The organism is Clostridium sp. CTA-6 (assembly GCF_054768115.1).
Map to the genome: position 1 here is coordinate 57,672 of NZ_BAAAAU010000005.1, position 57,671 is coordinate 115,342.

A 57,671-nucleotide genomic window follows, 5' to 3' on the forward strand; every position below is an offset into this window, starting at 1 on the left:
CACCTCTTGCGATACCACGGCTAATACTTTGTGCAATAACAGAACCACCAAAACCACCGGCGGCTGCCATAGGAGTAAAGGCTCCTTTAAATATTAATGCAAAAGCATATGGTAATTGTTTTATATTAATAAATACTATTGCAAGAGAGCAGCATATAAATGCTAAAGCCATTAAAGGAACTAATTTTTCAGTAACTTGTCCTATTCTTTGAATACCACCATATACAACTAGAGCTACAAGAATTGTAACTATAATACCAGTTGCTAATTTTGGTATTCCTATAGTTTCGGCAGATTCACATAGAGAAAGGGATTGTGTTGCAATTGAAGGAATAATTTCTAACATAAATGCGAAGGAGCACATAGTAGCTAGAAAAGGAGATTTTAAACCTTTTTTTAAGTAATAAACAGGTCCTCCAACGAATTCTCCATTTTCATTTTTTTCTCTATACTTTATTCCTAACACTATTTCAGAGAATTTAGTAGCTTGTCCTATAATTGCTGTTACCCACATCCAGAATATAGCGCCTGGGCCACCAAAGGCAATAGCAACAGGAACACCTATGATGTTAGCAGCACCAACTGATGAAGCTAGAGCGGAGCTAACAGCTTGGAAAGGTGTTATTGTACCTTCACCTTCAGGTTTATCAAATATTCTACCAAAGGTCTGTTTTAATATGAAAGGTAAGTATCTAAATTGAACAAAACCTAATGTTAAAGTTAGTATGATTCCGCCACCTACAAGTAAAATCATCATAGGCGGGCCCCAGATCCAACCAGAGATCTTTGAGATAATGTCTAAAAACGTTTGCATGATTAACCTCCTTAAAATATAAGTAGTTAGTTTTATGTTATAATTATGAATTTTATGTATATTTAAACGATAACATAAAAAAAAATGTTTTTCAATAGAAGATGGTTAATTTATTATTTAAAATGATATTAAAAACAGCATTAAAAAATTAAAAATATTGTTTTTTGTATAGAAAAAAATACATAAAAAGATATGATAAATTATATATAGGAATAAACATTATCTTTTATTATCTTAATAATTTAATGTTTTACTCCTTTTTAAGGATATGTGTAATTTAATGTAATATTATGTATAAAATTTAATAAAAACCACATTAAAACAAAGATATCAGCATAAAATTTAATAAATCTTTGTTAAATAATAAATATTTATAGTTTTTATACATTAATTAATATAAATATATATGTTTATTTGTTTATTAATAAGGAATATATATATTATTATTAATGAATTGCAAAAAAACATAAAAAATTCTCTTTAGAGAATTTTTTATGTTTAGATTTAAGAAACCCCTATGCAGATACATAGGGGTTATATTATTAAGAATCAGATTTTGAAGTTTTTGCTCCTGGGTAATATTTTGGGTCTGAGAAAAATTCTTCTTTCAATTCTTTTATTTCATTTCTCATAGCTATTAAACCAATCATGTTTGGTATAACAACTAGAGCTAAAAGAATATCAAGTAATGCGAATAAGAATTCTAATTTACCAACGGCGCCGTATATTATAGCCGCTAGACAAACAACTCTTATAATTTTTGAGAATGCGAGTCCAAATAAAGCTTCGGCTTGTTTTTCGCAGTAGTAAACTATAACTATAATAGTTGATAGAACAAATAATAATAAGCTGATTGATACTATAGCACCACCAAAAGCTTTACCAAATACATTTTGGAAAGCCATTGAAGGCATAGAAGCTGCTTGAGAACCTGGAACAGTATTCCACATTCCTGTAGTTATAACAACAAGAGCTGTTAAAGTACAAATTATTATTGTATCTACCATTATTTCAAATATACCCCAGAAAGCTTGGCGAACAGGGTGATCTGTAACTGCAGCAGAGTGAGCTATAGGAGCACTTCCCATACCTGCTTCATTTGAGTAAGTACCTCTAGCAGTACCCCATCTTAATGCTTGAGCAAGTGTAGCTCCACCAAATCCACCCACAGCAGCTTGAGGTGTAAAAGCACCTTTAAATATCAATGCAAAAGCATTTGGTAATTTTGTAATATTAAATAATAATATTATTATTGAGCAAATAATGAATATTAAAGCCATTATAGGAACCATTTTTTCAGTAACTTGTCCTATCCTTTGAATACCGCCATAAACAACTAGAGCAACTAAAACGGTTACAATTATAGCAGTAACTATTTTAGGTAATCCTATGGTTTCCGCAGTTTGGCAGACTGATAATGATTGAGTAGAAATAGATGGTATGATTTCAATCATAAAGCAGAAAGAACACATTGTAGCAAGGAAAGGTGATTTTAAACCTTTTTTTAAGTAGTAAACAGGTCCTCCTACATAGTTTCCCTCTTCGTTCTTTTCTCTGTACTTTATACCAAGAATTATTTCGGAAAATTTAGTAGCTTGTCCTAAAATTGCAACTATCCACATCCAGAAAACAGCACCAGGACCTCCAAAAGCTATTGCAACAGGAACTCCTATAATGTTTGCAGCTCCTACAGTGGATGCTAATGCTGAACAAGCAGCTTGAAAGGGTGTAATTGTACCTTCCCCTTCAGCAGGTTTGCTGAACATTTTACCAAAAGTTTCTTTCATTATATAAGGAAAATATTTAATTTGAAAAAATTTTAATGTAAAAGTTAAAATAATTCCTCCACCAACTAATAATATTAACATAGGTGGACCCCATATCCAGTTGGAGATTTTACTAATAAAACTCATAAATGTTTCCATTATACCCCTCCTAATATATTAATAAAAACAAGATTTATGTTAAAATTATATCATTTATTGTCAAAACTTTCAACCTATAAAAATAAATATATAATATTATTAAAATAACAATAAATATATAGTGAAAAGCTTGAAAAATAAAGGCTTTTCTTAAGAAAAAGATAGCGAGGGTATATGTATATTTTATCAAATAATTTGCATAAATAATGATATATTATTTTTAAAAAAGGTATTACCAACTATTTTAAAAGTTAATATATAACTTTTATCGTTATATATTTAACAATGTTTTATGATATAAAAATATAAATTTAAGGTTATTTGTTAATTTTAAAAGAGATAAAGGAAAATATTTGAACAATAGTTGCAAATACAACTAATTTGTGATATATTAAGTTGTATTTGCAACTATTATAAATTTAATGGAGGAGTATAAAATTGGGTAAAAACACGCAGTGCGTAGGTAGGCATATATCTATGCTATATAGAGCAGGCAATTGTTATATAAATAAGGAGCTTTGTAAATATGGGATAGGTAGTGGACAATATATTTTTTTATTATATCTATCTAATAATGATGGATGTAATCAAGAAGAAATAAGTAGTGCTTTAAATATAGACAAAGGGACTACAGCTAGAGCATTACAAAAATTGGAGAAAGAAGGCTATATAAATAAAGAAATTGATAAAAATGATAGAAGAATTAATCATATAATAGTTACTAAAAAGGGTTTTGAAATAAAACATATTATAATAAAAATTTTAAATGCTTGGGATAAAATGTTGTATTCAGATTTTACGGAAAAAGAAAAAAAGGAACTTTTGAAATTATTGGAAAAAGCTTCTTTAAATTGTCACAATCATAAAGTTAAATAATAGATTGGAGGAATAAAATGGATAGACAAAAACAATTAGGAGAAGAAAGTGTAAAAAAATTATTGTTAAAATTTTCTGCGCCAGCCATTATGGGAATGATAGTTAATGCTTTATATAATATTATAGATAGAATGTATATAGGACATATAAAGGATGTAGGATCCTTAGCAATTACAGGAGTAGGCTTAACATTACCTATAATGACTGTGTTAATGGCCTTTAGTATGTTAATAGGTATAGGTTCAGCCTCTATTATATCTATAAGATTAGGACAGCAAAGAAAAGATGATGCAGAAAAAATATTAGGAAATGCTTTTACTTTACTCTGTATTATTATGATTTCTATAACTATAATAGGACTAATATTTATAGATCCTCTTTTAAATATATTTGGAGCTAGCACTAAGACATTTTATTATGCCAAAGAATATGTGGTTATTATTTTAATAGGTTCTATAACCAATGCTTTGGGATTCGGTTTAAATAATTCAATTAGAGCCGAAGGAAATCCTAAAATGGCGATGGTAACTATGCTTTTAGGAGCTGTATTAAACTTAATTTTAGATCCTATATTTATATTTGGATTTAATATGGGGATAAAGGGAGCAGCTATAGCTACCGTTATATCACAGACGGCTAATACTATATGGGTACTTAGATATTTTACTGGTAAAAAAAGTACTTTAAAGCTCAAAAAAGAAAATTTTAAAGTTGAAAAAACTATATTTTTAGAAATAATATCTATAGGTATGGCTCCTTTCGCATTACAATTGGCAGCTAGTATAATAACAGTTATTTCAAATAATGCATTAAAAAATACAGGGGGAGATTTAGCAATAGGGGCAATGACTGTTGTAAATAGTGTATCTTTAATGGTTTTAATGCCTATATTCGGTATAAACCAAGGTGCTCAACCTATAATAGGTTATAATTATGGAGCAGAGCAATATAAAAGAGTTAAAGACACTTTAAAAATAGCAATATTTTCTGCAACTATAGTGGTTACAGTAGGGTTTTTACTTGTACAGATATTCCCACAATATATTATAAAAATATTTAATAATGATGCTAAACTTATGGAAATAGGAATTAGTGGTTTAAGGATAGTTTTATGTATGTTACCTGTAATTGGATTTCAAATTGTTAGTTCAAATTACTTCCAAGCTATAGGAAAAGCTAAAATATCTGTATTTTTAAGTTTATTAAGACAAGTAATAATTTTAATACCATTACTTTTAATACTGCCAAAGCATTTTGGACTTACAGGAGTTTGGATGTGTGCACCTATATCAGATGGAATTTCTTCTGTAGTTACAGCTATATTTATTTACAGGGAAATGAGTAATTTAGGTAGAGAAAAATCTTATAAGATTAAGTGTTCTTATAAATAAAGTTAAATTTAATTAACAATTGCTTCATATTAAGGTTATATATTTTTATAACTTATAATTAAAGCTTAGAAATAATTTTATTTAGTTATTTCTAAGCTTTTTATAAATTTAAAGGGAATATATACTAAGAAGAATTTTAGATAGCATCAACAAATTTATTTAGAACTGTAGTATAATTAAAATGTGTATATTTTGTAAATATATTTTGACCATATATATGGAGGTAAATAATGAATTTTAATAAGAAAAAATATTTTGTAATATTTTTTATTTTAGGATTAGTTTTGATGACTGTATCATTCATTAGTTATAATTATGGTAAAAATGTTGTAATAAACAATCTTATTAAATCAGGACATGTATATATAAATAAGAAAGAATATACTAAAGCTATAGCAATATATGAGGAAGTAGTAAAATATGATAAAAATGATACTAATAAAAACATGTTAAAACTAGCAATGTCTATGCAGAATTCTAGAAAATCCTATCGTGATGGAATGATATACTATAATAGAAAGCAATACTTAAAGGCTTTAAAATGTTTTAGACAAGTTATGGAAAATGATACTATAACCTTTAATAAAGCACAGGAAAAAATTAAAGAATGTACAGAAAAATATATAGAAGACAATTTAAAAAATGCAGAAAATTCTATACATAATTCAAAATATAAGGAGGCTAACGAATATTTAAATAATATTTTTAAATTAGATAAAGATAATGAAGAAGGCAAAAAATTAAAAAGCATATTAAATAAAAAATATTTTAATTAAAGTAAATAAAATATTTTCTAAAGGATAAGAATAATAAGTAAAAGCTATGGTAGAAATCATAGCTTTTACAAATTTACATTAAATGAGGTATTGATATTATGAGCAAACCTATTATAGATACATATATAAATAGATTCGAAAATAAAGAAAAAATATTTAGATATAATTTGGATTTGTATCAATGTAAAAGTATAAATAAGCTATATTATTATACTAGTATAAGTACTTTAGAAAATATAATAAGTAAGGAAAATATTTGGCTATCTAATAGTAAGTATCTTAATGATAGTACAGAAATAAATTACACTAACAATTTGATTTATGATATATGTGAAAAATATCTAAATGAGAATGAAGAATTTGATGAATTTTTCAAAGAAAATATAGAAATTTTGTTGCATACCATAGATATGGAATTAGGGGATACTTACATATTGTCTCTTACAGAAAATAAAGATTCTTTAGCTCTTTGGTCTAATTATTCTAATTATGATGGATATAATTTAGCATTTAATTGTGATTATTTTCAAAATATATTTACAGGAAAAAATTACAGGTTTATAGATAAAAATAAAAATTCTATCTTTTTAAATGAGGGAGAAGATTTTGTATGGTATTTTGGAGAGGTTATATATAATAAGAAACATCAGCAAAATATAATAAAGGAAAGAGTAGAATTTTTATATAATTTATATAAAAATTTTTATGAATTTAAAGAAGACGATGATTTTAAATCTTTAATAGTATATGTGCTTTATAATATAGCTTATATAGCTACCTTTTTTAAAGATGAGAGTTTTAAAGAGGAACAGGAGCATAGGTTAGTGTTTAGAGTTATTAATAAAAATATAAAAAAGAAAATAGTAAAACATAGAATTTCAAATAGAGTTTTTATTCCTTATATAGAATTAGGTCTTAATCCAAATACAAAAGAAGGAAATTTACCTATAGAAAAAATAACTATAGGTCCTAAAAACAATTTAGATATTGCAGAAATGGGATTGAGGTCTTTTTTAGAAAGTGAAGGATATTACAAAATAATTATAAAGAAATCTAAGATACCTTTAAGATATTAAAATATATAAAAAAGTGTGGGATAAGATCTAGGTAAATATAAGCTAGAAATGGAAATATAATAAGTGTAGTATTATAAGCTTGAAGTTATAAATGGTAGTCTGTAATGGATAAGTAAACTCATAAAAAATAAATAGATTAAAAGTAAATAGCTGATTTAAATTATAATAATTTAAATCAGCTATTTAAGTAGATTTTAAAAGAAATGAATTTTCATCTAATTGAATTATTTGAATTTTTTCATCCTCCTTTCATTTATAATTAAGAATTAATTTTAGTAAAGAATATTCTGTAACCAAATTTAAATAATTTTGATTCAGAATCTATCCTTACTAAAAAAATAGCATATAATAGATTTTTACTAAAGTCCCAATAACAAAGTTAGTTATTAAGGTACCTTGTATAGAGGGGAGTAAATTCACCATTAAGCTATAATATCTAATTTAGAGATATTATAGCTGCTCATTAATTATATGGTGTTTATACCTCTCTTTATATGATCTATTATGATTAAATTATACAATATTCAGATAATTTTGTCAAATGTAATTTTTAGAATATTATATATTTCATTAGTATGTTAAATATCGTTAAAGTTAGATTGCTATAAGTAGCCTTATATATAATTTATAGAATATTGTATATATTATCTTCAATATTAGGTGGTTTGTTATAAATCATAATATGCAAGAAGCTAAAAATATAATATGAAATATTAAAGAAGAGCAGTAGGGGTTTATAAACTTTGAATAGGTAAATTTATGGGAGAATAAGGGTAAATATGCTATAATGTGTATTGGTATATATAGTTATTTTTAAAAGGAGGATAAAAATGAAAAAATTTATAAGTATTATAATTACTTTTACAATGGTTTTTTCTTTAGTAGCTTGTGGTAATAAAAAAGAAAGTAAAAATGAAGCAGATTTAAAGAATAAAGATTGGAATTCTATAGTTGAAAAAAGTAAAGGAACTACTGTAACATTTTACGGATGGGGTGGTAGTGAACTTACAAACAAATGGATAGATGACCATCTAGCAAAGAAATTAAAAGAAAAATATAATATAACATTAAAAAGAGTACCAATGGATATTGACGATATATTAAATAAAATGCTTGGTGAAAAGCAAGCAGGAAATGATAAAGGAACAATAGATGTAGTTTGGATAAATGGAGAAAATTTTTATACAGCAAAGAAAAATAATCTTCTTTATGGACCGTTTTCAGAGAACCTTCCTAATTATAAAAAATACATAGATAAGGATTCAAATGACGTAAAATACGATTTTGGAAAGTCAGTAGAGGCTTTTGAAGCTCCTTATGGAAAAGCACAATTTGTTATGGTATATGATGAAGAAAAGGTAACAAAAGTGCCAAAAGATCATAAAGAACTATTAGAATTTGTAAAAGCTAATCCAGGGAAATTTACATATGCTGCACCACCAGATTTTACTGGAAGTGCTTTTGTAAGAAATATAATATACGATATAGTAGGCTTTGAAAAACTTATAAAAATAAAACCAGAAAAAGAATTAGTAGAAAAAGAAATAAAACCAGCTATAGATTACTTAAAAGAAATAAAACCTTATCTTTGGAATAAGGGTAAAACTTATCCTGCTAATATAGCTATGCTAGATAACATGTATGCGGATAAACAAGTTATAAATACTATGAGCTATAATCCAAACTCAGTAACAGAGAAAATAGATAATGGGACATTTCCTAAAAAAACACAAGTGTCATTATTTAAAAATGGAACTATAGGAAACACACATTTTGTAGCAATACCATTTAACTCACCTAATAAAGAGGGTGCTATGGTTACTATTAATAGCATATTAAGTTTTGAAATGCAAAAATCTAAATATGATCCTAAAGTATGGGGAGATTTACCTGTATTTGATAATAAAAAATTAAGTGAAGAGGAAAAGAAAGAAATAGAAAAAATCAAAGTAGGTTCTGGTTCCCTTCCACAAAGTGAATTATTACCACATAGGCTACCAGAGCTGCCAGCAGAATTAGTACCAATTATAGAAAAAATATGGCAAGAAAATATACCAGGAGATAAATAAAGTGAAAGAAAAAATGAAACCTTATATATTATTATTGCCAGTTATAATAATAATAGTTTCTATATTAGGAGTAGGAATAATAAATAGCCTAAGTCAAAGCTTAGGCTATTTTCCTACAGTGGGCTTAAATGAAATTACACTTAAATACTATAAAGAAGTATTAATTTCTAAGGAATTTATAGAATCTTTAAAATTTAGTTTGTTTACTTGTACTATATCTTCTTTAATAGCTGAATTTATTGGGGTTAGTTTAGCTTATATTATATTTATGCATAAGAAGAGGAGTAAAATTTTAGATGTTATATATAAGATGCCTATAATAATACCTCATACTGTTGCAGTTTTACTTATCATCAATATGTTATCCCAAAATGGAATATTGGCTAGAATATTATACAATTTAGGGCTAATAAGTTCTAGAAATGTTTTTCCTGCGCTTATAATGGATAGATTAGGTATAGGTATAATCATAACTTATGTATGGAAGGAGATACCTTTTATTATACTGGTTATCTATGCTGTGTTAACTAATATAGATGAAAAAATGTGGCATCTTTCAAGAACACTGGGGGCTAGCAAAACGCAAACTTTTTTTTATGTCATATTTCCTATGCTTGTGCCCTCTATTTTATCTTCTTTTATAATAATTTTTGCTTTTTCTTTTGGAGCTTTTGAGGTGCCTTATTTGTTAGGACCAACTACTCCAAAATCACTTTCAGTTAAGGCATATATAGAATATTCTAATCCAGATTTAACCAATAGGCCTTATGCTATGGTAATAAATACTATACTTATAGTTATATCAACCTTCTTAATAATTTTGTATAGAAAATCTTTGGATATTTTAAAAAAAAGAAATCTAAATAATAAATAGGAAAGGAAAATATTATAGATGAAAAATAAAAAAATAATTTCTAATATAATAATATATAGCTTCGCATTTTTCTTCCTATTTCCTATAATAATATTATGTCTATGGAGTTTTGCAAAAAATTGGAGTTGGCCACTAGTTATACCAAAGGAATTTGGATTAAGAGGATTAAAATATGCATTAGATCCTAAATCTCAAAATTTAAGTATTTTATTTAAAAGTATAGGAATATCAACAATAGTAACTTTTGTAACTATAATTATAAGTATTCCAGCAGCTAAGGCTTTAGGAATATATAATTTTAAAGGTAAGAATTTTATAAAGATATTAATATTCTCCCCTATAATAGTACCTGGTGTTTCTGTGGCATTAGGAATTCATGTATCCTTTTTAAAATTAGGTCTAGGTAACACTATATTAGGGGTAATAATAATACATTTGATGCCTTGTATCCCCTATTCAGTGTTTATGCTTACAGATATTTTTGAAATAATTGGAGATAAAATGGAGAAGCAAGCTAAGGTTTTAGGAGCCAATAGATATCAATGCTTTTTTTATGTAACATTACCATTGATTTCTTCAGGGATAATGTCCACTGTATTTATGACTTTTATAATATCCTTTAGTCAATATTTTTTAACTTTTTTGATAGGGGGAGGACAGGTCATTACATATCCTATAGTAATGTTTCCCTTTATAAAAAGTGGGGATAGAACTATAGCTTCTAGTTTTAGTCTTATTTTTATTATTACATCTTTAATTTATTTATTAATTATAAATAAATGTATTAAGTCTTATTACAAAATAGATAAATTTTTAAATGTATAGAGGTATATATAATGAAGGAAATAGAAGTAAAAGGAATAAAGAAAATATTTAATAATAAAAATGTATTGGATAGTATAAGTTTTTCAGTGGAAAAGGGAGAATTAATGTGTCTTTTAGGACCTTCTGGTTGTGGTAAAAGCACTACATTAAATATAATAGCAGGATTGTTGCAAGAAGATGGAGGAGAAATCTTAATAAGTGGTAAAAATATAAAAAATACACCTGTAGAAAAAAGAGAAATAGTAATAGTTTTTCAAGAATATATGTTATTTCCACATCTAAATGTATATAATAATATAGCCTTTGGACTTAATATGAGGAAAGAAAATAAAAACAGAATAAAAGAAAAAGTAAATAAGATATTAGAAATGCTAAGTTTACAAGGATTGGAACATAAATATCCAAAGGAGCTTTCAGGGGGGCAAAAGCAAAGAGTAGCTATAGGAAGAGCACTAGCAATAGAGCCCAAAGTTTTGCTTTTAGATGAACCCTTTACCAGTTTGGATATTAATATTAGAAATTCAATAAGGGAATTAGTTTTAAAAATACAAAAAAAATTAGGAATAACTACCATATTAGTTACTCATGATAAGGAAGAAGCTTTAATGATGTCGGATCATATATCTTTAATGATTGATGGTAAAATAATGCAACAGGGAACTCCAAAGGAAATATATGAAACCCCCAATTCTAAAGAAGTGGCTAATTTTTTTGGAGAAAGAAACTATTTCAAAGGAAAAATTATTGAAAATAAGTTTTATTGTGATTTTGGAGAATTTGAAGTAAAGGATAAAAAACAAGGTGATTCAGAAATAATGATAAACCCAGAAAATATAAAAATATATAAGGATTTAGAGAATAAAAATTGTATAGGAGAAGTAGTGTCCTCTAAGTACGCTGGAGATAGAATTTATTATGTTGTAAAATATAATGATAAAGATATAAAAATAATAGATTATAGTAATAATTTATTACAAATGGGAGAAAAGGTATCCTTTAGTATTGATTTTTCGAAAGGGGTATTAATTTAGTTGTTATATTAACATTATTTGATTTTAAGCATAAAATTTATTATAATTAAAAAATATTATTTATCCTATGACTACCATCCGTAATACTATTATCATTTTTAGGTGGAAGATGACGGTTGATATGCCCCTGGATAAGTTTTTCTAAGACTTAGATGGAAAGGGGTATTTCTCACAAGCAAACTCCATTTGAGCACAAGAATCACTTGATTCTACAATTTATAACTTAGTTAAAAGTAAAGATTTCATCTGAATTGAGTTTTACTTTGGATTACCTAATCTTTAAAAGAATATAAATTCATATAGATAAGGTTGCAAAAAATTAGTAATGAAAGTATAATATAAATAGATAACCCTTCTTATTCAATAATAAATATTCGAAGGGTTATTTTTTTAATATTAAAGTAGAGTAAGTTACTAGGAAATAAATATATTATTAAAAGAGGGGATAGTGTGTTAAATTTTAAAAGATTAACTATTAATGATAAAAAATTATTTGAAAGCTATATAAAACCATATGATTTTTTAAATTGCGAGTATTCTTTTACAACTTTATATATTTGGAGAAAGGCTTTAGATATAAAGTATGCTATATATAAAGAAACTCTTATTATTAAAAAGAAGGATTTTAATGATGAATATCATTTTATGCAACCTTTAGGATATAAAAAAGAAAATCTAAAGGATATAATAGAAACTTTAATGAATTATAAAAAAGAAAAATGCATTAAATATCTCTTTAAAGATTTAAGATATGATTTTGTTAAAGAATTAAAAAATCTATACAAAGATGAAGAAATTTATAGTAATATAATGGTAGAAGAGGATAGAGATAACTTTGATTATTTATATGAGAATAAAAAACTTATAACTTTATCAGGTAAAAAGCTTCATGGCAAGAAGAATCACTATAACTATTTTATAAAAAATTATAACTATGATATAAAGGATTTTACAGAAGAAGGAGTTATAGAAGATAGTTTAAGAATTGCTGAGTTATGGTATGAAAAAAATGATACAAAGGATAAACATTTACTTTATGAGCTTCAAAGCATAAGAGATATGTGCTGTAACATGGATGTTTTAGGATTAGAAGGCATGGCTTTATATATAGACGAAGAAATTGCAGGGTTTAGTATAGGAGAAAAATTTAGTGATAATATGGCTATTATACACATAGAAAAAGCTAATAAGGATCTTAGAGGGGCTTATACCTTTGTAAATAAAGCTTTCGTTGAAAATTATTTTAGTGATATACCTATAATAAATAGGGAACAAGATTTAGGAATAGAAGGACTAAGAAAAGCTAAATTGTCCTATTCACCCCTAGATTTTGAAAAAAAATATATGGTGGATATATGCTGTAACTGTGGATGTAGTGGTAGGGAAGAAAGAGAAAGACAGATTATATAAAGGTAGATACTACATTTTATTTGTAGGTAGTGTATTTATAAAATATTTAAAAGAAAACTGTGCATAATGTAATATACAAAATATTAAGGAAAGGAATGAGATTTATGTCTATAGATTCTCTTTTAGTAGGAAAAAATTTAAAGCTTACGGCTGTTGAAAAAGACGATATAGAAACTATAGCTTCCTGGTATAGAGATGTAAATTTTTTAAGACATTACGATATAATATCAGCATTCCCTAAAAATAAAGAGCAAGTAGAGGAAATTATAAATAGTTCCTATAAATCACAGTATGGTTATGTATTTGCTATAAGAAATATAAAAGATAACAAGATTATAGGTCTAACAGGTCTTGAAGATATAGTATGGAATAATGGAACAGCTATCTTTTATATAGGTTTTGGAGAGGAAGAAGCTAGAGGAAAAGGTTATGGAACCCAGGTTACAGAATTAGTTTTAAACTTTGCATTTAAAGAGCTAAATCTTCACAGAATTCATTTAACAGTGTTAGAATATAATCATAGAGCTATAAAACTTTATGAAAAAGTAGGGTTTAAAAAGGAAGGAACCTATAGAGAATTTATTCATAGAGATGGAAAAAGATATGATCTTTATATGTATGGCATTTTAAGAAGAGAATGGGAAAGCTTGAGGTAGCAGATTATTATGGAGGAAATAAAGAATATAGATTATGTAGAAAATATAATAAAACACAATTCTATGGTGTTAATATATTTTTCATCAAATGAAAAATGTAATGTCTGTACTATCCTTAAAGATAAAATAAATGTTATTGGAGAAAAATATAATATAAAAGTTTTCAATGTAAATATAGATAATTTTAAGGAGACATCCGGAAGATATAATATATTTACGGTTCCAACTACCTTATTTTATATAGAGGGGAAAGAAATATTAAGAGAAGGTAGATATATAAGTCTTATAGAATTTGAAGAAAAAATAAAAAGATATTGTGATTTATATGGGGATGTTTCAAAATAAAATATATTTTGAGATATTCCCTTATAGGGGGTATTTTATGTGGGCTATATTATTGTTTTTATTTTTAGGAATGTTAATAGGATACTTTAAAGAGTTTTCTAAAAAGGGTAAAAAGATAAATGGAATTTTACAGCAAATAGGGGTATTTGCGTTATTATTTTTTATGGGAGCCTCCATAGGAGCTAATAAATCTGTAGTAAAAGATATAAAAAATATAGGACAGGTTTCTATAGTATTTGCAATAACTACAACTATATTTAGTATAATAATACTTTATATAGTTTCTAAGAGATTTTTGCAAAAGGGGGAGGAATAATTGACTTTATTTATGTTTTTATCTGTATTGCTAGGTGCTTTATGCGGATATTTTTTTATTCCAGAAACCCTTATTCCTAATATAGAATTTATAAGCACTATAGCTTTAAACTTACTTATTCTGTTTGTAGGTATCGATGTGGGAAGTAACAAAAATCTAATAAAGGACTTAAAAAGGAATGGATTAAAAGTACTTTTAATACCACTATCAATAATAATAGGCAGTCTTACTGGGGGAATAATAACTGCAATGTTTTTTAAATTATCTATAAAATCAGCTTTGTCTATAGCTGCTGGTTTTGGATGGTATAGTTTATCTGCAGTTATGCTTACTAGTCTTGAAAGTGCCCAAATAGGTACCATAGCATTTTTAACAAATGTATTTAGAGAAATAATAGCAGTAATTACAATACCATTTCTAGCAAAAAAATTAAATCATTTTACAGCCATAGCTCCAGCAGGAGCCACATCTATGGACACCACATTACCTATAATATCAAAAAACACATCCCCAGAGGTAGCTATAGCATCCTTTATAAATGGGGTAATACTAAGTTCCTTAGTACCAATACTGATATCCTTCATATACACAATATAAGGAAATTGCTACCTAACAACCTTTAAAGAGTGAGAATTAAAACAAGAAATACTTTTAGTCAATAGATAGCTATAAAAATAAAGAATACTAATATTTGTGCCCTAATATTTAAGCTAACGCTCTAATGCCACGTCCTGTTTACTTCACGCTTAAATATTAGTTCACAAATAAAGCATTCTAATTATTTTTTTAGATATCTATTTTCTTTAAAAGTATTTCTTGTTTTAATACCTTTAAAAGTTGTTATAATAATTTCCTGCTGAAATAAAAACCTACAAAAGGATGATTTTGTTTCGCTCCTTTACACAAAATTTTTAATTATAATTATTCCACTAAGTTAATCATTAATTTAAAGACTGTAAGATTAAATTTGTTTGCTACCGTAAATGGTTTAAATTGTAAGTTCATGCATTATAAATCTTATGAAAAATATAGTCTCTTGACATGCTACCGCATTAATTTTCTATCGAAAATTTTTTTGAAGCCTTTACTGAAAAGAATATAAATAATTAAAAATTTTTTATGTGCGTACAATGATATAAATATCTTCAAAAAGTTATTCTAACTTCCCTTGGTTTAAAAAGATAGGGATATGTGGTGTAAAAGGTATTTGAACAAGATTAGAATCTCTTATTGAAGTGAGTTGCCCTTGTAACCACATATCCCTTTTTTAAACCAAGGGTAGCATTACCCTTATATGTATCCATTCATTCCTCTTACAGATATTTCTCCAGAGATTAGTGGTTTTATTTCTTCATTTTCAAATTGAACTAAAAGTTCACCATTAGAATTTAAACCCACAGCTTTTCCCAAACGTTCTTTATTTCTGTTTATTATTCTAACTTCTTTGCCAATTAGTATAGAATTTTTTTTGCATATTTCTATAGAAGTATCTATATTGTTATATTCTATAAGTTCTGTATATAGTTTTTCAAAATTATTTAATATGTCTGCAACTAAAATATTTCTTTTAAATTCTTTATTATCTTCTATTTTTAAAGATGTTGCCTTTGAAATTAAATCCTTTGGTATATCTTCTTCTTCACAATTTACATTTATGCCCATACCCACTACTACATAATTTACTTTGTTTATCTCTCCGCTCATTTCCGTTAGAATACCACATACCTTTTTATTGTTTACTATAATATCATTAGGCCATTTTATATAAGCTTTAATATTATTATTAAGTAAAGTTGTTATTACAGCAGCAGCGGCTACTTGAGTTATTTTAGGTACATCCATAGTGTTTATATCAGGTTTTAGTATGATGGACATATAGACACCTTTAAATTTAGAGGAGGACCAAGTTCTACCTAATCGACCCTTTCCTAGAGTTTGTTCCTCAGATATTATTACTGTACCGTCATTTTCAGAAGAGGCTATTTTTTTCGCTTTGTCATTAGTAGAATTAATAGAATCAAAATGAATAATATTTTGACCCAAAAATTTAGTTTTTAATAAACTTACAATTTCTTCAAAGGTTAAAATATCAGGACAAGAAATCAATCTATATCCTTTTTTGGATGCAGATTCGATATTATAACCTTCTTTTTTTAGCCCATTTATATATTTCCAAATGGCTGTTCTTGAAACACCTAATTTATCACTAATATATTGTCCAGATATAAATGTATGAGAACTATTTTTTAATATATTTATTATGGCTTCTTTCAAACTATTTGCCTCCTTAGTTTATAGCTAAAAGTTTCTTTACTATATTATACTACATAAAAATATTTATAATATAATATTTTAAACTTAAATTGTTTTATTATAAATATTTTCAATGATAAAGAAAATAATAAACATATAGAATCAAAAAGAAAGGGGAATTTTTATGAATAATTTACATTTAAATGTATCAGGAATGGCAAATAATGAAAGTAAAACTAGATTATTAAATGCTTTAGACAGGGTTAAGGGTGTTCAAGAAGTTGCTATAGATTTAGCTAGAGGTACTGTGGAGGTAGGCTATAATAAGCCTACAAATGAAATGGATATAAAAAATTGTATAGAACATACTGGATATAAAATAATATAGAGGAGATTGTCCTAAAATTAAATATATTTTAAGATATAGATACTCAAAATTATATGTTATATAATAAAGGTAAAATATTAAGTTACTATAATTTAGCACGAAGTATATAAATGTAAATGATAAATATATATTTATTAAATTTTAATGAATATAATATTATCATATAGGATTTTTTTATTTTATATAGAAATATATATAATGGTTTTATTTTTACAAGTTTAAAGGGGGGAATATATTTCTTATATAAAACTAAATTATAGGAAGGAATATATATGAATATAGCGTTTTTTCTTACACCTAAGTTAGAAGTGATTTATGAAAATGAAAATAGTACAATGAGGCAGGCACTAGAGAGAATGGAATATCATAGGTATACAGCTATTCCACTTATAGATGATAATGGTAAATATGTAGGCACTTTAACTGAAGGAGATATGTTATGGAAAATTAAAAATACTCCATATATAAGTTTTAATGACACAAATAAAATAAGTTTAAAGGATGTTCCAAGGCATACATATAATAAGCCTGTTCATATTAATGCTGAAATAGAGGATTTAATATCTTTATCAATAAATCAAAATTTTGTTCCTGTGGTAGATGATAATCATATATTCATAGGAATAATAAAAAGAAGTCAAATTATAAATTATTGCTATGATTGCATTAAAGAAAAAAAGGATATTATAATAAAAGAAGGCAAGAGCTAAAGTGCTCTTGCCTTTCTTTTTTTAGATAATAAATAAATTAGAAACAAAATGTTAATTTATTTTAAATTTTAAAACCAATAAAAGGAAAATAATAGAAATAGTTGAATTATTTATATATAATGTAAAAATATGCATATATTAAAAGGGGAGTGGGGAAATGGAAAATATAAGTACTGTAATTATTAAAGAACAACAGGAAGTTATAAAGAAATTTTTACCCATAAGATTTATATTAATTAACGTGGTAATTGTTTTTATTTATGTAAGTCATGTTAAATCAGATTTAGAATCTTTTTGTATTTTTAATATTGCAATGGTAGAGGGAATAATAGCTAATAATATATTGTATGGATTTTCTAATAGAGATATGAAAAATTTTAAAAATAAATTTAACAGTAAGTATAATAATAAAACAAAAATATATAAAAATTTTATTAATAATATTATTTCGCCTATAATAATATTAAAAGATGAAAAAATTTATTTTATGAATGATGAAGCTAAAAAATTTATAAAAATTAAAAAGAACATAAATTTTAATAATATAAATATATATGATTATTTAGAAGAGAAATTTTATAAAGAAGGATTATTAAAGATAAATAATATAAAAAATTCTACAGGTGTTACTTATTTAAATGAAAAAATTATTTTAAAAGATGGAGAAATATTGAAGGTAGATTTAAGATGCTTTGTTTTAAACTTAAATGACGAAGAATTTGTAAGTATATCTATTAAGAATAATATCTTATTACAAGAAAATAAAAAATTATATGAAGAGTTAGAAAAAAACAAAGTAGAACATAGACAAAGAGCTGAATTTTATGCTAATATATCCCATGATTTAAAGACACCTATAAATATTATATATTCTGCTATTCAGGTTATGAATATGGCTTTAGACAATAAAAAAATAGATACTATTGAAAAATATATTGGAGTAATAAAACAAAATTGTTACAGACTTTTAAGACTTGTAAATAATATAGTTAATACCAATAAAATCGAATCTGGATGTTGCAAAATTAAATTAAATAATAATAATATAGTTAGTTTAGTTGAAGATATAGTTACATCTGTTTCTACATATGTTGAGAATAATGATATGGATATAATATTTGATACAGATACAGAAGAAAAAATTATAGCTTGTGATAAGGATATGATAGAAAGAGTTGTATTAAATCTTATATCAAACTCTGTTAAATATAAACAAAGTGGAAGAGGCTGTATACAAGTCACTGTACAAGATAAAGAAGATAGAGTTATTATTTCTGTTAAAGATAATGGTATAGGCATAGCTAAAAATATGCAAAAGAATGTGTTTAATAGATTTGTACAATCTAATAGAAAAGAATATGATTTAACAACTTGTAGTAGTGGTATAGGTCTTGCTTTAGTTAAATCTATAATTGATATGCATGAAGGAAATATTCATATAAATAGTAAAGAAAATAAAGGTACAGAAATAATATTTGATCTTCCTTCTAGAAGAGTTAAAGAAGCTGATAAATGTAAGGAAATATATACTAAAAATATAGGTCAGAATGTAAAAATTGAATTCCCAGAAATATATGATAGCGCTATTTGAATAAAAACCTTTATATTTGTCTTTAGTAATAAAGAGGGCGTTTCAAAATTAAATATATTTTGAAACACCTCCCTTTTATTATTTTATTAGGCAAATTGATTTTAAAAATTTATTTGTTTTTATTCTTATTTTTATTAGTTATTTTATTTTTTCCTTCTTCTGAAATTATAGGGGTCTGATAATTACACTTTTCCATTCTAGCTTTTTTATTATCAGGTTGACTATCTTTAGGCATGAAACATCTCTCCTTATTGTAAATTATTAAGTTCTTTTAGAATCAGAGTTATTTTATTAAAAAGTATTTTTAGCTTTTTTAATATTGAAAGAACTTATATATGTGATAAACTTATTTTTTACATAAAGACTGTTTTATATTACTTAAAATATTAAAATTTTGTACGAAAAAGTATATGAACGAATATAATATATCTTTAGAGTGTAATAATAAAAATTAATTTATCTATTGATTTTTATAGGAGGATAAAAATGGTGAAAAAGAATAATAGATTTAATGTTATATTTTTAATTATGAGCTTAATTATAGTGTTTTTTACTATGTTAAAAGTACATATAAATATAAAATAAAACTATACAATTGAAACAAGGTCTGTCTCTAAAAAAGTTTAAATCTATTTTATTTACAGATAGACCTTGTTAATGTTAAAAGATAAACATAAAATAATAAAAATTTATTAATATTTAAATGAATATTAAGATAAATAAGATATAATTAAGCTAAATGATGTTATTTTTATAACAATTTTTGTTTTTATATTTTAAAATTTGTGGTAATATATATTTATGGATTATTTATCTAAAGGTTTACAATGAAGGATAGTATAAATTTAGAGGTGGATTATATGGAAAAAGATTTTGCAATAGCTTTTATAGGAAATAATATTTTTTATCATTTAGGTGTAGTTAAAGCTATAGAAGAATATAATATGTATAATAAATTTAAGGCAGTATCAGGAAATGGGTTAGGATCATTAAGTGCTATAATGTTTGGGAAAAAAGATTGTAATTCATTTAAATATATATGTACTTTAATGAATAATATAAAAAGAATACATATTAAAGAAGATGAAATTTATCAAATTTTGAATATGCATACTATAAATAAGAGTTTAAATGAAAAAATACATATATGGAGTAGAAAGATTTCTGAGGAAGGCATGATAAGTTGGAGCGATATGCTAAAAATTATAAATAATAAATATACAAATGTAGGAAAGAATGATTTTAACATGGATTGTTATTTAGGGTGCTATGAGTTGCCTTTTATGAGAAAATCAGTATTTAAATTAAACAATTATGATAGTAATTATATGGAGAAAGTTATATTAAATTCAGTGGCAGAACCTAGTATATTTAATAATAGAGTTAAGAGTAAATCTTTTATTACAGGAGATATAAATTGTGAATTGCCTATAGAAATATTAAAAGATAATAATTATAAAAATATACTAATAGTTGATTCAAATAATATGAAAATAAAATATAAATATAAAGGGTTAGAAAAATTTAATGGAAAAGATTTAGAGAATAAGATTAAATATGATGAACCAGAAAAATACATAGAAAAAGCATATGAGGACACAATAAATATTATAAAAAACAGTTTAAAAAATATAGCTTAAATAAAAATTTTATTAGGTTTAAGAAAAGTTGCTGATGATTATTAAAGTATCTTTAGCAACTTTTTTATTTATAGATACTGTTAACCAAAATATAAATGTAGCATAAGAATAAATTAAGGGAGTTTTATTATATTTAAAATAAAAATATTCTTAAATTATAGAATATAAGATTTTTTGTGTTATAATGTATGAGTTAAAGAAATAAGTGTTAGGCGAATAATATTTTGATAAGAAAGGTTGGTGGTAGTTGTGGAATCTGGACCTTATGAACCCAAATCGGAACTTAATACAATAAATAGCAAGTACCACAGTTACAAAGCCTTTCTATTTAGTTTAGGCCTAAATTTCATAAGTAAACTATAAATTCATGTATAAATATTATATTTATATTTGAAAAGTTGATTTAGTTATATAATGCTTATTAATGAAGACTGTACTCTAGAAACTAAAATTAATTTAATATAAAAGGTTTTGTTTGTGGTGCCTAAAGGAGGAACCACAATGGAAAAAATACTAGAACTTATAAACGGGAAAAAATATTCAGAAGCTAGAGAAGAACTTTTGAAACTAAATAGTGTAGATATAGCTACTTTATTAGAAGAAGTAGATAATAAAAAAAATATGCTAGTTTTGTTTAGATTATTACCTAAAGATATAGAAATAGATGTATTTTCCTATATGTCCAATGATATGCAACAATATATAATACAATCTATAACCCATGAGGAAATGACTACTATAATAGATCAATTATATTTTGATGATGTTATTGATTTATTAGAAGAAATGCCTGCTAATATAGTTAAAAAGATCTTACTAAATACAGATGATAAAAAAAGAAAGCTTATAAACCAGTTCTTAAAATATGAAGAAGATTCAGCTGGAAGCATAATGACTATAGAGTTTGTAGACTTGAAAAAAGAAATGACTGTAGAACAGGCTATAGAACGTATAAGAAAAACTGGTGTGGATAAGCAAACTATAAATACTTGTTATGTTATTGATAAAAACAGAAAATTAGAGGGGATTACTTCTATAAGAAGACTTATATTAAGCAATAAAGACGTATTAATAAAAGATATTATGAAAGAAAATTATGTTTCTATAAATACCTTTGATGATCAGGAATATGTTGCTAATCAATTTAAAAAATATGATTTAGTTTCTATGCCAGTAGTTGATAAAGAACATAGATTAGTTGGTATCATAACTATAGATGATATAGTTGATATAATAGATCAAGAAAACACAGAGGATTTTCATAAGATGGCAGCTATGGAGCCTTCAGAAGAGGAGTATTTAAAAACAGGAGTTTTTGAATTAGCAAAACATAGGATAATTTGGCTTTTAGTACTTATGATATCAGCCACATTTACAGGAAATATTATTAGAAAATCTGAAGATGTACTTCAATCTGTAGTTATACTTGCATCCTTCATACCAATGTTAATGGATACCGGTGGAAACTCAGGTTCACAATCTTCAACTTTAGTTATAAGAGGTTTAGCATTAGGAGAAATAAAGCTTAAAGATATATTTAAAGTTATGTGGAAAGAGTTTAGGGTGAGTGTAGTTGTAGGTATAGCTTTATCAGTAGTTAATTTTTTAAGAGTATACTTTATAGAAAAGGTAAGTTTTATGGTATCTATGACAGTTTGCATAAGTTTATTTTTCACAGTAGTATTGGCAAAAGTTGTAGGTGGAATATTACCTATAGTTGCTAAGAAATTAAAGTTAGATCCAGCTATAATGGCTAGCCCATTAATTACAACTATAGTAGATGCAGTAGCACTTTTAATTTACTTTGGTATAGCTAAAATATTACTTGGAATATAATAAAAGAAATTAATAATAATTTTACTAAAAAGTAATTATATAATAAATATTAGAAGAAGTGAGCATAGGTATATTTAAGGCACTTAAACATACCTATGCTTATTTAAATATATTTTTAATAATAATTTATAATTTATGTAGAAGTTTTATAAAATTTTTTCTGTAAAGGCATATAATATTTTAAAATTCAGTAATAAAGATGTTACTTAAAGGTAATAAGGGCTTAGGTAAGTGAATTGGTATTTGTAGCAGGATATGATTTTGTTATTTAAGAATAATTTTATATAGTATACTATATAAAATTATAATATATTATGGATTTATAAAATTTTATAAAAAATTATAAAATCTTATCGTTGACAGTTCATAAAATAAAATTTATAATAGAGAAAAATGAAGGTTTAACACATTTAAAAATTCATATTAGCCCATGATGAGAATAGTAGCTTAAATATAGGTTAAAGAGAGTCAGTGGTTGGTGAAAACTGATACTGTTATTTTAGTGAATCCACCTCGGAGGTAATTGCGATGAGCAATACGGTTAAAACCGTTATATTTTTGAGAGAATCATATAATCTTTTATATGATTAATAAGGGTGGCAACGCGAGTCAATCGTCCCTACCAAGGGACGGTAGACTCTTTTTGTATTCTCAAAAAAGATTTCTATATATTTTTCTTAGGATTTCACTTTAATAATGCATAACTTTAAAATAAAATATAAAAAACAAATTAAGTAGTATGAAGTATATTATTGAATAAGTACTTTAATAGTAAAAGAAAAATATACTATAAATTCATAGTTCAGAATATTGAAAAAACATTCAAAAATATAGTTCAAATTAAGAGGAGGATATTTATTATGCATAAAAGATTATTTATTCCAGGACCGGTAGAAGTAGAAAGAGATGTATTAGAAAAAATGAGTATGGCTATGATAGGTCATAGAACAAAGGAAGCTTCAGTTCTTCAGAAAGACATTAGTGATAAATTAAGAAAAGTTTTTAATACAAAAGAGGAGATTTTACTATCTACATCTTCTGGTAGTGGACTTATGGAAGGTGCTATAAGATGTACTACAGTTAAAAGGGCAGCGGTATTTGCTATAGGTGCCTTTGGTAAGAGATGGTATGAAATGGCTGTAGCAAATAATGTACCAGCAGATTTATATGAAGTGCCATGGGGAGAAGCTGTAAAACCAGAATTAGTAGATGAGGTGTTAGCTACAGGAAAATATGATTCTATTTTTATAACTCATAATGAAACCTCTACAGGCATTATGAATCCAGTAGAAGAAATAAGCAAAGTAATAAAAAAATATCCAGAAGTAATATGGTCATTAGATTGTGTTAGCTCTATGGCAGGAACAAAAATAGAAGTAGATAAGCTAGGGGTAGATGTATGTATAACCTCTACTCAAAAGGCATTAGCATTACCACCAGGAATGGCTATCTGCTCATTCTCTCAAAGGGCTGTAGAAAGAGCAGAAAAAGTTACTAACAGAGGATATTATTTAGATTTACTTTCTCTTTATAAATATATACAAAAGAAAAACTATCAATATCCATCTACACCTTCTTTATCTCATATGTTTGCTATGGATTATAGACTAGATAAAATATTGGAAGAAGGCCTTGAAAATAGATACGAAAGACATATAGAAATGGCAGAGTATGTAAGAGCTTGGGCTAGAAAATACTTTAAAATCTATGGAGATGAAAAATATTTATCAAATACCCTAACTAATATAGAAAATACAAGAAATATAGATATTAAAAAATTAAATGAAGAATTAGGGAAAAGAAGTTTTCAAATATCTAATGGTTATGGAAAATTAAAAGATAAAGGATTTAGAATAGCTCACATGGGACAATGTACACTAAAAGATATAAAAGAATTATTAGAAAATATAAATGATATCTTAGGATTAGAATAGAGTTATAATTTCTAATTTAAAAAATAATAAAATTATAATTATATATATAAGGAATTAAAATAAGTTATTGATTTATAAGTTAAATAATAATGAAGTTATACTTCAAAATATGAAGAATTATAAAATGAATTAATTATATTTATAAAATAAGAAAAATAAAAAGATTAATGGGATTACCCATATATATTTGAGAGGATGAAATTTATGATAAAAATATTAGTTTCTGATGGAATGGAGCAGAATGCTTTAAATAAATTAAATGAGCAAGGATTTGTAGTATTAGATAAACATTTTGAAAAAGAGGAGCTTAAAGATAAAATAAAAGATTTTGATGCTATTATAATAAGATCAGCTACTAAAGTAGACAAGGAAATAATAGATGCAGGAATAAAACGAAATCTAAAATTGGTCGTAAGAGCAGGTGTTGGACTTGATAATGTAGATTTAGAATATGCTAAAGAAAAAGGGGTTATTGTTTTTAATACACCTAAAGCTAGTAGTGTATCTGTAGCAGAATTAACTATAGGACACATGCTTTGCATAAGCAGATTTATAAATACAGCAAATGTTACTATGCTTGAAGGGAAATGGGAAAAGAAAAAGTATAAAGGAACAGAAATATATGGAAAAACCTTAGGCTTAATAGGATTTGGAAGAATAGCTAGAGAAGTTGCTAAAAGAGCTAATGCTTTAGGGATGAATGTAATTTATTATGATATAGCAGGCAAGTGTGAAGAATATGAAGAATTTAAATGCTGTACTTTAGAGTATTTATTAAAGAATTCAGATTTTATATCTGTTCATATACCTTTCAATAAAGATAGAGGAGCTTTATTAAAGGAAGAAGAATTTAATATAATGAAAGATGGAGTTTATATAATAAATTGTGCTAGAGGTGGAGTAATAGAAGAAGAAGCTCTTTTAAAAGCTCTTAATAACGGAAAAGTAACAGCAGCAGCTTTAGATGTATTTGAAAATGAGCCAAAACCAAAAAAAGAACTTATAAATCATGAAAGAGTAAGTGTAACACCTCATATAGGAGCATCTACTAAAGAAGCTCAGATGAGAATAGGAGAAGAAATAGTAGATATATTAGATAATTTTTTTAATATAGGAGGAGAAGGATATGACCATATTAAAGTCATTTAGAGCAATAAGACCGAATAAAGGATTTGAATATAAAATAGCAGCATTACCTTATGATGTAGTAAATACTGAGGAAGCTAAGGAAATAGGGGACAAAAACCCCTATTCTTTCCTACATATAGATAGAGCAGAAATAGATCTAAATAAAGATATTAATCCTTATGACCAAAAAGTTTATGATAAGGCAAGAGAAAATTTAAATAACATGATAAATAAAGAACTATTTATAAAAGAAGAAAAACCAATGTTATATATTTATAGCCTTAATATGAATGGAAATGTGCAAACAGGTATAGTAGGTTGTTTATCTATTAATGATTATATGAATAATGTAATAAAAAAACATGAGCACACTAGAGAAGAAAAAGAGCTAGATAGGATAAAACATGTAGATACGTGCAGTGCTCATACAGGACCTATATTTTTAACTTATAAATATGAAGAAAAATTGAATACTATAATAGAAAACTGTACTAAAAATAAGGCTTTATATGATTTTGTAGCAGAGGATGGGGTTAGACATACAGTATGGCAAATAGATGATGAAAATACTACAAAAGAAATATGCCATATATTTAAAACTATCCCTTCAGTCTATATAGCAGATGGCCATCATAGAGCAGCTTCAGCAGTAAAAGTAGGGTTAAAAAGAAGGGAAGAAAATAAAAACTACACAGGAGAAGAAGAATTCAATTATTTTTTAGGTGTACTTTTCCCACATAAGGAATTAAAAATAATGGATTATAATAGAGTGGTAAAGGATACATTATACTATACAGAGGAAGAATTTATAAATAAAATAGAAGAAAAATTTATAGTAAGAGAGTACAACCCTAAATTAGAAAATAAAAAAACTATAAAAAATTGTGAAGTAGAGCATGAGTTGCAAAGTGAACAACTAGAAAAAATATCTTCAGAAGATTTACAATATAGACCTAAAGAAAAATATAATTTTGGTATGTATTATAAAAATAAATGGTATGTGTTAGCCGCAAAACCAAATACATTTAATGCTCAGGATGAAGTAGAATCACTAGATGCTGCTATATTACAAAATAATTTATTAGAACCAATACTTAAAATAAAAGATCCAAGAAAGGACAATAGAATAGCTTTTGTAGGTGGTATAAGAGGATTAAAAATATTAGAAGAATTAGTGGATAAAACAGAAAATGGGGTAGCCTTTTCCATGTATCCTACAGCCATAGAAGAAATAATAAAAATAGCAGACAATAATAAAGTTATGCCACCAAAATCCACCTGGTTTGAACCAAAATTAAGAAGCGGATTATTTATACATGAAATATAATGAAGTGATAAAGGTAAAGTAATAGGATGTTGAAAATATAAATATCAGGGGTAGTTTATTATCAAACATCAAATTTTTAAATAAGAATAAAAAGCATTGAAGAAGTTAGAGAAGAAGTAGTAGAAAAGGTAAGGTAAAATTAAAGTGAAACAATAAAAAAGTGAGCATTAAATATAGAAAAAATAGGGTAGAAGGAATAAGGTGAAGTATTAATTTTCAAAGCTTGAAAAAGTATTGAAGAAAAATATTGAAAAACCTTATTCTTTTTTAATTTCCTCATTTATATGATTTTATTCTTATATCCATCTAGTGTATTTATTCTGATTTTTTTATCCAATATTTTTATACTTGTTCAAGTAATAATTCTAAATACTCTTGGTATTTTCATATTTCCCATGATGTATGTTTAGATGAAGCTTAATAATTTTAATAAATAAGTCTAATACAAAAATTAATTTTTAAATGATATAAATAGTTTTTTTAGACGCAATAAGGATATACTAACTATATTGTTCTATATAGTTTCTAAGGATGTTTGTAAAAAAATTGAGGTAACATATAAAAAATTAGTAGAGTTAGAACAAGATATATTTAAATATATAAACCTTAAAAATAATATATTATTTAAAAATATACAATCAGGGAGGACAATGATTATGGCATTTAAAATCAATGATATGGTTACTTGGGTTGGAAAAATAGATTGGGAATTAAGAAGTTTCCATGGTGAAGAATATTCTACATATAAAGGATCATCTTATAATTCATATTTAATAAAAGATGAAAAAAATGTACTTATAGATACTGTTTGGCAACCATTTGCAAAGGAATTTGTTTCTAACTTAAAAAAGGAAATAGATTTGGATAAAATTGATTATATTATTGTAAATCATTCAGAAATTGATCATAGTGGAGCATTACCTGAACTCATGAAAGAAATTCCAAAGACTCCTATATATTGTACTAAAAATGGAGCAAAGTTATTGAAAGCTCATTATCATGAAGATTGGAATTTTGTTGAGGTTAAAACAGGGGATACTTTAGAAATAGGAAAAAATAAGTTGACATTTATTGAAGCAAGAATGCTTCATTGGCCAGATAGTATGTTTACTTATTTAAGCGGTAAAAACATGTTGTTTAGTAATGATGCTTTCGGACAGCATTATGCATCAGAACTTATGTACAATGATAAAGTTGATAGTTCAGAATTATTACAAGAGGCAATAAAATATTATGCAAATATTTTAACACCTTTTAGTCCATTAGTAATAAAGAAAATAGAGGAAATATTAAGTTTTAATCTACCAGTTGATATGATTTGCCCTAGTCATGGTGTCATTTGGAGAGAAAAGCCTCTTCAAATTGTAGATAAATATATAAAATGGGCTAAAAATTATAGAGAAAATCAAGTTACTATAATTTATGATACCATGTGGAATAGTACAAGAAGAATGGCAGAGACTATAGCAGAAGGCATAAAGAAAATAAATAAAGATGTTGCAATAAAAATTTTTAATTCCTCAAAAAATGATAAAAATGATATTATAACAGAAGTATTTAAATCAAAAGTAACCCTTGTTGGATCTTCAACAATAAACAGGGGTATGTTATCATCCACAGCATCAATATTAGAAATGATAAAAGGACTTGGATTTAAAGAAAAAAAAGCTGCAGCATTTGGAAGCTATGGATGGGGTGGAGAATCTGTTAAACTCATTACAGAAGAATTAAATAAAGCAGGATTTGAAATAATAAATGATGGAATAAGAGAAATGTGGAATCCTGATGACGAGGCATTAGATAGATGTAGAAGTTTTGGAGAGAACATAGGAAAAGTATTAAATAATATATAAGTATCTATAAAAAGGAGTAGGTTAGGATTAAATATTTATGACCTCTCTTTTTTATGCTTTAAAATAAGTATATTATGCCTTAAAAAGGGAAGAATTACAAAATAGTGTTTACATATTAATTATGATAATAATAATTGGTATCGAGGTGAAAAGTTTATGAAAGAAATATTACATTTAGGAATTGATATAGGGTCGACCACTATTAAGCTTGTATTATTAGATATGAAAAACAACATTATTTATAGTAAATATGAAAGACATTACTCTAATATAAAGGAAGCTGTAGTTGTCTTTATAAAAGAAGTTTTTAAGAAATATAAAGATTATAATATTACAGTAATGATAACAGGATCTAGTGGATTATCATTGTCAAAGCTTTTAGGAGTATCTTTTATTCAAGAAGTTATTGCTTGTACAGAAGCGGTTGAAACCTTTATGAATAATACGGATGTAGCAATAGAATTAGGTGGAGAGGATGCAAAAATAACATATTTTGAAGATAGTTTAGAGCAACGTATGAATGGAGTATGTGCTGGTGGCACAGGGGCTTTTATAGATCAAATGGCTACATTACTTGAAACAGATGCTAAAGGATTAAATGAATTAGCCCAAAATTATAAAATAATCTATCCAATTGCTGCAAGGTGTGGAGTTTTTGCAAAAACTGATATACAATCTCTTATAAATGAAGGAGCTGCCAAGGAAGATATAGCTGCATCTATATTTCAGGCTGTTGTAAACCAGACTATAAGTGGGCTTGCTTGTGGAAAGCCAATAAAAGGAAAGGTCGCATTTTTAGGAGGGCCTTTATACTTTTTATCAGAGCTTAGGGAAAGGTTTATTGATACTTTGAAATTAAAGGAGGAAGAAATATTATTTCCACAAAATCCTCAACTATTTGTAGCTATTGGCGCAGCTATTGAATCTAAAAAAGAGAAAGTTATAACATTTGAAGGATTGTTAAAAGCTATTGATAGCTTAGATAACAGTGATAATATAGCTACTTCATATACATTAGAACCATTATTTGAAAATGAGAAGGAATTACACAATTTTAGACAAAGGCATTATGGCTGCAAAGCCAAGAAGAGAGATATAACTACATATGAAGGAGAAGCTTTTTTAGGTATAGATGCTGGTTCTACAACTACTAAAGCTATACTAATAGATAATGAAGGGGCTATTTTGTATTCTTTTTATGGTAGTAATAAAGGTAATCCTATGGAAATTACTATAAACATATTAAAGGATATATATAGTAAAATCAATGAAAAAATAAAAATTGCTAAAGTCACTGTTACTGGATATGGGGAAGCACTTATAAAGTCAGCTTTAAATATTGATATTGGAGAAGTTGAAACTGTTGCACACTATAGAGCAGCAAAGCATTTTTTAAAAGATGTAGACTTTATTCTTGATATAGGAGGTCAAGATATGAAGTGCATCAAGATAAAAGATGGAGCAATAAACTCTATTCAATTAAATGAGGCATGTTCATCAGGTTGTGGTTCTTTTCTCGATATGTTTGCACAATTTCTAAATATGAACATTGAAGATTTTTCAAAAAAGGGTTTGTTATCAAAAAATCCAGTGGATTTAGGATCAAGATGTACTGTGTTTATGAATTCTAAAGTTAAGCAAGTCCAAAAGGAAGGCGCTGATATTGGAGCTATATCTTCTGGATTATCCTACTCTGTTATAAAAAATGCCCTTTACAAAGTTATAAAAATAAAAAGACCAGAGGATCTTGGAGAAAAAATTATAGTTCAAGGAGGAACTTTTTATAATGAATCTGTTTTAAGAGCCTTTGAAAAAATTACTGGTAAAGAAGTTATAAGACCTGATATTGCGGGTCTCATGGGAGCCTTTGGAGCTGCTCTTATTGCAAAAGATAAATACAATGAAAATGAGATTTCTAATGTTTTAGGAGAATCTGAGCTTAAGAATTTTAAAATGTCAAATGAATTTAGACATTGTGGATTATGTAGTAATAATTGTTTACTTACTGTAAGCAAATTTTCTGATGGCAGAAAGTTTATTTCTGGCAATAGATGTGAAAGATGTACAGGATCTAATAAGAATGGGAAAAAAGCACCAAATTTATTTGATTACAAATATAAAAGAATTTTTGGATACCAACCTCTTTCAATAGAAAAAGCAACAAGAGGGGAAGTAGGTATACCAAGAGTTTTAAATATGTATGAAAATTATCCTTTTTGGTATACTTTTTTTACAGAACTAGGCTTTAGGGTAGTATTATCTCCTAATTCTACAAAGAAAATTTATAATGAGGGTATTGATACTATACCATCAGAATCTATTTGTTATCCTGCCAAAATTGCTCATGGGCATATAGCAAGTCTTATAAAAAAAGGCTTGAAATTTATATTTTATCCATGTATTTCTTATGAGAGATTAGAGGATAAGAGGGCAGATAATCATTATAATTGTGCTATAGTAATTTCTTATCCAGAGGTTGTTAAAAATAATATTATATCTTTGAGAAGTAAAGATATAATATATAAAAACCCATTCTTAAATTTTAATGATATAAAATCAATGAAGAAAAACTTATATGAGGAGCTAAAAGTATTTGATATAAGTCAAAAGGAAATAAGTTTTGCAATTGATAAAGCCTATGAAGAAATTGATAAGGTTAAAGAGGATATAAAAAATAAAGCATTAGAAATATTAGAGGATTTAGATAAAAATAATGGAAAAGGTATTGTACTAAGTGGCAGACCCTATCACTTAGATTTAGAAATAAATCATGGGATAGCAAATATGATATCAGAAGAAGGATTGGCAGTCTTTACAGAGGATTCTGTAGCGGATTTAGTTGAAATTCCAAGACCATTAAGAGTATTAGATCAATGGACCTATCATTCAAGAGCATATAGAGCAGCGCAGTTTGTAGGTACTAGAAAAAACTTAGAGTTAATTCAATTAAATTCTTTTGGATGTGGACTAGATGCCATTGCTACAGATCAAGTACAAGAAATATTGGAGACCTTTGGTAAAATATATACACTTTTAAAAATAGATGAGGTTAATAATTTAGGCGCAGCTAGAATTAGAATTCGTTCTCTTAAAGCTGCCATGGATAATATAAATAAATCCCTAATTTCCAATTCAAAAAATATTAAATCAATTAAACCCTATGATAAAACTATATTTACAAAAGAAATGAAAGAAAAACATACAATACTTTGTCCTCAATTTTCACCAATACATTTTGAACTGTTGGAAGTTGCTTTTAAAAGCTCCGGATATAATTTGAAAGTATTACCTACAGTTAATCCACATATTATAGAAGAAGGATTAAAATATGTAAACAATGATACGTGCTATCCTGGAATTGTAGTAGTAGGTCAAATTATAAGTGCACTTAAGTCCGGGAAGTATGATTTAAATAATAGTTCTGTAGTGATTTCTCAAACAGGAGGTACTTGTAGAGCATCTAACTATATTGCTCTTATAAGAAAAGCATTAAAAGATGCGGGATATGAAAAAATACCAGTTATATCCATAAGTGCTCAAGGAATAGAAAATAATCCGGGATTCAAAATAACATTACCAATGATTAATAGAGCATTAATGGCATTATGTTATGGAGATATGCTTTTAAAAATGACAAATAGAGTAAGACCCTATGAAAAAATAAAAAATTCAACAAAATTACTTTATTTGAAGTGGTTATATAGATGTAAAAATAATGTATGTAATGGAAGTTTTAAGGAGTTCAAAAATATTACAAAAGAAATGATAAATGATTTTGATAGTTTGGAAATTAAAAATGTAATTAAGCCAAAGGTAGCAGTAGTTGGAGAAATCTTCTTGAAGTATAATAGTTTAGCAAATAACAATATTATAGGAATATTAGAAAAAGAGGGAGCAGAAGTAATAATACCAGATTTAATGTATTTTCTATTATATTGCTCCTATAATCAGAAATTTAAATATGAGAAGCTAGGCGGAAACTTAAAAGATTTCTTAGGGGGCAGATTGGCTATCAAATATATAAAACTTTATTCAATAGAAATGAAGAGAGCACTAAGGAATAGTAAAAGATTTATGGCACCACAAGGAATTGAAAAATTAGCTAAAGGAACGGATGATATTTTATCTCTTGGGAATCAGGCTGGAGAAGGATGGTTATTAACAGCAGAGATTGTTAAATTATTAGAATCTGGAGTTAATAATATGATTTGCATACAACCTTTTGCATGTTTACCAAACCATGTAATAGGCAAAGGCATGATTAGGGAAATTAAAAGAAGATATTCTTATCTAAATATTACCCCAATAGATTATGATCCTGGGGCTAGTGAAGTAAATCAATTAAATAGGATAAAACTTATGCTTTCCACTGCGATTAAAAATCTAGAAAAATTAGAAAAGAACAAAAAAGATAAAGTGGAAATAAAAAATAAGAGATTTAGCTAATAAAATTTTAAATAAGGAAATTAAATAGTAAGGAAGGACATTAACATAAAAGAAACCTCCCTTACTATTATTAATTATATTACCTTTTCAATTTTTTTATTATTGGAAAGAGAAGGTGCTTTTATAAATTCAGTTTTTAAACTTTTCCTTAGAGATATCATTGCAATTATCATTATAAAAGCAAAGGGAAAGGCTGCTATTACAGAAACTGTTTGAATCATGTCTAACCCTCCAGCTATTAGAAAAACAACAGTTAAAGAAGCCTGAAGTATTCCCCAAATGAACTTTTTAGAGGTTTTAGGATTTAAGTCTCCATTAGAGGAAAGCATACCTAATACAAAAGTTGCAGAGTCCGCTGAAGTTACAAAGAAAGTTCCTAAAAGCATTATAGCTATTAAGGAAATGATATATCCAAAATGATATTCATTCATAACAACAAAAAAAGCTGTTTCGGCTCTTTTAATTGCAGTAAGTGCAACAGCGTGACTTACATTAAAGCCCATAGTTCCAAATACGGCAAACCATATAAAGCATATTATTGATGGAACAAATAATACTCCTAGTAAAAACTCTTTTATAGTCCTTCCTTTAGAAATTCTAGCTATAAATATTCCTACAGGAGGAGCCCAAGCTATCCACCAGCCCCAATAGAATATAGTCCATTTTTTATACCAATCACCAGTAACAAATATATTATTATTATCTATTAGTAGTTCTTTTGCATAAACTCCTAAGCCTTTAAATAAATTTTTATTTATATCTAAAGTAGGACCTATTAGTATTACGGATATTAATAAAATTGCTGCTAATAACATATTTAAGTTAGATAAGGCTTGAATCCCTTTATTAAGACCTGAAGATGCAGAAGCTATAAAGCATATAGTAACTAAAATTATTATGATAAGTTGAACCATAATGTTTTCAGGAATATTAAATAAATAGTTTAAACCTGCATTAATTTGAAGTGCACCAAGTCCAAGAGAAGTAATTACTCCTGCTACAGTTGCAAATATAGTAAAAATATCTATTGTATTTCCAATCCATCCGGAAGCTTTTTTTTCACCAATCAGAGGTATTAATAAACTACTCATTAGAGCTGGCTTATCTTTTCTAAATTGAAAATAAGTTAATGCTAGGGCTAGAATAGCATAACAAGACCAAGCTGAAATCCCCCAATGTAGAAATGATTTTGTCATAGCAAAGGTTTTTGCTTCTTCTGTAAATCCTTGCAAATTAAATGGATGAATATAATGATTTAAAGGTTCTGCAACTCCCCAAAAGATTAAGCCTATGCCCATACCAGCACTAAAAAGCATTGTAAACCAAGAAATTAAACTATATTCTGGTTTTTCATTATCCTTTCCTAATTTTAATTTTCCATATTTACTAAAGGCTGCCCACATGCAAAAAATAAAAAAAGATAGCATAACCAGTATATAAAACCAAGAAAACCTATCCAATAAGAAATTTAATATATTTTTAGTGGATTTTGCAAAAGCATCAATATTAAAAAAAGCCAATGACAATAGAAGTAATAAGCTTATAATTGATACATAAAAAACCTTTTCTTTTTTTAATTTTTGAATCATATAAATCCTCCTATAACTGACAACTTATAAAATATGCAAGTATGTCAGATTGTGATTCCCATTATAGCATACAAGCTTAAAATTGTAAAATTTACTAAATTTATTTTTAAAATCTTTAAAATTTTGAGTTTATATGAAATCAATGTATAATTATAGTATTATCTGTTATTTAATTGGCTTTAGCTGGAGTTTTTTAGGAAACTAAATTACTTCTGATGAAGGTTAGAAGAACTCAGCCAGGATCATGCTTACTTTTATTCTATCTTATAGAGGATGGAGCTTATAGATAGCAGGTGAATTTTTTAATATAATTTAAATAATAGGAACATAAGGAGAAGGATTATGGAAAATACAGATACTCCCAAATATATGAAAATAGCAATAGATATAGCTCAAAAGATTTATAATAATGAATTTAAGGTAGGGGAAAAAGTTAGAGGAAGATCCACACTTTCGAGCAAATATAATGTATCTCCAGAAACTATAAGAAGAGCTGTTTCATTGCTTAAAGATATGCAGGTAGTAGAGGTTACAGAAAAGAGTGGCATATATATTAAATCTGTTGAAAATGCATATTTATTTATACATAGATTTAATGCTAAAAACAATGTTAAAGAACTTAGACAAAAAATAAAATCTCTCAAAAAGGAAAAAAATAAACTTGAAAGAGAAATAGATAAATATATGGACTTAATTTTGGAAAATTCTATTCAATTTGAAAATATAAATTTAGAAGATGCTTATGAAATAGTTATATATTCAAATTCTTATATAGTAAATAAAACTATTTCTGATACAGAGTTTTGGAAACATACTAATGGAACTATAATATCTGTAAAAAGAAAGGATAAAATGTATATATCTCCAGGACCTTATTTTAGATTTGAAGCAGGGGATATTGCAAGAATCATATGTAGCGAAGATGATTTAAATAGAGCCAAAAATTATATACAGCAGGGAATAAACTAAGACTATTTTTAAGTATTCAATTTGACTTTAAAGTATAAATTGGGTTTATAGTGATATATAATATAAAATAGTAAGTAAAAAATATTTATAGGATTCTAGGAGGTATATTATGTCAGTAAATTTTACATTAAATTTAGAAGAATCTATGGAGCATTTACATAAAAAAGGTGCTTTTTTAACAGGTAGTGTAAATGGTAAAGTAAATACAATGACTATATCTTGGGGAAACATAGGATTTCAGTGGAGAAAACCTGTTTTTATAGCTTTAGTTAGAGAAAGTAGATATACTAAAGAATTTATAGACAAAAGTAATGAATTTACAGTAACAATCCCCTTTGATGATACTATGAAGGAAGCATTAGCTTTTTGTGGATCAAAGTCAGGAAAAGAATTTGATAAGATAAAGGAATGTAATTTAAAATTAAGAGATGGCGATAAAGTAGATACTCCAGTTATACAAGGTAATGGGATGCACTATGAATGTAAGGTTATCTATAAACAACCATTAGATTTAAAAGCTATGGATAAAGAATTAGTAGATACATTTTATAATGATGGAAATAATCATGTTTTATACTATGGCGAAATTTTAAATTGCTATAAATTATAATATATTATTTTTCTTAAGCTGTTGATAAACATATTTTATCAATGGCTTTTGTTTTTTATTTAAAGAGTTAAAAATAATTTTATACTATACAATAGAATATATTGAAATTTTTAAATTTTGGTTAATTTATATATATAGTATTTAAATAGGTATAATAATAATTATATAATTATTATTGATTAGCATATATTCTTAAGAATTCATTAAAGTATAAGAATTCTATAATATTTTAAAGATAATTATATGAAAATTAAAATTTTAGTTAAAGAAAGGGAATAGTTATGTTTAAATCAATACTTATAATAGACTGCCAAAATGATTTCATATCAGGTTCACTGGCTTGTGATAATGGAGAGCTAGCTGTTAAAAACATTATAAATTTATTAAATATAAATAAAGATTTAAAAGTATTTTACTCTTTAGATTGGCATAGTGAAAATAATAAATCTTTTAAAATAAATGGTGGTATATGGCCAGTACATTGTGTAGCTGATAGATTTGGTGCTAAATTAGAGAAGAGTTTTTATAAAGAATTACAACATAAAAATCATTCACCTAATAATAAAAAAATATTGTTTTCAAAAGGAAAAAATGATTATATAGAAGAATATTCAGCCTATGAAGGAGAAAATATTTTAGGTAATAAGATCAATGAAGTATTAGATAAGGATGTAATTGTATGTGGTATAGCTTCTGAGTTTTGTGTTAAAGAAACGGTAGAGGACTTAATTAGAAATGGATTTAATGTAGAATTATATGTAGATGGGGTAGGTTATGTAAATAAAAAAGAGCATGAAAAAACTTTAAATAATTTAAGAAAGCAGGGAGCTAAATTTATTTAAAGTATAATTTTTAAAACTTAGGTTAAAAATTTGACTAAGAGGATATTATAAAAGTATCATTAATATTTATAGAGCTTTCCCCAATTTAATTTAAATTAATATAATAGCAATATATAAATACAAAAAATAATACTATAGAAAGAAGATGAATCTTAAATGTATATTAATACAATAACATCAGAAGAAGCTAAGAAAATGATAGATGAAAGAGAAGATATAACAATTTTAGATGTAAGAGGCGAAAGTGAATATAGAGAAGGACATATAAAAGGTAGTAAATTAATACCACTAGAATTTTTAGAAGCAAATGTTGAAGATGAAGTACCAGATAAAAATTCTACAATTTTTATATATTGTAGAAGTGGAAAAAAAGCTAAAATTGGATGTGAATATTTAAAGGAGTTAGGTTATGACAATGTATATGATATGGGTGGAATAATGGATTGGCCCTATGAAATAGAAAATTAGTTTTTTAGATTTATTTATAATGAGTAGTGGGTATATACAAAAATATATACTAAAGTTTAGGGAGGACATAATTTAATGGCATACACAATAATAGATATAATAGATAATTTAATAGATATTGAGAAAAAAGGCTTTAGTATATTTAGAGAAATAAGTAATAACTGTAAGGATCCTAGAGTTTCAATAGTTTCTAAAACTATTTCTAATCAAGAAAAGAAGCACACACAATATTATGAAAATCTTAAAAAAGATATAGATGCATTAGATAAAGAAGATATAGATTTTTCTGTATATGATAAAATATCCTCTAGAATGCAACAATTTAAAACATCCAGGACTGTACCTGTAGTAACAGATATAAAAGAGTTAATAAATTTCGCTAGAGATTTTTCAAAAGAAAATTTAGCATTATTGGTAGATATACAAGGACAATTAATAAGAAAAGAAATAGATACTAATATGCTAGCTTATAATATTATAGGAAAAATAATAAAAGAACAAGAAAAACATTTAGAATTACCAAAGCCATTTTATAAGTAGTTTTAAAATACAAATGTGGTATAATATTGTTTATATATTTTAATTTAAATATATGTTATAAACGATAGATAGTAATTAAAAAAGGAAGCCCCCTAAAAGTAGGATAATTATTTTTGAACCTATGATTAGGAGGCTATTTTTTATAATATAGCAACTAACTTATCAACAATGTTTATAAATATCAGAAAGAATGTTTAATATTAATAACAATAGCCATAATTATTAATAAATAGTTTTTAAAATTTATTAGAAAAGATAGCATAGGAGGAGTTTGTTTATGATTATTGATAAAGACCAAATAAAGAATATGAATCCATACATATTACTTAGTTTAGTGAATACTAAATTAAGAGATGAATTTGAAAATTTAAAAGATTTTTGTAAAACCTATGATCTTAAAGAAGATGAAATTATAACTAAAATGAAAACTATAGACTATAAGTATGATAGTGAAATAAATCAGTTTACAAGCATTTAAAATAAAAAATGAAATTTTAATATCTTATTTTTTATAAGTTTATTGAGAGATTAAAATAAAATTTTTAGCTTTTATTAAATTTTTTACAGTTTATAAAGTCATATAAGATCTAATATTATTAGGATTTTTTGATTTTATATATTTCATATTATAAAATATAGTTAACGTATGCTTTAGAAGGAGTAAAAATATGCAACTATACAAAATAAATAATTACAAAGTAATAGCTAAAAATTTTTATAGAGAAAGAAATATAGTTAAAACTTTAGAATTCTATAATAAAGCTTATAATACTCCAATGGGTTCAAAAGATATAGAACTATTATTGGATATGGCTCTAGTATATGATGAATTAGAGGAATATGAAGAAGCTGAAAAAAAGTATAAAGAAATATTAAAAGTTGATCCAAAAGATTCTAGAGCTTTCTATGGATTAGCTATAATCTATGATAATAAAGAAGAATATAAGAAAGCGATAAAACTATATGAGAAGGCTATAGAATATGATAAAAATTATAATAGGGCCTACTTTTTCTTAGCAGGAGCTTATGATAATATAGGAGAAAAAGAAAAGGCTATAGAATGTTATGAAAAAGTAATATCTTTGGATGAAAAGGATTTTTGGAGTTATGTAAATTTAAGCTCTATATACGAAGAAATAGGTTCCTTAGAAAAAGCTTTATATATGGCGGATAAAGCTTTGGAATTGTATCCTAATCATTATATGCCTTTATTTAATAAGGGCGTTGTGTATAAAAAACTAAATAAATTAGAAGAATCTATATCAAATTATAAATTATCTATAGAAGATAATGAAAATTACTCTTATAGCTATTTGAATTTAGCTGTTATATATAAAGAATTAAAGGATTATAAAAAAGCTATAGATATAATAAGTAAAGGGATATTAAACAATACAGAGGAAGGATTTCTATACTATAATAGAGCTTGTTATTATACTTATTTAGAACAATATGAAAAAGCCATAAAGGACTTATACAAGTCAGTAGAATTGTATCCTGGATTTGTTAAATATATAAAAGAGGATGAAGAATTACATATACTAAAAGATAGAAAAGACTTTATGAATTTAATTAAATAAAATTAACTTACTAAGGCTTAATTAAAAATTGGCAAATATAAAGAAAGCACTTATATAAATTTAAGTAAGAAGAATTTAAGATATTATGATTGTAATTACAATAGTATAATAATTATATTTAATACAGTATATTTTATGTAGAAAGGGAAGGAATAAATATTTATGAAATTACTAGAAGATAAAATATTAAAAGAGGGCACATTATTAGAGGAAAATATACTTAAAGTAGATAGTTTTTTAAATCATCAAATGGATGTAAAATTATTTAATGAAATAGGGAAGGAATTTAAAAGAAGGTTTGAAGGATATAATATAAATAAAATATTAACTATTGAGGCCTCAGGAATAGGTATTGCTACTATAGTGTCTCAATATTTTGATTTTTGTCCTGTGGTTTTTGCTAAAAAGGTAGATGCAGCAAATATGGACAAAGATACCTATGAATCAAAGGTACATTCTTTTACTAAAAATAAAACTTATAATGTAAGAGTATCTAAAAAATACATAAATGAAGGAGATAAAATACTTCTAATAGATGATTTTTTAGCCAATGGTTGTGCGGCTTTAGGATTGATAGATATAATAAAGCAAGGAGGAGCAGAACTTGCAGGAGTAGGAATTGTTATAGAAAAAGGATTTCAAAAGGGTAGAAAAGAACTAGAAAAGGTGGGGGCTAAAGTGGAATCTTTAGCTATATTAGATAAAATAGAAAATGGTAAGGTATATTTTAAATAAATATTAACTTATTATATCATAAAAATCATATTTAAATATATGTTAAAAATAAATATGATTTTTGATTAATATGTTAAGAAAATGATAAATATGCTCTAATATTATTTAATATAAGCTTTATTAGTGATAGAATATATTTATATGTATATATTATTATAGTAAGCTAAGAAAAGTTAAAGTTATAATTATTATTAAATAATTATAACTTTAAATTTAAATTGAGAATTAGTATAAAATCTAAGTTAAAAGCTGAAATCTTAAAATAAATGTAATTTATATATTCTAGAAAGGAAGAAAAAAATGAGTGAAATTATAAATTTTAATGATTTAAAAAATAAAGCAACAGACAAAGATCTAGATAAATTTGAGCAGTATATGTATAGTTTGTATAGTTCAGTAGTACAAGGCACATTAACTATGTCTGACTTTATGGAAAAAATACAAGAATATATGGGAAAAAACAATATATCTCAAGAAAAGTTCGTAAACATACAAAAAAAATTAATGGAAAAATATACTGAAGCCTATGGCATAAATTTTAAAGACGTAGAAAAACAGATGAAAGATCTAGGCGTAGATGTAAAAGGCTTAGGATTAAATGTAGAAAATTTTAGCTATGATAATGTTAAAAAAAATATAAGCTTTCATGAAAAATACAATGCAAAACCAGTAATGAAACAAGTTACAGAATATCATATTAAAAATGATAAAAATGATGTTAAAGTAGAATTAATAGGAGAAAATGTATTTCTTAAAAGTAGTAAAAAAATAGATTTAAAGGATACTGAATTAAATGAATTTTTATGTTCTTACAAAAAACTTTTTCATGATAAACAATTATTTATAACTGTTTGTGAAAGTATAACTAGTTATAATTATTAGTATAAAAAACGTATTATTATTTTGGTATAATAATAGGTAGATAAGTAATAAATGGAAAACCAATAGTTTTATAATATTAAAAACAAGTTTAATAATATAAAAGTAACACTATGAATTTCATTGATTTTGATGAATTTTCATAGTGTTTTTAATTAAATAAATTAAGATATATTTCAGCTTATAAGTTTTAGTTATAGTTGGAAATCTAACTATAATTATTTTTTATTTTAAAATATAAATTAAATATCGTAAAATGTAAAATATAATAAATACAGAATTCAAAACTATAAATGAAAAAGGGGTGTAAAAGTGAAAAAAAATTTTAAAGGAATAGTGTTATTGCTATTCGGTATTATGATGTTTACATTAATAGGTTGTACTAGTAATCAAAAAACAGAGAAGAAGGAAGAGAGTACTTCTTTAGTAAAGGAAATTAAAACAGATGAATTAAAGAAAAATATAACATCCAAGGAATGGGTAGTATTAGATACTAGATCTAATGATGCTTTTAATGGCTGGAAATTAGATGGAGTAAAAAGAGGTGGACATATAAAAGGTGCTACTGATTTTTCAGCAAATTGGCTAAAAGTAGAAGATACTGAAAAGAATAAAGAAAAAAGATTAGAAGAGTCTTTAAAAAATAAAGGTATCACAAAGGATAAAAATGTAGTTTTATATGATGCTAATGGAAAAGATGCAGAAGAAGTAGCAAAATATTTAAATAAAAAAGGAATAACTAAATTATATAAATATGATGTTAAAGAATGGGCAGAAAATGATAAACTTGCAATGGAAAGTTATCCTAATTATCAAATGTTAGTACCAGCTAGTTGGGTTAATGATTTAATAAATAATAAAAAACCAGAAACTTTTAAAGGAGATAAATATAAGGTTTTTGAAGTGAGCTGGGGAGATGAATCTAAAGCAGAAGATTACAAAAAAGGACATATTAAAAGTGCTGTACATATAAATACAGATGAAGTTGAAAAAGGACCAGTATGGAATCGTCTACCAGATAAGGATTTAGAAAAGTTTGCTAAAAATAATGGTATTACAGCAGATACAACAGTAGTGTTATATGGAGCAGATTCTATGCCTTCATTTAGAGTAGCAGCAATATTAAAATATATGGGCGTTAAAGATGTAAGAGTTTTAAATGGTGGTACAGCTGCTTGGACTAGTGCTGGATATGAGCTAGATACAAAATCAAATAAGAAAACACCAGTAGATTCTTTTGGAGCAGCAGTACCTCTAAATAAAGGCTATATAGTAGATTTACCTGAAGCTAAAGAAATATTAAAGGATAAAGAAGGAAGTAAACTTGTTGATATAAGAAGTTGGGATGAGTTCATTGGAAAAACTTCAGGCTATGATTATATAAAAGCAAAGGGTCGTCCAGCTGGAGCCGTATGGGGACACGCAGGATCAGATAGTTCACATTTAGAAGATTTTAGAAATGTAGATAATACTATGAGAAATCCATCAGAAATATTAGCCATGTGGGAAAAAGAAGGCATAAAACCAGATCAAAAATTATCTTTCTATTGTGGAACTGGTTGGAGAGCAGCCGAAGTTTTAATATACGCTGATGTTATGGGATTAAAAAATATATCTTTATATGATGGTGGATGGAATGAATGGAGCGCAAATAAAAATAATCCAATAGAGGTAGGAGAACCATCTAAAAAATAGTAACTATGTATCTATAATAATTTTAATTAATAAAAGAGTGTGTCTTAGAATAAATAGAGATTTAATTTTTATGAAATATATTTTATTAGAGCGGTTTATTTTGTTACTAATCTTTAAACCTAGCTCAATTAAAATTAAATCTACTTTAGACACTCTCTTTTGTTATATTTATAAAATATAAAGCAGGAGACATAAAGAATGAAGAAAAAATACAATATTTTCAACCTAATTTTAAGTATAATTCAAATTATATTTATTTTACCAGCTTTAATTTTAGAAAACTTATCTAAAAAGAAAATGGGGGTTATAAGATATCTTGTTTTTAAAAAAGAAGAGTTTTCAGCAGGAATTTTTAATGCAAATAATTTAATAATATATAAATGGATATTATTGTTTATTTCAATAATTATAATTATAATTTTTATAGTAAATATGAAAAAGAAATTAAAATATAAAATGAATTTTTTTATAATAATATTGCTTAGTATAAGTTTATTTTTATTTGTAAGTTATGAAGAGATATTTAAGTTAGAAGCATATCATTTTTTTATAATAGAAATATTTATAATAATGATTATAGAATATATTAAACTTTTTATAAATATCTTTACCAATAGATAGATGTATTTATGAAGATGTTAATAATTTAATGAATAAGCCAATAGACTTTTTTACTATTGGCTTATTTATTTTATAAGATTTATTTAAGTTAATTATTTAAAATTATTTTTAAAATATTTTATTATAGTAAATAACGCTATTAATAGTATTATTTGTGTTAAAATAAAGTTAAACATATAAATAGTAGAAAAGTCATTCTAATAATAGAACAATTAAGCTAGTCTATATTAGATTTCTCTATAATACCATGATTAACAAAAAGTTTATAAACATAAATATAAAACCATGATAAAATTTAATATATTGTAATGAGCGATAATTATTTTAGTATATTTAGGAGGCAAAATAATTGATTAAAGATAAAAAAATTAAGTATCTAGATATAATAATACCTATAGTTTCTTCTTTAGTAATATCTTTTATATTAATTCAAATATTAAAAAATTATAATAATGTTTTTTCAGGAATAGGAAAAGTTTTTAAAATATTATCTCCATTCATTATTGCTTTTATAATAGCCTACATATTAAATCCATTAGTTAAGTTTTTTGAAAGAAGGTTTAAAATTAAAAGAAGCTTAAGTATACTCATATGTTATGTTATAACTTTGGGGATTGTAGCTTTAGTTTTAAGTATGATTGTACCTAAAGTTTTTCAAAGTATAATGGACATATTTCAAAATATCCCTTACTTTACAAATAAGGGATATGAAATGGTAAATAATTTATTGGCTAATGAGGAGATTTCTAATATAATAAATTCTTCTAATGTTTTTAAAGGGAATTATAAGGATTTAATAGACAAAATTGCTGGTTTTACTAGTGTGGGATTAAACACTATTTTAAATCAAACTATATCCTTTACTACCTTCATGGTTAATTTAGTTTTTGGGTTAATTATAGCTATATATGTTTTAAATGATAGAGAAAAATTTGAATATAATGGTAAAAGGGTTGTTTTTTTAATATTCAGAGAAAAGTATGGAGAAAAAATCATAGAGTTTTTTAGAACTGTAAATTCAATGATAAAGTTATATATAGGTATCAAAGCTTTAGATTCTTTAATAATAGGGCTTTTAGCTTTAATAGGGTTAATAATATTAAAATCACCTTATGCTCTTTTAATAGCTTTAATAGTTTGTGTAACAAATATGATACCTTACTTCGGACCATTCATAGGAATGATTCCAGCGGTGGTAATAAATTTATTTTATGTACCAGTTAAGGCTTTATGGGTACTAATATTTTTATTTTTACTGCAACAATTTGATGCATGGTATTTAGAACCCAAATTAGTTGGAGATAAGGTAGGATTAAGTCCATTTTTAATAATTTTAGGAATAACCATAGGTGGAAGTTTATTTGGTGTATGGGGAATGCTTTTGGCATCACCAGCTATGGCAGTAATTAAAATATATACTACAAAATTAGCAGAAAAATATAATATATAGTGTATATTATTGAAATAATTATTAATTGGGGGTGGAGTTATTATGAATAGGAAGACTACTATAAAGGATAAGTTAACCAAAAATATGATGGTTATAGTTTTCTGTGTATTTTTAATAATAGCTGCATGTACTTACATATTTATTAGCAAAGCTATAAAAAATATAGCAGTAAGCGCGGGGCCAGGACTTTCTACCATAGTATCTCGTGAGTTGGAGGGGAAGGATTTAACGGAGTTAGTAAGGGAAAAGGAAAATAGTGAAATATATAAGAAAATAGATGAAGCTATGACAGTTCTTATGTCCAAGGCTCAAGGAATAATAGATGATGCAGCTTTATTAATAAATACAAATGAAGATAAATGGTATTATGTTATAGATAAAAATAAGGACAACCAATCTAAATTAGGCGGTGAGTATTCAGATAAAGAAAAACTAGAAGGGATTAAAAAAGCACTAGAACTTAATACTACACAAGTTAATAATTCAAGTACAGATTTAGAAATATTTATACCTGTTAAAGCTAACAATGGAATAAATTTAGCTATATGTATAGGTGTAAACAATTCTGTTATAGCAAAAGCAAAATATATATTGTTAGGTATTTTGTTAATAATTATGGTAGTTTCATTAATAATTGTAAGACTTATAATAGGTGGTATAACTAGAAAACAAACAAAATCCATAACAGTACTTGTAAATAAAATGAAAGAGATGTCTAAATTAGAAGGGGATTTAACTAAGAGAATAGATATTGAAAGTAATGATGAAATTGGAGAATTGGCACAGTATACAAATGAAATGTTAGATACTATTCAACAAATATTAATAGATGTAAAGGATGTATCAGATAGATTAACTAGTGATAATAAAGAATTTAATAATGCCTTTAATAGATCAGCAGAGCAATTTCAAGATACTACAATGCTCACTAAAAATATAAATGAAAAAATATACAATCAAAGTCTATGGTTGGGGGACATATCTAACAGTGTAATAAAGTTCAATGATACTGTAAAAGGTGTGACCCTTAGTACAAAGGAAGTAGCGGTACAATCTGTAAATACTACTAATAGTGCCAATGAAGGAAATGAGTATATAAAAAAATTAGAGGCTCATTCCAATGATATTTCAAAGGTTGTAAATAAAACTTCAACTTTAGTTAATAGTTTAGGAAACAAATCAGAACAAATAAATGGTATAGCAGATACTATAGGGGCCATAGCAGACCAAACTAATCTTTTAGCTCTTAATGCTTCTATAGAAGCTATGCATGCAGGAGAGAGAGGCAAAGGGTTTGCAGTAGTTGCAGAGGAAGTTGGTAAATTAGCTTTTGAATCTTCAAAATCCTCAGAAGAAATATTTAATTTAATTCAGGAAGTAAGACAGGGTATAAAAAGTGCAGAAATTTCAATGCAAGAAGTTTCTAAAAAAACAATAGAGCAGGAAGATTTTATAAAAAATGTATCAGATAAATTTAAAGATATAGTGTATTCTATAGATAAGGTTTCAAAAAAAGTGGAGGAAGTATCTGAGGCCTCTGATAATATGGCTCTTAATTTATCAGATATAAAAAATCAAATAGAAAATTTAACTGGAGTATCAGAGGAAAATAGTAAATCTACTAACCAAATTGCATTAAATATAGAAGAACAAATTTCATCAATAAAACAATTATCAAATAGAACAGAGGAATTAGATACTGTATCTAGGGTATTAATGGACAAACTGGAAAAATTGAAACTAAATTAAAAATAAAATATAAGGTCAATAAAAAATATGTCCTGGGAAATATAATTAATTGCTAGGATATATTTTTTTATTAGTTAATATTATAATTTAGCATTTATATAAAAAAATTATGTTATTATGTTATGGCAGTAGAATTTAAATTTATGGAGGTAGTTATATGAATTTTAAAGATTATGAAAAAGAAATCAAAAGAACCGCAGGAGAATTTATAAAATTAGATAGAAATGGACTGAGTTTAGGGGCTATGGGGATATCTGGAGAAGCAGGAGAGGTAACTGACTATATTAAAAAGGTCTTATTTCATGGACATGAATTATGTGAGGATAAATTAATAGAAGAATTGGGAGATGTGCTTTGGTATATTACATATTTATCTAAGGTTATAGGGTCAGATTTAGAAACTATAGCAAATAAAAATATTGAAAAACTAAAAAAAAGATATCCAGAAGGATGGGATCCAGATAGAAGTATACATAGAGAATAATAATTAAAAATTTTATAAACTTTTTTGCAAAATGAATAATAAATCCTATATAAATTTCAAAAAAATATGATATAATAGAACTTAATTATATAAAATGCAAGAAAACTTAAATTCATGTTGCATATTTGGAGGTAGTAGAATGAAAAAAGAATTTTCTCTAAGTACAGGAAAGGCTATGATAAATTTTACAGCAAAATATTGTGATACTGCAGAAGCTTTGTTTAATAGCTATGGTTTTAAAAGGGTTTTACAAGCTTATATGAAAAAAATAAAAAAAAGAGAAACTAATGTATATAAGTACATAGAAAGTACTATGAATATAGATGATAGTGATATATTTTCAGAGGATGTTACTAATATATTTAAATTACTTATGGTTTTAAAAGCAGAAGAAATAAGAAAGTTAGAAGATAAATATGAAAAAGTGCTAGAAGATAAAGATAAATTTATTTTATTTGTAGAAGACCTTTATAATTTTTGGAGAAAACTTGAAAGATATACTATAGTTCAAAATAGCAAAATTGGAGATGGGCTTCAAAATGTTAGCTTTATAGATGCAAACAATAATTTTTCTAATCTTATATTAAAAACTTATAGAAAAATTGAAGAAAATGTTTTAGGAGAAAAGCCAAGAATATACAGACAATTGCCAGCAGGGGGCAATGCGGGCTTAATACTAAATAATTCTAGCTGGGATATGCCTAAAAATTATGAAATTTTAAAAGATATACCTTTTATAGAGTCTATATTATTAGACCCACCTTTTATAACTTATCCTAAAAAGAATACAAGAGATGGTATGTTTGAAGAAACTTTTCAAAATCCATTAAAAAATTGCAGAATAAATTTAGACCATTGGTTTTGCTATCCTGCAAAGGTAGGAACACTTTTAGCATATATATATTTCCATAGAGACTATATGGCTCATGGAGTAACTTTATGTAACTTATTTGAAATAGCTACAGAAGAGGAATATAGAGGGAAAAAACCAGATATAGTGTATGTTCTTGGAGCAAGGGATGACAATGAAAAAATACAAACAGTTTTCTATGATGACAAAGAAAATGATATTATGTTAGGGTATGTAAATTATAATGAAGCTATAGATTACTTTGGTTATATGAAAAAAATGACATTAACTCTTCATAATTTAATAATGATAAAAAGAGGATACTTACCAATACACGGTGCCATGGTTAATATAGTAACTAAAAATGACAAAACTGCTAATGTAATAATAATGGGAGATAGTGGAGCAGGAAAGTCTGAAAGTTTAGAAGCCTTTAGGGAACTAAGCGAAGATTATATAAGTGATATGACTATAATATTTGATGATATGGGTGTAGTTAAACTAAATAGGGATGAAAAACCAGTAGGTTCAGGAACGGAGATAGGAGCCTTTGTAAGATTAGACGATTTAGATACTGGATATGCCTTTAAACAAATAGATAGAAGTATATTTATGAATCCAGATAAGGTAAATGCTAGATTAGTTATACCTGTGGCAAGTTATAAAGAAATAACTACAGAATATCCAATAGATTTATTCTTATATGCTAATAACTATGAAGCAGATGGAGAAAATTTAGAATTCTTTAAAGATGTAAATGTGGCATTAGACACCTTTAGAGATGGTGCAAGAATGGCTAAAGGAACCACTACTGAAAAGGGATTAGTAAAAACTTATTTTGCAAATCCTTTTGGACCAGCACAAAAAATGGAAGATACAGAAAAATTATTAGTAGAATACTTCAATAAATTCTTCCAATCAGGAGTGAAAGTTGGACAATTAAGAACTAGATTGGGTATAAGCGGTATGGAAAAGGACGGACCTAAAAAAGCGGCTATAAGTTTACTAGAAGAAATAAAAAATATATAGTTTGTTAATTATAACAAACTAAAGATAAAAAACATTAATGAACCATTCATGTTTTTAACAAGTTTTAAATTTTATTTATTAAAAGTTTTCTATCCAGGAGAGGAATCATTTTTAAAATTCACTCCTGGATTTTTACGTTCTAGGGTGGTGAACTAGGTGAATTTTTAATTCTGCCACATTAAGAATTACTAAAGATTATTCATATGGTTTATTACATATATATATTACTGCTATTAATATATAAATTTTGAAAGTGAGTTGCAAGGATGATATTTTTAAATTTTAGTAAATACCTACCAATTTAAGTTTAAATACTTAATAATTTTTTATATATAGGTTTGAGGGGATATTAAAACATATTCTAAAGTAAAAATACCCTAAAATAAAAAGAAAAGGATACTTAATAATAAAAGTATATAAAAAGAGAAAAGTTAAAAACTATAAGTAGAATATAAAAAGAGGAGGAAAAAATTCATGAAAGATGGATCATCAGCAAAGGCAAGAGCAAAGGAATTGCTTTTAGAAGGAAAAAGTAAAGAGTTTATAATGGATGAAACTAAATTAAGATTAAAAGATGTTAAAAGAATAGAAAGAGAAATAACAGAAAAGCTTTAAAATAAAAATAAACATTCATAACACTATGCTTAGTTATGGATGTTTATTTTTATTTTATTATATATTAATAATAAGTTAAGTTAATATTTAAATTTATTTAATTTATTAGTTTTAAAATAAAGTTATATTCAAATAAATAAATGTCTATCAAAATATTATAAATTTGAAAGGAATAGATTTAATGGATATACTTCGATTAATAAATGAGGTAAATAATAAAAGTAACGAAAAGAATGATAAAATAGCTCCCGTAGAAATATTAAAACAATTTAAATCTGGAAGATCTAAAGCATTAGTGTTTTTAGTAGAATATGGAGAAGACAATAAAGTAGGAATTATGAAATTTACTGATTGTAAAGAAGCCAAAGTATTTAATGAAGCCTATAAGGTAGCTACCAATAATAATATGCAAAAGTATATAGCAGAATTAATATGTAGCTATAACATAACCTATAATAATAAATTGATAAGTGCTAATTTATATGACTTAGCTGGTGATAATATATATAATATTGAAACTTTTTTAGATAAGGTTTTAAGTGAACAAGAATTAAAGAAAAATGTTATATCAAAAATAGGTAAGTTTTGTTTTACTTGGAATAAGGAGCATAAGAAAAAATATTTAACTCCTATGGAAATAGTAAAAAATGAGATGGCTTATAGGTATATGGATAAAAAGTATAAAGAAGCTTTTAAGAGTATAGGTGTTTCAAAGGATATTCAATGGGTATCCATAGATGGTACTGAAGAAATATTACCTAATCCCTATTATTATTTTAATGATGAAAATTTTTGGGGAGATTTAAAAATAACCTGTTTAACTTCCTATGCGCATGGAGATTTTCAAGGAGATAACGTAATAATAACAGAAGAAAAACCTATTATAATAGATTTTTCTGATTTGCTTAAGGATTGTAATGTATTTCATGATTTAAGATGTTTAGAAGCTATAACATTAGGAGACTATCTAGACATATATGAAGTAAAACATAGACAGCAATGGCTTAAAGTATGTAAAAGTGTAAGCCAAGATATATTAAAAGTAGATATACCAGACGGAAAAGGAATGAGTCTTTTAAGAGAGCTTATTCCACTTTTAAGGGAAAATTTAAAAATAATAGTTTCAGATATGCGTAATGTGTCTTATAATCCTAGTTTTTTTGTTGCAGGAGTTGCAGCAGGGCTAATAAACATGAGAAAGTTTATGGATATAGATAAGAAAAGAGCAGCCTTTATTTATGCAGCTTATAATTTAAAAAGTATGCTAAAGGATAAAATGGTTAATATGTATAATCCATCCCTAGATTCCTGTATGGTATTTAATTGGGTAAAGGAAAATCAAGCCAATAAATTAATAAATTTAAAAGAATTAATTGCATAATGAAGTGAAGTCAATATGTGGTTATATTTGTTTGGCAAAGAATATATTATTTCATATAAAACTTATAGGAGTTTATTTAAGAAATAATTATCAAAATAAAATAAATTTATAAAAAAGATTGTTGCACTTTGTGTAGCAGTCTTTTTTTCTACTTATGTTCACTAAGGTTATAATATATTAATTGGTTAAAGCTGGTCAGTTTAACAGATTATAAATATTAATTATAGTTGAAGCTATACTGATAAAATAATGCAATAACCTGTCAATATTAAGCGTGATATAATAATTTTTGAAGACGTTAATCAAATAATGAAAACATATAGAGAAAAATGTAAAATACGTTAATGTAACTATTTATTTTTGAAGTATTTAATTTAAGAGGAGGGGGAAAATGAAAAAATTAAGATCAATAGTTTCTGTATTTCTAATAGGAATTTTGACATTAGGATTAGTTGCCTGTGGTTCAAAAAAAGAAGAAACTAAAAATACAGAGGAGAAAAAAGATTTAAAAGGCAGCACTATAAAAATCATTGCTACATCAGAAGACTATAAGCCAGTATTTGAAAAATTCACAAAAGAAACTGGCATAAAAGTTGAGTTTTTATCTATGTCTTCAGGAGAAGTTATATCAAGAACTAAGGCTGAAGGTGGAAAGCCTATGGCTGATGTATGGTTTGGTGGTGGATTGGATGCATTTATGGATGCGAAAGATTCAGGATTATTAGAAAAATACATACCAGAAGAATCTAAAGATATAAAAGAAGAATACAAAGATAAAGAAGGATATTGGATGGGAAAAGGTTTAACAATAGTAGGTTTTTTAGTTAATAAAGATGTACTTAAAGAAAAAAATCTACAGGTACCTAAAAATTGGGATGATTTAGTTAAACCAGAATATAAAAATGAGATACTAATGTCTAATCCAGCAGTATCTGGTACAAATTATGCAGTAGTAAATGCTTTATTACAACAAAAAGGAAAAGATGAAGGTTGGAAGTACTTTGAAAATTTAAATAAAAATATATCTTACTACTCTAAAAGAGGTAAGGATCCAAAACTAAAGACTACAGCAGGAGAGGTAGCTATAGGCATAACTTATATAGATAATTCTATAGTAAAATTAGAAAAAGAAAAAAACATGCAAGTTATATATCCAGAGGATGGAATACCATGGGTTGTAGAAGGAATGGCTATATTTAAAAATGCCAGCAATCTAGAAGGTGCTAAGATATTTGAAAACTGGGTATTAGAGAAAGAAACCCAAGAAGAACTAGCTAAAATAGATGGAAAAGATGGAGCTATGCTTGTTAAACCAGGAGTTAAAGGCATAGATTTAAAAGTACCAAAGGATAAATTAATGAAAGAGGATTTATCTTCTTTTGGAAAAGACAGAAAAGAAATACTTGATAAGTGGAAAGCCATGATAGGTAACAAGTAATATGAATAGGAAAAAATTAAGGGTATCTAATAAGCTAGATACCCAATTTTATAATATTTTAGATAAATTTCTAATAATACTAATAATATTATTAGTACTTTTATTTATATTTTGGCCAATTATTTGTGTCATAAAAGAAAGTTTTTTAAGAGATGGTAATTTTACCTTGAATTTATATAAAGATGTATTTAAAAATAATAAAAAACTTATATATAATAGTGTGTTTATAGCGTTAGTGTGTACAATATTTACTACTTTAATTTCTATATCTATTGCTCTTTATGCTAGTTTTTCATCAGGTAGGATAAGGAAAATTATCACAGTTACTTTAATGCTTACAATGATATCACCACCCTTTGTGTCATCACTAGCATACATAAATTTATTTGGAAGAAGAGGTTTTATAACTCATGGAATTTTAAAATTAACTCTTAATACATATGGTTGGCAGGGCATTGTTATAATGGAAACCTTAGGTTTGGTATCTATGTCGTCCTTATTATTAATAGGTATAATAAGGGGAGTAGATAAAAATTTCATAGATGCTTCTTTAGATTTAGGAGGAGGTCTTAATTATACTTTAATAAGAATAGTTTTACCAATTATAAAACCAGGTATAATAGTTGTTGCTCTGTTAGCTTTTGTAAGAAGTTTATCAGATTTTGGAACACCAATGATTATAGGAGGTTCCTTTCAAGTTTTATCTACAGAAGTTTATATGAATATAATAGCTAATGGAAACTTCGCTATGGCTGCAGCAATGAGTGTACTTATATTAATACCCTCTTTAATAGCTTTTTTAATATATAGATTTTACATAAATAAATTTGAAGTGTTTTCTAAAGATAGTAAAAAACTTTTTTCTGAAGGATATGAATATAAATTAAAGGGAACTTTCGCTATTATTTTAAAAATAATCACTTGTTTATTTTTATTAGTAATGGCATTGCAATATACATCAATATTTTTAAGTGCTATAACAAAATATAAATTTAATAAAATGCATTTTACTTTAGATAGTATAAAAAGGGTTTATGAATATAATTTAAGTAGCTTTGGAAGAAGCATAATATATTCATTAATTACTGGATTAATAGGTAGTCTATTAGGGATTTTTATATGTTATTATGTGGATAGAAGAAAGGTTATAGGTGGAGAATTTATAGATTTTATATCTACATTACCCTATATAATTCCTGGAACATTTTTTGGAATAGGATATATATTTGCATTTAATAAATATCCTTTGGAATTTACAGGCACAGCTTTCATAGTAATTGCAAATTGTATATTTAAACAAATTCCTATGACTACTAAGGTATCTTCAGCAGTTTTATCTGGAATAGATTCACAAATAGAAGAAGCGGGAAAAGATTTAGGAGCATCTAATATATTTATAATTAAGGATATAATATTGCCTATGCTAAAACCAGCTTTTTTAGTTGGTTTTATAAATAATTTTACATCTACTATGACCACTATAGGAGCAATAATATTTTTAATATATCCAGGGCAAAAGGTAGCTACAGTGGAAATGTTTGATGCTATACAAAGTGGTGAGTATGGTGTAGGCTCTGTTATGGCATCATTAATAATTATAATTACGGTTATTACGAATATATTGTTTACAAAGTTTATTATAGGAGGAAAAGATGTATCTAAAGATAAAAAATTTAGTTAAAGCTTTTAATAATATAAAAGTAGTGGATAATATTAATTTAGAATTGGAAAAGGGTAAATTATTATGCCTTTTAGGTCCAAGTGGTTGTGGTAAAACTACTACCCTTAAAATGATAGGTGGATTTTTAAAACAGGATAAGGGTAGTATCATAATAGAAAATGAGGATATCTCAAAGGTTTCACCAGAAGTTAGACCTGTTTCTACAGTTTTTCAATCCTATGCTCTTTTCCCTCATATGAATGTAATGGAAAATATAATTTATGGATTAAAATTTAAAGGATATAGTAAAAAAGAAGCTTTAAAAAAAGGAGAAGAATATTTAAAAATAATAGGATTATCTGAATTTAAAAATAAAAAAATATCTCAATTAAGTGGAGGACAGCAACAAAGAGTAGCATTAGCAAGATCATTAATACTTAATCCTAAAGTGCTCTTATTAGATGAACCTTTAAGTAATTTAGACGCTAAGCTTAGGGTGAAAATGAGAAAGGAAATAAAGGAAATTCAAAGTAAGTTTAATATGACTATGATATTTGTAACTCATGATCAGGAAGAAGCTTTAAGTATTGCTGATTATTTAGCAGTAATGAATAAAGGAGAATTAATTCAGGTAGGAACTCCAGAGGAAATATATAATAATCCTAAGAATGAATTTGTAGCATCTTTTATAGGAAATATAAATAAAGTTAATATAAATAATAAAATAGAACTTATAAGACCAGAACAAATAACAATTAATAAGAGTCGGGGAGATAAAAAAGGTAGGATTAAATATAAACAATTTTTAGGATCTTATGTAAATTATTTTGTAGAAACTAAAGATGAAACTATAGTAGTACAAGATTCTAATAGTAAAAATGGAATTTTAAAAGAAGGAGAAAATGTATATCTTAATTTTTTCAATAGTTAAAAAGGATTTATTGCTAAGTGATGTTTTTATACTTAGCAGTAAATCCTTTGTTTTAATATGAACTTTAAAAAATATTATTTTTTATAGCCATAAGATAGTATTCTACTATGGATTTAAATACAAAATAATAGGATAAGTTCATAGCTACTATATAAGAAAATGAGAATATGTAAGGAGTTTTAGAGTTATCTTCCATTATATTTTTAAAGCCATTATATAATACAACTATAACAAGTATATGACCTAAAGAATATACAAACATAGAAAGTATGGAACTTAAAAATGCTACTATAACTGCCAATACTGTAAAAGTTGAATATATTACAAGAGATATTAAAGAAACCTTTAAATAACTTTCAAACTTAATTTGTTTTTTCATTATTAAAGTAACTATTACATACATAGTTAACATTATTAATCCGTAGAATAGTACAATACCTAAAACATACCAAAATAATAGTTTTGAAACAGGTATCATTTTGGATATCATTGCTTGAATTTCTGTAGATAGTGCTGCTCGCTCATGAAAGGATAAAGCGTTATCTATAAAACTTGAAAAGAAAGTTATGAATCCAGATATAAACTTCTTTATTGAAAAAGAGGTTATAAGTCCAGATATTAATGTAAGAATTACAAAGTACAAAGAAGTTATAGAAAGATTCATATTTTTTATAGATTCATTAAATTTATTTACAGGATTTTTTAAAGAATTAATAAAAAAATTTAAAAAATTAGTAAATTCATTTTTAGCTTTCCCATCTTTAAAATTTGTTGGTTTATTACCTGCTACAGGAGAACCACAGTTTGTACAAAACTGAGCATCCTCTGGAAGTTTATTTCCACAATTAGAACAAAACATAAAATCACCTCTTTAGTATTAATAGTATTAAAAAAAAGTTAACAAATAATGCTACTAAATTATAACATAAAGGATAATCTTTTAAAATAAAATGTATAAAATAATGGGATATGTATGAGTTTATGATATAATATGCATATAATTTTTAAAAAATAGAAATAAATTATGAACAAGTTATAAGCTAAAAAAGGAGGAGATGCATAAAGTTTTGTCCTAAATGTGGTTTAAGATTAGATGGTAAAGATATATATATGAAGCTAATATTACATAAGATTTTTTAGTACTAGAAATACTAAGCTTTATCTTCGATACTAATGAAGGTACAGTTGTAACTAAAGAAATATATGATATAACTAAAGGACATGGCAATACTAGTACAAAGGATTTTAAAAATACTTATAAATTTATAAGAAAACCAGATGGGCAATTAATGCTAACAGTAATAGTAAAGTAAAATGGAGGGGAATATGAGTTACTGTGAAAAGTGTGGAACAAAGTTAGAGGACAAAGATAAGTTTTGCAAAAAGTGTGGTACAAAGGTAATTAAAGAACATCCAAAGGAAAAAACCTTAGAAGAAACAACTTTGGAAAAAGAAAATACATCTGAAGAAGAAATGGACAAACTAAAAGATAAAAATAATATAGATGAGTCTACTATATTAATTAATTCAGAGGATGTTCACAATGAATTAGAAAAAACTTATAAAACTATGGTTAAAGAGAGAAACAGAGAAAGTTTTTCTAAAGAAGACTATGATGAAATGGAAAATGATGATTTTGAAGAAGATGATGATGAAGACTATGGTAATAAAAATAAGAAGATTTTAGTTTTTACATCCATTTTTGTTATAGTGATATGCTTTATAACAGCATTTCTATTTAAAGATAATATAATGTGTAATCACTATATAAAAAAGGCAGACAAGGAAATGTCCGAAATAGAAAAAATACGTAATTATAATAAAGCATTAGGCTATAAATACAAAGATGAAATAATAAATGAAATTTATGAAACTGTTAAAAATACAGAGGATTTTGAAGAAAAATTATCTGGAGTTTATAAATTAAAAGAAGAAGATAAAAAGAAAGTACTTAATAAAATATTTAGTTATAAAGCTAATGATAGTTTTCAAAAAGAAAACTATGAAGAATGTGCTAAGTTATTAGAAAAAGCAAAGAAAAATGGCTACAATATTAAAGAGTTTGC

Annotated in this window: 50 protein-coding genes and 1 other annotated feature (2 of these 51 cut by a window edge); of the genes, 44 read left to right on the forward strand and 6 right to left on the reverse strand. The window is 25.8% G+C overall.

The annotated features are described in order from the left end of the window. Positions 1-814: the 5' portion of an alanine/glycine:cation symporter family protein gene (locus ACYUDJ_RS08980; RefSeq protein WP_003489543.1), read on the reverse strand. Its footprint begins 584 nt before the window's first position; only the first 814 of its 1,398 coding nucleotides appear in the window; its start codon is at positions 812-814; its stop codon lies off the left edge, out of view. 542 nt (positions 815-1,356) lie between these two features. Then, the gene (locus ACYUDJ_RS08985; RefSeq protein WP_003487278.1) at positions 1,357-2,739 is read right to left on the reverse strand and encodes an alanine/glycine:cation symporter family protein; all 1,383 of its coding nucleotides are present in this window, start codon (positions 2,737-2,739) and stop codon (positions 1,357-1,359) included. Positions 2,740-3,177: 438 nt separating this feature from the next. Between ACYUDJ_RS08985 and ACYUDJ_RS08990 the strand changes: the two genes are divergently transcribed. The 13 genes from ACYUDJ_RS08990 (at position 3,178) to ACYUDJ_RS09050 (ending at position 14,981) form a co-directional block, all read left to right on the forward strand. Beyond that, positions 3,178-3,615: a MarR family winged helix-turn-helix transcriptional regulator gene (locus ACYUDJ_RS08990; RefSeq protein WP_042385363.1), complete on the forward strand. Its 438-nt coding sequence runs from the start codon at positions 3,178-3,180 to the stop codon at positions 3,613-3,615. 17 nt (positions 3,616-3,632) lie between these two features. Then, the gene (locus ACYUDJ_RS08995) at positions 3,633-5,006 is read left to right on the forward strand and encodes an MATE family efflux transporter (RefSeq protein WP_003487276.1); all 1,374 of its coding nucleotides are present in this window, start codon (positions 3,633-3,635) and stop codon (positions 5,004-5,006) included. A gap of 230 nt (positions 5,007-5,236) precedes the next feature. Then, entirely contained in the window at positions 5,237-5,782 is a 546-nt protein-coding gene (locus ACYUDJ_RS09000; protein WP_003487275.1) for a tetratricopeptide repeat protein, read from the forward strand. A gap of 98 nt (positions 5,783-5,880) precedes the next feature. Beyond that, on the forward strand, positions 5,881-6,858 hold the full coding sequence (locus ACYUDJ_RS09005; protein WP_003487273.1) for a DUF2971 domain-containing protein: 978 nt from the start codon (positions 5,881-5,883) through the stop codon (positions 6,856-6,858). Between the two features lie 830 nt (positions 6,859-7,688). Beyond that, positions 7,689-8,927 (forward strand): ABC transporter substrate-binding protein, encoded by a 1,239-nt coding sequence (locus tag ACYUDJ_RS09010; protein ID WP_003487271.1) that lies wholly within the window; start codon positions 7,689-7,691, stop codon positions 8,925-8,927. Between the two features lies 1 nt (position 8,928). After that, on the forward strand, positions 8,929-9,801 hold the full coding sequence (locus ACYUDJ_RS09015; RefSeq protein ID WP_003487270.1) for an ABC transporter permease: 873 nt from the start codon (positions 8,929-8,931) through the stop codon (positions 9,799-9,801). 18 nt (positions 9,802-9,819) lie between these two features. Further along, positions 9,820-10,626, forward strand: a complete 807-nt coding sequence (locus ACYUDJ_RS09020; RefSeq protein ID WP_460289545.1) for an ABC transporter permease — start codon at positions 9,820-9,822, stop codon at positions 10,624-10,626. Between the two features lie 11 nt (positions 10,627-10,637). Further along, a complete protein-coding gene (locus tag ACYUDJ_RS09025; protein ID WP_003487266.1) occupies positions 10,638-11,657 on the forward strand; it encodes an ABC transporter ATP-binding protein in 1,020 nt (339 codons plus the stop codon). 450 nt (positions 11,658-12,107) lie between these two features. Continuing rightward, a complete protein-coding gene (locus tag ACYUDJ_RS09030; RefSeq protein ID WP_003487264.1) occupies positions 12,108-13,067 on the forward strand; it encodes a DUF2156 domain-containing protein in 960 nt (319 codons plus the stop codon). A gap of 104 nt (positions 13,068-13,171) precedes the next feature. Next, on the forward strand, positions 13,172-13,723 hold the full coding sequence (locus ACYUDJ_RS09035; protein WP_043031733.1) for a GNAT family N-acetyltransferase: 552 nt from the start codon (positions 13,172-13,174) through the stop codon (positions 13,721-13,723). Between the two features lie 9 nt (positions 13,724-13,732). Continuing rightward, on the forward strand, positions 13,733-14,068 hold the full coding sequence (locus ACYUDJ_RS09040; RefSeq protein WP_042385597.1) for a thioredoxin family protein: 336 nt from the start codon (positions 13,733-13,735) through the stop codon (positions 14,066-14,068). 37 nt (positions 14,069-14,105) lie between these two features. Next, positions 14,106-14,384, forward strand: coding sequence for a LysO family transporter (locus ACYUDJ_RS09045; RefSeq protein WP_042385357.1), 279 nt, complete (start codon positions 14,106-14,108; stop codon positions 14,382-14,384). Continuing rightward, positions 14,385-14,981, forward strand: coding sequence for a LysO family transporter (locus ACYUDJ_RS09050; RefSeq protein ID WP_042385354.1), 597 nt, complete (start codon positions 14,385-14,387; stop codon positions 14,979-14,981). It abuts the gene before it with no gap. Positions 14,982-15,674: 693 nt separating this feature from the next. Here the strand turns inward: ACYUDJ_RS09050 and ACYUDJ_RS09055 are convergent. After that, complete coding sequence (locus tag ACYUDJ_RS09055; RefSeq protein WP_043031734.1) at positions 15,675-16,658, reverse strand: biotin--[acetyl-CoA-carboxylase] ligase; 984 nt, start codon at positions 16,656-16,658, stop codon at positions 15,675-15,677. A 163-nt stretch (positions 16,659-16,821) separates the two neighbouring features. Between ACYUDJ_RS09055 and ACYUDJ_RS09060 the strand changes: the two genes are divergently transcribed. The 3 genes from ACYUDJ_RS09060 to ACYUDJ_RS09070 all read left to right on the forward strand — a co-directional run bounded on the left by ACYUDJ_RS09060 (position 16,822) and on the right by ACYUDJ_RS09070 (position 19,326). Then, complete coding sequence (locus ACYUDJ_RS09060) at positions 16,822-17,025, forward strand: heavy-metal-associated domain-containing protein (protein WP_003487254.1); 204 nt, start codon at positions 16,822-16,824, stop codon at positions 17,023-17,025. A gap of 272 nt (positions 17,026-17,297) precedes the next feature. Beyond that, entirely contained in the window at positions 17,298-17,735 is a 438-nt protein-coding gene (locus ACYUDJ_RS09065; protein ID WP_003487252.1) for a CBS domain-containing protein, read from the forward strand. Positions 17,736-17,892: 157 nt separating this feature from the next. Further along, positions 17,893-19,326, forward strand: a complete 1,434-nt coding sequence (locus ACYUDJ_RS09070) for a sensor histidine kinase (RefSeq protein ID WP_003487250.1) — start codon at positions 17,893-17,895, stop codon at positions 19,324-19,326. A gap of 109 nt (positions 19,327-19,435) precedes the next feature. Here the strand turns inward: ACYUDJ_RS09070 and ACYUDJ_RS09075 are convergent, their stop codons facing one another. Then, on the reverse strand, positions 19,436-19,561 hold the full coding sequence (locus tag ACYUDJ_RS09075) for a hypothetical protein (protein ID WP_003487248.1): 126 nt from the start codon (positions 19,559-19,561) through the stop codon (positions 19,436-19,438). Between the two features lie 625 nt (positions 19,562-20,186). On the opposite strand from ACYUDJ_RS09075, the gene ACYUDJ_RS09080 reads away from it, so the two are divergent. The 7 genes from ACYUDJ_RS09080 (at position 20,187) to ACYUDJ_RS09110 (ending at position 33,490) form a co-directional block, all read left to right on the forward strand. Continuing rightward, on the forward strand, positions 20,187-20,966 hold the full coding sequence (locus ACYUDJ_RS09080; RefSeq protein ID WP_042385352.1) for a hypothetical protein: 780 nt from the start codon (positions 20,187-20,189) through the stop codon (positions 20,964-20,966). Positions 20,967-21,467: 501 nt separating this feature from the next. Then, on the forward strand, positions 21,468-22,802 hold the full coding sequence (gene mgtE / locus ACYUDJ_RS09085; RefSeq protein ID WP_042385350.1) for a magnesium transporter: 1,335 nt from the start codon (positions 21,468-21,470) through the stop codon (positions 22,800-22,802). Between the two features lie 421 nt (positions 22,803-23,223). After that, positions 23,224-23,426 (forward strand) — a binding site (T-box leader). A gap of 236 nt (positions 23,427-23,662) precedes the next feature. After that, complete coding sequence (locus ACYUDJ_RS09090) at positions 23,663-24,736, forward strand: pyridoxal-phosphate-dependent aminotransferase family protein (RefSeq protein ID WP_003487242.1); 1,074 nt, start codon at positions 23,663-23,665, stop codon at positions 24,734-24,736. A gap of 204 nt (positions 24,737-24,940) precedes the next feature. Beyond that, positions 24,941-25,885, forward strand: a complete 945-nt coding sequence (locus tag ACYUDJ_RS09095; RefSeq protein WP_042385346.1) for a D-2-hydroxyacid dehydrogenase — start codon at positions 24,941-24,943, stop codon at positions 25,883-25,885. Further along, positions 25,863-27,191 (forward strand): DUF1015 domain-containing protein, encoded by a 1,329-nt coding sequence (locus ACYUDJ_RS09100; protein WP_003487238.1) that lies wholly within the window; start codon positions 25,863-25,865, stop codon positions 27,189-27,191. The genes ACYUDJ_RS09095 and ACYUDJ_RS09100 overlap by 23 nt, the downstream gene beginning before the upstream one ends. A gap of 656 nt (positions 27,192-27,847) precedes the next feature. Further along, on the forward strand, positions 27,848-29,044 hold the full coding sequence (locus ACYUDJ_RS09105) for an anaerobic nitric oxide reductase flavorubredoxin (RefSeq protein WP_042385593.1): 1,197 nt from the start codon (positions 27,848-27,850) through the stop codon (positions 29,042-29,044). Positions 29,045-29,200: 156 nt separating this feature from the next. Further along, positions 29,201-33,490: an acyl-CoA dehydratase activase-related protein gene (locus ACYUDJ_RS09110; protein WP_460289546.1), complete on the forward strand. Its 4,290-nt coding sequence runs from the start codon at positions 29,201-29,203 to the stop codon at positions 33,488-33,490. A gap of 74 nt (positions 33,491-33,564) precedes the next feature. Here the strand turns inward: ACYUDJ_RS09110 and ACYUDJ_RS09115 are convergent, their stop codons facing one another. Beyond that, positions 33,565-35,079, reverse strand: coding sequence for a BCCT family transporter (locus ACYUDJ_RS09115; protein ID WP_003487231.1), 1,515 nt, complete (start codon positions 35,077-35,079; stop codon positions 33,565-33,567). A 342-nt stretch (positions 35,080-35,421) separates the two neighbouring features. Between ACYUDJ_RS09115 and ACYUDJ_RS09120 the strand changes: the two genes are divergently transcribed. The 20 genes from ACYUDJ_RS09120 (at position 35,422) to ACYUDJ_RS09215 (ending at position 55,605) form a co-directional block, all read left to right on the forward strand. Then, positions 35,422-36,048 carry a TrkA C-terminal domain-containing protein gene (locus ACYUDJ_RS09120; RefSeq protein ID WP_003487229.1) on the forward strand — a complete coding sequence of 209 codons (627 nt, stop codon included), beginning with the start codon at positions 35,422-35,424 and terminating at the stop codon, positions 36,046-36,048. A 109-nt stretch (positions 36,049-36,157) separates the two neighbouring features. After that, positions 36,158-36,658, forward strand: coding sequence for a flavin reductase family protein (locus ACYUDJ_RS09125; RefSeq protein WP_003487227.1), 501 nt, complete (start codon positions 36,158-36,160; stop codon positions 36,656-36,658). Between the two features lie 281 nt (positions 36,659-36,939). Next, on the forward strand, positions 36,940-37,500 hold the full coding sequence (locus ACYUDJ_RS09130) for an isochorismatase family protein (RefSeq protein WP_003487225.1): 561 nt from the start codon (positions 36,940-36,942) through the stop codon (positions 37,498-37,500). Between the two features lie 156 nt (positions 37,501-37,656). Continuing rightward, a complete protein-coding gene (locus ACYUDJ_RS09135; RefSeq protein WP_003487223.1) occupies positions 37,657-37,968 on the forward strand; it encodes a rhodanese-like domain-containing protein in 312 nt (103 codons plus the stop codon). 75 nt (positions 37,969-38,043) lie between these two features. Then, the gene (locus ACYUDJ_RS09140) at positions 38,044-38,508 is read left to right on the forward strand and encodes a hypothetical protein (protein WP_003487220.1); all 465 of its coding nucleotides are present in this window, start codon (positions 38,044-38,046) and stop codon (positions 38,506-38,508) included. A gap of 277 nt (positions 38,509-38,785) precedes the next feature. Continuing rightward, a complete protein-coding gene (locus ACYUDJ_RS09145) occupies positions 38,786-38,986 on the forward strand; it encodes a DUF4250 domain-containing protein (RefSeq protein ID WP_003487218.1) in 201 nt (66 codons plus the stop codon). A 190-nt stretch (positions 38,987-39,176) separates the two neighbouring features. Further along, positions 39,177-40,088: a tetratricopeptide repeat protein gene (locus tag ACYUDJ_RS09150; protein ID WP_003487216.1), complete on the forward strand. Its 912-nt coding sequence runs from the start codon at positions 39,177-39,179 to the stop codon at positions 40,086-40,088. 162 nt (positions 40,089-40,250) lie between these two features. Beyond that, entirely contained in the window at positions 40,251-40,823 is a 573-nt protein-coding gene (locus tag ACYUDJ_RS09155; protein ID WP_003487213.1) for a xanthine phosphoribosyltransferase, read from the forward strand. Between the two features lie 300 nt (positions 40,824-41,123). Beyond that, the gene (locus ACYUDJ_RS09160; protein WP_003487211.1) at positions 41,124-41,705 is read left to right on the forward strand and encodes a DUF3867 domain-containing protein; all 582 of its coding nucleotides are present in this window, start codon (positions 41,124-41,126) and stop codon (positions 41,703-41,705) included. 309 nt (positions 41,706-42,014) lie between these two features. Next, entirely contained in the window at positions 42,015-43,397 is a 1,383-nt protein-coding gene (locus ACYUDJ_RS09165; RefSeq protein WP_080333504.1) for a sulfurtransferase, read from the forward strand. Positions 43,398-43,595: 198 nt separating this feature from the next. Continuing rightward, complete coding sequence (locus ACYUDJ_RS09170) at positions 43,596-44,018, forward strand: hypothetical protein (protein WP_043031735.1); 423 nt, start codon at positions 43,596-43,598, stop codon at positions 44,016-44,018. Between the two features lie 349 nt (positions 44,019-44,367). After that, the gene (locus ACYUDJ_RS09175; protein ID WP_003487204.1) at positions 44,368-45,468 is read left to right on the forward strand and encodes an AI-2E family transporter; all 1,101 of its coding nucleotides are present in this window, start codon (positions 44,368-44,370) and stop codon (positions 45,466-45,468) included. 42 nt (positions 45,469-45,510) lie between these two features. Then, positions 45,511-47,217, forward strand: a complete 1,707-nt coding sequence (locus ACYUDJ_RS09180; protein ID WP_003487202.1) for a methyl-accepting chemotaxis protein — start codon at positions 45,511-45,513, stop codon at positions 47,215-47,217. Positions 47,218-47,374: 157 nt separating this feature from the next. Then, positions 47,375-47,701, forward strand: a complete 327-nt coding sequence (locus ACYUDJ_RS09185) for a nucleoside triphosphate pyrophosphohydrolase family protein (RefSeq protein WP_003487200.1) — start codon at positions 47,375-47,377, stop codon at positions 47,699-47,701. 139 nt (positions 47,702-47,840) lie between these two features. Then, positions 47,841-49,580, forward strand: a complete 1,740-nt coding sequence (locus ACYUDJ_RS09190; protein WP_042385343.1) for a phosphoenolpyruvate carboxykinase (ATP) — start codon at positions 47,841-47,843, stop codon at positions 49,578-49,580. A 474-nt stretch (positions 49,581-50,054) separates the two neighbouring features. Beyond that, positions 50,055-50,195: a hypothetical protein gene (locus ACYUDJ_RS09195; protein ID WP_003487196.1), complete on the forward strand. Its 141-nt coding sequence runs from the start codon at positions 50,055-50,057 to the stop codon at positions 50,193-50,195. A 181-nt stretch (positions 50,196-50,376) separates the two neighbouring features. Beyond that, on the forward strand, positions 50,377-51,576 hold the full coding sequence (locus ACYUDJ_RS09200) for a hypothetical protein (RefSeq protein ID WP_460289547.1): 1,200 nt from the start codon (positions 50,377-50,379) through the stop codon (positions 51,574-51,576). Positions 51,577-51,967: 391 nt separating this feature from the next. Then, entirely contained in the window at positions 51,968-53,014 is a 1,047-nt protein-coding gene (locus ACYUDJ_RS09205; RefSeq protein ID WP_043031736.1) for an ABC transporter substrate-binding protein, read from the forward strand. A 1-nt stretch (position 53,015) separates the two neighbouring features. Beyond that, complete coding sequence (locus tag ACYUDJ_RS09210) at positions 53,016-54,695, forward strand: ABC transporter permease (protein WP_043031737.1); 1,680 nt, start codon at positions 53,016-53,018, stop codon at positions 54,693-54,695. Continuing rightward, complete coding sequence (locus ACYUDJ_RS09215) at positions 54,667-55,605, forward strand: ABC transporter ATP-binding protein (RefSeq protein ID WP_003487189.1); 939 nt, start codon at positions 54,667-54,669, stop codon at positions 55,603-55,605. Before ACYUDJ_RS09210 ends, ACYUDJ_RS09215 begins: the two co-directional genes overlap by 29 nt. Positions 55,606-55,669: 64 nt before the next feature. On the opposite strand, the gene ACYUDJ_RS09220 is transcribed toward ACYUDJ_RS09215, so the two are convergent. Beyond that, entirely contained in the window at positions 55,670-56,464 is a 795-nt protein-coding gene (locus ACYUDJ_RS09220; RefSeq protein WP_043031738.1) for a zinc ribbon domain-containing protein, read from the reverse strand. Between the two features lie 467 nt (positions 56,465-56,931). Here ACYUDJ_RS09220 and ACYUDJ_RS09225 point away from each other — a divergent pair, with 467 nt between their 5' ends. Beyond that, on the forward strand, positions 56,932-57,671 hold the 5' portion of the coding sequence (locus tag ACYUDJ_RS09225) for a YARHG domain-containing protein (protein WP_043031739.1). 433 nt of this gene lie beyond the right edge of the window; the window shows 740 of its 1,173 coding nt (coding positions 1-740); the start codon lies at positions 56,932-56,934; its stop codon lies beyond the right edge, outside the window.

Excerpts from the sequence above, each read along its gene's own strand:
- ACYUDJ_RS09135 (WP_003487223.1), top strand. The coding sequence starts at position 37,657 with ATGTATATTAATACAATAACATCAGAAGAAGCTAAGAAAATGATAGAT.
- ACYUDJ_RS09190 (WP_042385343.1), top strand. The coding sequence starts at position 47,841 with ATGAAAAAAGAATTTTCTCTAAGTACAGGAAAGGCTATGATAAATTTT.
- ACYUDJ_RS09110 (WP_460289546.1), top strand. The coding sequence starts at position 29,201 with ATGAAAGAAATATTACATTTAGGAATTGATATAGGGTCGACCACTATT.
- ACYUDJ_RS09210 (WP_043031737.1), top strand. The coding sequence starts at position 53,016 with ATGAATAGGAAAAAATTAAGGGTATCTAATAAGCTAGATACCCAATTT.
- ACYUDJ_RS09160 (WP_003487211.1), top strand. The coding sequence starts at position 41,124 with ATGAGTGAAATTATAAATTTTAATGATTTAAAAAATAAAGCAACAGAC.
- ACYUDJ_RS09170 (WP_043031735.1), top strand. The coding sequence starts at position 43,596 with ATGAAGAAAAAATACAATATTTTCAACCTAATTTTAAGTATAATTCAA.
- ACYUDJ_RS09045 (WP_042385357.1), top strand. The coding sequence starts at position 14,106 with ATGTGGGCTATATTATTGTTTTTATTTTTAGGAATGTTAATAGGATAC.
- ACYUDJ_RS09075 (WP_003487248.1), bottom strand. The coding sequence starts at position 19,561 with ATGCCTAAAGATAGTCAACCTGATAATAAAAAAGCTAGAATGGAAAAG.
- ACYUDJ_RS09185 (WP_003487200.1), top strand. The coding sequence starts at position 47,375 with ATGAATTTTAAAGATTATGAAAAAGAAATCAAAAGAACCGCAGGAGAA.
- ACYUDJ_RS09040 (WP_042385597.1), top strand. The coding sequence starts at position 13,733 with ATGGAGGAAATAAAGAATATAGATTATGTAGAAAATATAATAAAACAC.
- ACYUDJ_RS09105 (WP_042385593.1), top strand. The coding sequence starts at position 27,848 with ATGGCATTTAAAATCAATGATATGGTTACTTGGGTTGGAAAAATAGAT.
- ACYUDJ_RS09065 (WP_003487252.1), top strand. The coding sequence starts at position 17,298 with ATGAATATAGCGTTTTTTCTTACACCTAAGTTAGAAGTGATTTATGAA.
- ACYUDJ_RS08985 (WP_003487278.1), bottom strand. The coding sequence starts at position 2,739 with ATGGAAACATTTATGAGTTTTATTAGTAAAATCTCCAACTGGATATGG.
- ACYUDJ_RS09120 (WP_003487229.1), top strand. The coding sequence starts at position 35,422 with ATGGAAAATACAGATACTCCCAAATATATGAAAATAGCAATAGATATA.
- ACYUDJ_RS09195 (WP_003487196.1), top strand. The coding sequence starts at position 50,055 with ATGAAAGATGGATCATCAGCAAAGGCAAGAGCAAAGGAATTGCTTTTA.
- ACYUDJ_RS09025 (WP_003487266.1), top strand. The coding sequence starts at position 10,638 with ATGAAGGAAATAGAAGTAAAAGGAATAAAGAAAATATTTAATAATAAA.
- ACYUDJ_RS09005 (WP_003487273.1), top strand. The coding sequence starts at position 5,881 with ATGAGCAAACCTATTATAGATACATATATAAATAGATTCGAAAATAAA.
- ACYUDJ_RS09095 (WP_042385346.1), top strand. The coding sequence starts at position 24,941 with ATGATAAAAATATTAGTTTCTGATGGAATGGAGCAGAATGCTTTAAAT.
- ACYUDJ_RS09060 (WP_003487254.1), top strand. The coding sequence starts at position 16,822 with ATGAATAATTTACATTTAAATGTATCAGGAATGGCAAATAATGAAAGT.
- ACYUDJ_RS09200 (WP_460289547.1), top strand. The coding sequence starts at position 50,377 with ATGGATATACTTCGATTAATAAATGAGGTAAATAATAAAAGTAACGAA.
- ACYUDJ_RS09205 (WP_043031736.1), top strand. The coding sequence starts at position 51,968 with ATGAAAAAATTAAGATCAATAGTTTCTGTATTTCTAATAGGAATTTTG.
- ACYUDJ_RS09215 (WP_003487189.1), top strand. The coding sequence starts at position 54,667 with ATGTATCTAAAGATAAAAAATTTAGTTAAAGCTTTTAATAATATAAAA.
- ACYUDJ_RS09125 (WP_003487227.1), top strand. The coding sequence starts at position 36,158 with ATGTCAGTAAATTTTACATTAAATTTAGAAGAATCTATGGAGCATTTA.
- ACYUDJ_RS09100 (WP_003487238.1), top strand. The coding sequence starts at position 25,863 with ATGACCATATTAAAGTCATTTAGAGCAATAAGACCGAATAAAGGATTT.
- ACYUDJ_RS09020 (WP_460289545.1), top strand. The coding sequence starts at position 9,820 with ATGAAAAATAAAAAAATAATTTCTAATATAATAATATATAGCTTCGCA.
- ACYUDJ_RS09090 (WP_003487242.1), top strand. The coding sequence starts at position 23,663 with ATGCATAAAAGATTATTTATTCCAGGACCGGTAGAAGTAGAAAGAGAT.
- ACYUDJ_RS09115 (WP_003487231.1), bottom strand. The coding sequence starts at position 35,079 with ATGATTCAAAAATTAAAAAAAGAAAAGGTTTTTTATGTATCAATTATA.
- ACYUDJ_RS09035 (WP_043031733.1), top strand. The coding sequence starts at position 13,172 with ATGTCTATAGATTCTCTTTTAGTAGGAAAAAATTTAAAGCTTACGGCT.
- mgtE (WP_042385350.1), top strand. The coding sequence starts at position 21,468 with ATGGAAAAAATACTAGAACTTATAAACGGGAAAAAATATTCAGAAGCT.
- ACYUDJ_RS09000 (WP_003487275.1), top strand. The coding sequence starts at position 5,237 with ATGAATTTTAATAAGAAAAAATATTTTGTAATATTTTTTATTTTAGGA.
- ACYUDJ_RS09155 (WP_003487213.1), top strand. The coding sequence starts at position 40,251 with ATGAAATTACTAGAAGATAAAATATTAAAAGAGGGCACATTATTAGAG.
- ACYUDJ_RS09145 (WP_003487218.1), top strand. The coding sequence starts at position 38,786 with ATGATTATTGATAAAGACCAAATAAAGAATATGAATCCATACATATTA.
- ACYUDJ_RS09220 (WP_043031738.1), bottom strand. The coding sequence starts at position 56,464 with ATGTTTTGTTCTAATTGTGGAAATAAACTTCCAGAGGATGCTCAGTTT.
- ACYUDJ_RS08995 (WP_003487276.1), top strand. The coding sequence starts at position 3,633 with ATGGATAGACAAAAACAATTAGGAGAAGAAAGTGTAAAAAAATTATTG.
- ACYUDJ_RS09010 (WP_003487271.1), top strand. The coding sequence starts at position 7,689 with ATGAAAAAATTTATAAGTATTATAATTACTTTTACAATGGTTTTTTCT.
- ACYUDJ_RS09070 (WP_003487250.1), top strand. The coding sequence starts at position 17,893 with ATGGAAAATATAAGTACTGTAATTATTAAAGAACAACAGGAAGTTATA.
- ACYUDJ_RS09180 (WP_003487202.1), top strand. The coding sequence starts at position 45,511 with ATGAATAGGAAGACTACTATAAAGGATAAGTTAACCAAAAATATGATG.
- ACYUDJ_RS09140 (WP_003487220.1), top strand. The coding sequence starts at position 38,044 with ATGGCATACACAATAATAGATATAATAGATAATTTAATAGATATTGAG.
- ACYUDJ_RS09130 (WP_003487225.1), top strand. The coding sequence starts at position 36,940 with ATGTTTAAATCAATACTTATAATAGACTGCCAAAATGATTTCATATCA.
- ACYUDJ_RS09080 (WP_042385352.1), top strand. The coding sequence starts at position 20,187 with ATGGAAAAAGATTTTGCAATAGCTTTTATAGGAAATAATATTTTTTAT.
- ACYUDJ_RS09150 (WP_003487216.1), top strand. The coding sequence starts at position 39,177 with ATGCAACTATACAAAATAAATAATTACAAAGTAATAGCTAAAAATTTT.